General features: G+C 43.8%; 43 protein-coding genes. 13 read left to right on the top strand and 30 right to left on the bottom strand.

From position 1 onward, the window contains the following. Positions 1-165: 165 nt before the first annotated feature. The 23 genes from HOO90_RS05900 to flgB form a co-directional block, all read right to left on the bottom strand. The gene (locus HOO90_RS05900; protein ID WP_292840746.1) at positions 166-792 is read right to left on the bottom strand and encodes a helix-turn-helix transcriptional regulator; all 627 of its coding nucleotides are present in this window, start codon (positions 790-792) and stop codon (positions 166-168) included. Positions 793-809: 17 nt separating this feature from the next. Beyond that, positions 810-1,367, bottom strand: a complete 558-nt coding sequence (locus HOO90_RS05905) for a type II secretion system protein (RefSeq protein WP_292840749.1) — start codon at positions 1,365-1,367, stop codon at positions 810-812. Then, on the bottom strand, positions 1,361-1,750 hold the full coding sequence (locus HOO90_RS05910; protein ID WP_292840751.1) for a type II secretion system protein: 390 nt from the start codon (positions 1,748-1,750) through the stop codon (positions 1,361-1,363). Before HOO90_RS05910 ends, HOO90_RS05905 begins: the two co-directional genes overlap by 7 nt. Then, positions 1,737-2,237, bottom strand: coding sequence for a type II secretion system protein (locus tag HOO90_RS05915; protein WP_292840754.1), 501 nt, complete (start codon positions 2,235-2,237; stop codon positions 1,737-1,739). The genes HOO90_RS05910 and HOO90_RS05915 overlap by 14 nt, the downstream gene beginning before the upstream one ends. Positions 2,238-2,242: 5 nt before the next feature. Then, complete coding sequence (locus HOO90_RS05920) at positions 2,243-4,141, bottom strand: secretin N-terminal domain-containing protein (protein ID WP_292840757.1); 1,899 nt, start codon at positions 4,139-4,141, stop codon at positions 2,243-2,245. Positions 4,142-4,150: 9 nt separating this feature from the next. Then, a complete protein-coding gene (locus tag HOO90_RS05925; protein ID WP_292840760.1) occupies positions 4,151-4,654 on the bottom strand; it encodes a hypothetical protein in 504 nt (167 codons plus the stop codon). 3 nt (positions 4,655-4,657) lie between these two features. Beyond that, positions 4,658-5,200 (bottom strand): GspMb/PilO family protein, encoded by a 543-nt coding sequence (locus HOO90_RS05930; RefSeq protein ID WP_292840762.1) that lies wholly within the window; start codon positions 5,198-5,200, stop codon positions 4,658-4,660. Then, positions 5,197-6,558, bottom strand: coding sequence for a PilN domain-containing protein (locus HOO90_RS05935; RefSeq protein WP_292840765.1), 1,362 nt, complete (start codon positions 6,556-6,558; stop codon positions 5,197-5,199). The genes HOO90_RS05930 and HOO90_RS05935 overlap by 4 nt, the downstream gene beginning before the upstream one ends. Continuing rightward, the gene (locus HOO90_RS05940) at positions 6,539-8,200 is read right to left on the bottom strand and encodes a GspE/PulE family protein (RefSeq protein ID WP_292840768.1); all 1,662 of its coding nucleotides are present in this window, start codon (positions 8,198-8,200) and stop codon (positions 6,539-6,541) included. Before HOO90_RS05940 ends, HOO90_RS05935 begins: the two co-directional genes overlap by 20 nt. Then, positions 8,200-9,393: a type II secretion system F family protein gene (locus tag HOO90_RS05945; RefSeq protein ID WP_292840770.1), complete on the bottom strand. Its 1,194-nt coding sequence runs from the start codon at positions 9,391-9,393 to the stop codon at positions 8,200-8,202. Before HOO90_RS05945 ends, HOO90_RS05940 begins: the two co-directional genes overlap by 1 nt. 14 nt (positions 9,394-9,407) lie before the next feature. Next, complete coding sequence (gene gspG / locus HOO90_RS05950; RefSeq protein ID WP_292840773.1) at positions 9,408-9,833, bottom strand: type II secretion system major pseudopilin GspG; 426 nt, start codon at positions 9,831-9,833, stop codon at positions 9,408-9,410. Positions 9,834-9,945: 112 nt separating this feature from the next. Further along, complete coding sequence (locus HOO90_RS05955) at positions 9,946-10,677, bottom strand: heme-binding protein (RefSeq protein WP_292840776.1); 732 nt, start codon at positions 10,675-10,677, stop codon at positions 9,946-9,948. A 234-nt stretch (positions 10,678-10,911) separates the two neighbouring features. Continuing rightward, positions 10,912-11,817: a flagellar hook-associated protein FlgL gene (gene flgL / locus HOO90_RS05960; RefSeq protein WP_292840779.1), complete on the bottom strand. Its 906-nt coding sequence runs from the start codon at positions 11,815-11,817 to the stop codon at positions 10,912-10,914. Positions 11,818-11,859: 42 nt separating this feature from the next. Continuing rightward, positions 11,860-13,821 carry a flagellar hook-associated protein FlgK gene (gene flgK, locus HOO90_RS05965; RefSeq protein WP_292840782.1) on the bottom strand — a complete coding sequence of 654 codons (1,962 nt, stop codon included), beginning with the start codon at positions 13,819-13,821 and terminating at the stop codon, positions 11,860-11,862. 85 nt (positions 13,822-13,906) lie between these two features. After that, positions 13,907-14,884 carry a flagellar assembly peptidoglycan hydrolase FlgJ gene (gene flgJ, locus HOO90_RS05970; protein WP_292840785.1) on the bottom strand — a complete coding sequence of 326 codons (978 nt, stop codon included), beginning with the start codon at positions 14,882-14,884 and terminating at the stop codon, positions 13,907-13,909. A 25-nt stretch (positions 14,885-14,909) separates the two neighbouring features. After that, positions 14,910-15,989 (bottom strand): flagellar basal body P-ring protein FlgI, encoded by a 1,080-nt coding sequence (locus HOO90_RS05975; RefSeq protein WP_292840865.1) that lies wholly within the window; start codon positions 15,987-15,989, stop codon positions 14,910-14,912. A 65-nt stretch (positions 15,990-16,054) separates the two neighbouring features. Beyond that, positions 16,055-16,774 (bottom strand): flagellar basal body L-ring protein FlgH, encoded by a 720-nt coding sequence (locus tag HOO90_RS05980; protein WP_292840788.1) that lies wholly within the window; start codon positions 16,772-16,774, stop codon positions 16,055-16,057. A 43-nt stretch (positions 16,775-16,817) separates the two neighbouring features. Then, positions 16,818-17,600 carry a flagellar basal-body rod protein FlgG gene (gene flgG / locus HOO90_RS05985; protein WP_292840791.1) on the bottom strand — a complete coding sequence of 261 codons (783 nt, stop codon included), beginning with the start codon at positions 17,598-17,600 and terminating at the stop codon, positions 16,818-16,820. Between the two features lie 150 nt (positions 17,601-17,750). After that, complete coding sequence (gene flgF, locus HOO90_RS05990) at positions 17,751-18,491, bottom strand: flagellar basal-body rod protein FlgF (RefSeq protein ID WP_292840794.1); 741 nt, start codon at positions 18,489-18,491, stop codon at positions 17,751-17,753. Positions 18,492-18,519: 28 nt separating this feature from the next. Next, positions 18,520-19,770 carry a flagellar hook protein FlgE gene (gene flgE, locus HOO90_RS05995; protein ID WP_292840797.1) on the bottom strand — a complete coding sequence of 417 codons (1,251 nt, stop codon included), beginning with the start codon at positions 19,768-19,770 and terminating at the stop codon, positions 18,520-18,522. A gap of 77 nt (positions 19,771-19,847) precedes the next feature. Next, the gene (locus HOO90_RS06000) at positions 19,848-20,528 is read right to left on the bottom strand and encodes a flagellar hook assembly protein FlgD (protein ID WP_292840799.1); all 681 of its coding nucleotides are present in this window, start codon (positions 20,526-20,528) and stop codon (positions 19,848-19,850) included. A 66-nt stretch (positions 20,529-20,594) separates the two neighbouring features. Continuing rightward, positions 20,595-21,002, bottom strand: coding sequence for a flagellar basal body rod protein FlgC (gene flgC / locus HOO90_RS06005; protein WP_292840801.1), 408 nt, complete (start codon positions 21,000-21,002; stop codon positions 20,595-20,597). A 25-nt stretch (positions 21,003-21,027) separates the two neighbouring features. Then, complete coding sequence (flgB, locus tag HOO90_RS06010) at positions 21,028-21,447, bottom strand: flagellar basal body rod protein FlgB (protein WP_292840803.1); 420 nt, start codon at positions 21,445-21,447, stop codon at positions 21,028-21,030. A 240-nt stretch (positions 21,448-21,687) separates the two neighbouring features. On the opposite strand from flgB, the gene flgA reads away from it, so the two are divergent. The 4 genes from flgA (at position 21,688) to HOO90_RS06030 (ending at position 29,226) form a co-directional block, all read left to right on the top strand. Continuing rightward, positions 21,688-22,455: a flagellar basal body P-ring formation chaperone FlgA gene (flgA, locus tag HOO90_RS06015; protein ID WP_292840806.1), complete on the top strand. Its 768-nt coding sequence runs from the start codon at positions 21,688-21,690 to the stop codon at positions 22,453-22,455. 147 nt (positions 22,456-22,602) lie between these two features. Beyond that, positions 22,603-22,932: a flagellar biosynthesis anti-sigma factor FlgM gene (gene flgM, locus HOO90_RS06020; protein ID WP_292840809.1), complete on the top strand. Its 330-nt coding sequence runs from the start codon at positions 22,603-22,605 to the stop codon at positions 22,930-22,932. Between the two features lie 13 nt (positions 22,933-22,945). Beyond that, positions 22,946-23,413: a flagellar protein FlgN gene (locus HOO90_RS06025; protein WP_366928745.1), complete on the top strand. Its 468-nt coding sequence runs from the start codon at positions 22,946-22,948 to the stop codon at positions 23,411-23,413. Positions 23,414-23,766: 353 nt separating this feature from the next. After that, the gene (locus HOO90_RS06030) at positions 23,767-29,226 is read left to right on the top strand and encodes a PAS domain S-box protein (protein WP_292840816.1); all 5,460 of its coding nucleotides are present in this window, start codon (positions 23,767-23,769) and stop codon (positions 29,224-29,226) included. A 17-nt stretch (positions 29,227-29,243) separates the two neighbouring features. Here HOO90_RS06030 and motD read toward each other — a convergent pair whose 3' ends face one another. The 7 genes from motD to flhB are packed head-to-tail and all read right to left on the bottom strand — an operon-like array spanning position 29,244 to position 37,166. Beyond that, positions 29,244-30,101: a flagellar motor protein MotD gene (gene motD / locus HOO90_RS06035; RefSeq protein WP_292840819.1), complete on the bottom strand. Its 858-nt coding sequence runs from the start codon at positions 30,099-30,101 to the stop codon at positions 29,244-29,246. Between the two features lie 24 nt (positions 30,102-30,125). Beyond that, a complete protein-coding gene (locus HOO90_RS06040; RefSeq protein ID WP_292840822.1) occupies positions 30,126-30,866 on the bottom strand; it encodes a flagellar motor protein in 741 nt (246 codons plus the stop codon). Next, the gene (locus tag HOO90_RS06045) at positions 30,848-31,585 is read right to left on the bottom strand and encodes an RNA polymerase sigma factor FliA (protein WP_292840825.1); all 738 of its coding nucleotides are present in this window, start codon (positions 31,583-31,585) and stop codon (positions 30,848-30,850) included. The genes HOO90_RS06040 and HOO90_RS06045 overlap by 19 nt, the downstream gene beginning before the upstream one ends. Positions 31,586-31,599: 14 nt before the next feature. Next, positions 31,600-32,439: a MotR gene (locus HOO90_RS06050; RefSeq protein WP_292840828.1), complete on the bottom strand. Its 840-nt coding sequence runs from the start codon at positions 32,437-32,439 to the stop codon at positions 31,600-31,602. Continuing rightward, a complete protein-coding gene (flhF, locus tag HOO90_RS06055) occupies positions 32,432-33,910 on the bottom strand; it encodes a flagellar biosynthesis protein FlhF (protein ID WP_292840831.1) in 1,479 nt (492 codons plus the stop codon). Before flhF ends, HOO90_RS06050 begins: the two co-directional genes overlap by 8 nt. Further along, complete coding sequence (gene flhA, locus HOO90_RS06060) at positions 33,907-35,991, bottom strand: flagellar biosynthesis protein FlhA (protein WP_292840834.1); 2,085 nt, start codon at positions 35,989-35,991, stop codon at positions 33,907-33,909. Before flhA ends, flhF begins: the two co-directional genes overlap by 4 nt. Further along, a complete protein-coding gene (gene flhB, locus HOO90_RS06065; RefSeq protein ID WP_292840837.1) occupies positions 35,991-37,166 on the bottom strand; it encodes a flagellar biosynthesis protein FlhB in 1,176 nt (391 codons plus the stop codon). Before flhB ends, flhA begins: the two co-directional genes overlap by 1 nt. Positions 37,167-37,885: 719 nt before the next feature. Here flhB and flhD point away from each other — a divergent pair. From flhD to HOO90_RS06110, 9 genes are all read left to right on the top strand, one after another. Beyond that, positions 37,886-38,206, top strand: a complete 321-nt coding sequence (gene flhD / locus HOO90_RS06070) for a flagellar transcriptional regulator FlhD (protein ID WP_292840840.1) — start codon at positions 37,886-37,888, stop codon at positions 38,204-38,206. A 37-nt stretch (positions 38,207-38,243) separates the two neighbouring features. After that, positions 38,244-38,801 carry a flagellar transcriptional regulator FlhC gene (gene flhC / locus HOO90_RS06075; protein WP_292840843.1) on the top strand — a complete coding sequence of 186 codons (558 nt, stop codon included), beginning with the start codon at positions 38,244-38,246 and terminating at the stop codon, positions 38,799-38,801. A gap of 51 nt (positions 38,802-38,852) precedes the next feature. After that, positions 38,853-39,788, top strand: coding sequence for a trans-aconitate 2-methyltransferase (locus tag HOO90_RS06080; RefSeq protein WP_292840846.1), 936 nt, complete (start codon positions 38,853-38,855; stop codon positions 39,786-39,788). 268 nt (positions 39,789-40,056) lie between these two features. Further along, a complete protein-coding gene (gene motA, locus HOO90_RS06085; RefSeq protein WP_292840848.1) occupies positions 40,057-40,917 on the top strand; it encodes a flagellar motor stator protein MotA in 861 nt (286 codons plus the stop codon). Positions 40,918-40,958: 41 nt separating this feature from the next. Continuing rightward, positions 40,959-41,894: a flagellar motor protein MotB gene (gene motB, locus HOO90_RS06090; protein WP_292840851.1), complete on the top strand. Its 936-nt coding sequence runs from the start codon at positions 40,959-40,961 to the stop codon at positions 41,892-41,894. Between the two features lie 126 nt (positions 41,895-42,020). Further along, on the top strand, positions 42,021-42,569 hold the full coding sequence (locus tag HOO90_RS06095; protein ID WP_292840854.1) for a chemotaxis protein: 549 nt from the start codon (positions 42,021-42,023) through the stop codon (positions 42,567-42,569). Between the two features lie 144 nt (positions 42,570-42,713). Beyond that, complete coding sequence (locus HOO90_RS06100; protein ID WP_292840857.1) at positions 42,714-43,082, top strand: response regulator; 369 nt, start codon at positions 42,714-42,716, stop codon at positions 43,080-43,082. 59 nt (positions 43,083-43,141) lie between these two features. Beyond that, entirely contained in the window at positions 43,142-45,559 is a 2,418-nt protein-coding gene (locus HOO90_RS06105; RefSeq protein WP_292840859.1) for a chemotaxis protein CheW, read from the top strand. After that, entirely contained in the window at positions 45,556-46,071 is a 516-nt protein-coding gene (locus tag HOO90_RS06110) for a chemotaxis protein CheW (RefSeq protein WP_292840862.1), read from the top strand. The genes HOO90_RS06105 and HOO90_RS06110 overlap by 4 nt, the downstream gene beginning before the upstream one ends. Positions 46,072-46,312: the final 241 nt, after the last annotated feature.

Genomic DNA, 46,312 nt, shown 5'->3' on the forward strand with positions numbered 1-46,312 from the left:
TAACTATGACATAAAGCTAATGCCTATAATGAGCGATAAGCATAGCATAGGTTGTTGATTTACAAGTTCGAATCTTGCTGTCCCGACCAAAACTTAAAATGAGTTACTTGTTGTAAATTAAAGCCTGCTGTTTAGCGGGCTTTTTAATTGAATAACTCTTTTTAATTATCTATTTCTGCGGTATTCCAAAGCCAGACTAACCAACTCATGAAGCTTTCTTACATCCATTTTCTTGAATATACTTTTTAAATATTGTCTGACAGTTTCGGTGCTGATTTCCATTACTTCGCCCACTTCCTGAACGCTTCTTCGCTCTGTGAGTAAGATTACACATTCGATTTCTCTTGGTGATAAGTTGAATCCCGATTTTAAGCGGTCTGCCCAGCGTTCGTAATTTATTTCTAAATCTTTAATTAAAATGAGCGCATGGTGCCCGTCACGCCGTTCATCAGTTTGTTTGGGCAGTTGGCTAATCGATAGGTAATAGGGCTTGTCTTGCTGATTTCTATGTATGTATAGGCTCACTGAGTTTTCTTGGGTATGGTTTCCATTAATTGCATTTTGGATAGCTTTTTGTAATCTCTGGTTGTCTGGTATTAAATCAGCTACCAGACTATTGTTGATTATATTTAGCCCATTGTGATTTTCTAGTAATGTTTCGGCTGATATTGAAGTGAATAAGACCTCAGCGCGGCATGAAACAATAATGATAGCTTGACCAAGCTGATCTAAGCCTTGTTCTAGGATTTTGCCATGCCAAATTTGCTCTTGATTTACATTTTTTTCTTGCATTTACAGTTTATCGCCAATTATTCAATATTGTGAGTGAGTGAATTGTCTGGTTCGCTTTCTTCGTTATTTATTTCAGTTGTTTCATCTATTTCAGACTCTTTTTTTGGTACATCGGGTTTAAATATAAATTTAATGTTGGCATATTGTGTAATCGGCTCCGACTGGTTTTCTTGATACTCATTAATAATTTTTGTCGATAAGATGAGCGCTTGCGATTGACTAAATACACCGCTAATCTGCCCTTCTTGGTTTTTAATTAAACTCCAATCTTGCTGGTTATTTAATGGGTCATTGTATATTTTTCTTAAATGCCGAACAGGCGCTATAAAACGTTTATCTAATATTAACTCGTCTAGTTTAGTTGGTAATGTTTTGATGCCATTGGGCGATTGATGATAATAGCTGGCAATGGCACGTTGATATTGTTTTCCTATAAATAGCCAGTCTTGCTCTTTTTCCCGTTTAATTAATGTATCTTCATTTTGTGATACTACTGCTAGGCTTAACGAAATGGCGGCCAGCAGAAAAAGCACCCCAATATAGGCAAATCCATTCTGATCTGTTTGATTTACCATGTGTTATAGGCTTCACCGCTTCGCGAGGCGGTGGTGGCGCCACTTGCTACGTCATAAACGCGATTACTATTGTCTGGAGGCGCAATAATCAACCAAGTATCCGTCATCTCGGTAATAGGGTCGGCTGGAATAAAGCGTAAATAACGCTCTGATACCAAGGTTTGTAAATTGATAGGATATTCACCTTTGTCAGTATGATAGTGATCTATCGCCTCACGCATTTCTTTCAGATTTTGTTTTAGTGCAGTTTCTTTGCCGCGCTCTAACCCGTCAAAATAGCGCGGCATTGCAATGCTAATAATCAAGGCAATGACCGCCATGACTACGGTTAGCTCGATAAATGTAAATCCTTTAGGTTTATACAAGTTGTCACCATTGGCCATAGGGAATTCCATTCAGTCCTATTTCACTGCTTAGTGAATATACATCAAAGACATCATCACCCTCGCGTGGGTTGTCTGCATCGCTTGAGTAACTACGCTTACCCCAGGTGTCTGCAGGGGCCAACTCGTTTTTTAAAGCTACGCTCCTGGTGAACATTGGGTCAGCAGGTATATTTCTTAAAAATCGCAATTTTTTCTTTTGCGGATCCGTTATATCTTCTACACCGTTGACTAAATCTTCTAAATTATGTGGATAACCGCTATCGCCAATCGATTTTTTAATTTTGCCCTGGTCAGCGGAGACCTTGTATTCATCAATCGCAGCACGTATTTGTCTCAAATTCTGCTTTAATTCGCTTTCTTTTTTTCGTTGAATATTTTTTTCAAGATAAGGTACCGCAACCGAAGCCAGCACAGCGAGTATGGCAATAACGAAGACCAACTCTACATACGAGAAGCCATTTCGTTTAGTTGCGAAGTAAGCCATGATTATTAATCCGCGGGATTGTTACTAGGCGCTGCTTTTTGATCTGAATTCAAGCCACCGCCCAAAGAGAAACCAGGCGGCAATGGCAAGTTAATATTTTTCGGGGCATCATCTCGATTTACAGGGCTAGTGGCCGCTGGTGGTTTAGGCACCATAAACGGAGATGCGCCGTTTAAAAATGCAGGCGAAGGCGATTGACGACCTGTTTGCCCTTCAGGTCCTGTCCAAATATCTGCTTCGTGAGCTTGCTGAGGCGTGCGTTGGCGGATGATGTGCGGGGTAATGGATAATATGATTTCAGTTTTAACTTTGTCGTCGGTGTGATTTGAAAACAATCGACCCAACAACGGAATATCACCAATACCAGGAATTTTATTGATAGTTTTTCTATCTTGATCGTCAATTAAGCCTGCCAGAATTTGTGTTTCGCCATCATGCAAACGTAATTGTGTTGTTGTCATGCGAGTACCCACACGAAACGCGATACTTTGGCTGCTTCCCGAAGTAGCAACCACTTTGTCGCCTATTGAGCCCACATTTAGATTGATTTTAATTGTGACATCATCGGCTGCACTAATCGTAGGTTCAACTTCTAGTTTTAGTCCTGCATCAATATATTGCACCGTTTGCGAGCTTACGCCAGTGGAAGCAACATTTGCAGTAAAAACAGGGACTTTTTCGCCAATATGAATTTTTGCTGTGTCTTTATTTTTAACGCGAATACGGGGGTTGGCTAATAAATTCACATCGCCATTCGTGGCGTTAAACACCAATCCAGGAATGCCATTGACCACTAAAGTATTGCCAGTAACATTTCGTAAATCTTTTAACGTTAATATACCTCCTGCAGGTACAGGTACGCTCAGACCTGTCGGCGGCTCAACACCTAAATTCTGCAAGTAACTACGTTTAACTTCCATGACCTGTAATTCCAGCATCACTTCAGGATCTGGTTTGTCTTGGGCGTAAATGATTTTTTCAGCCAGTGCGAGAATTTCAGGGGAGTCTTTTATTAGCAAAGTGTTTAGGCGTGTGTCGATTTCTACGTTGCGCATATTGAGCATGGTGCGCAATATCGTGCTCATTTGCTTGGCATCAGCATAATCTAAGGTGAAACTACGCACACTAAGATCTTTGTAGTCACGTTGGTGCAATATATCGTTGACATAAATAATCGCTGAATTCTCACTTAAAACTTTTTTCTCCAGCTGATTGGTTTGTAGTAATAAATCTAGAGCGTCGCTGAATGGGATGGCTTTAACGAATATGGTGGCGTTTTGATCGCTTGGCACATCTTTATCGAGGATGAAGTTGACTTTGCTAATCTTTGCCAGCGATTCAAATATCATTTTTAAATTAACATCTCTAAATTCCATCGTCACCGGCTCATTAAAGCTTAATTTTTTCGTTAATTTTGCTTTATTAACAGCAGCTTGCTGAGCAAGTAAAGTATTGAAGAGAGGTAAGGCTTTTTTGTGTTTTGGACTTTCTAGCAACACAGAGCGCAATTTATTGAGTGCAAGCTCATTCTCATTTTTATTAATTAAATCTTCAGCTTCGGCAATGATGCTGTCGTGTTTTTTTGCAGTTTCAATTAAGGAAAATCCCTGAATTGCGCGCAAGTTACCAGGGTCATATTGCGCTAAATCATGATATAAGACTGCGAGTGCTTCATAGTCGTTATTCTGCCAAGCTTCATTTTCATTGGCTAATAGCGCATTAATTTTTTTATCACGTTCTTTAATGTTAGCCAATTTTTCTGGCACTTGTGCTGCTAGCATCGGGTTTTGCAAACGATTATCCAAATTAGTATCTTTTTGGAGTTTTGGCGTTGGTGTTTGGCAGGCAATCAACTGCAATATCAGTAAATATAAGCCTAATTTTTTTAATTTTATATTTTTCATGGTGGCTTCCTAATGATCTGTCTGAGCGCTTAACGTTTGTATTTGATTGAGTGGTAAATATGAAAACTGAATTTTTAGGTTTCCCATATTTTCATTAATGGCTTCTACTTTATATTGACCAAGTAAAATATCACCTACTTGAATGTGCATTACCTCACCCTGAGACTCCAACATGACACCACCAGAGGCGCCAGCAAGCATGCGTCCTAAATATTTAAAGGGTAGGGCGGGTGCAACTGGAGTGGAAGCATTCGACGCTACGTATCGTATTGGGGGCGATACTTCTTTTGCAGGGACTGAAAATAAGTTTTCCTTACTGGGAGTTAGCGCTCTTGTTTTTAGTAGCAGTTTTACTTCATTCGCTGCTAGCGTTTGTGAGTGAATAGGGATTGAGTTCAAATTACGTGTTGGTAATGAAATCTCGCTGGTCATTTCATGCTGATAGCGATGCCATGTGAGACCTAGCGTCACAAGCAAGGCGGACCATAGCAGTAAATTTCGTTTCGTCAGCATAAATTAAGGTCGCTTAAAATAAAACGTAAATTGAATACGCGCTTCTACAGCTTCATCTAAAGCGTTTTCGCGGCTTAGGTTAAGTGATTCAATGGCTACAAATGGCATCGTCCGCTGTACAGTGTTTAAAAAACGATGAATCTCAGGGTAAGAGGCAAGCACACTTAATTCCACTTGGTAACGATTCAGTGGTTGATGAATATTATCTTCCGTTTTATACGTCACTTCGTTTAAAAAAAGCTGTTGGCGCTTTGCAATATCGACCAATTCATTCAGTTTGCTCGCACGCGTTCCTATGCTCGGGAAGGATGCTATATATTCATTTACTTTTGCGTCCGGCTCAGCGGTAAACTGAGCGGGCCGTTGCTGCAATGTGGCGGCTTGTTGCAAAGCGATTAATCTGTTGGCAAGTGGTTGATAAGCTAAGAAATAGGCCAGTACTGTGCTTAATAATAAAAGCAGGCTAAGCTTCCCCACTACATTCAGTGATTCGAGTGTTCTGAAAAGTTGCCATTTAGTTTGGGCAATTAAGGTGGTGATATTCATATACGCCACACCAAATTAATATCAAATACATAGAGTAATTTGGCTTGATCATCTTCTAAATGTTGGCTTACCAGCACGGCATCAGAAAAATGGCTGTTCGTGCGAAGCGCATCTAAAAAATGTGTCAAATCCGAAAACTCTGCAGTTTGGCCAGTCAGTTTGATTTCTGCTCGGTTTTTGTTGGGGCTGATACTTAAGATGGCGATCTGTGGGTTAGCTAATTTTACAGTTTCAAGTGCGGCTAACATTGGCATCCACGGTAAATCGAGTTGGCGTTGCACCTGCTGCGCCAGTTTTATTTTTTCTTCTGAAGCCGAAGTGGAACTTAAATTTGGCTTGGTGGCTAATGTCACTGGTATTTTACTTTCAGCAAGAATTATTTGTTTTGTTGTTTGCTGGTATTGGCTGTATAAAAAGCTTGCGGCAAGTAGTGCAATAGCCAGCAAACCCCAAGCTGAAAAACTGTGATTTGTTTGAGATTTTTCAGAAAAATCCAGATTGATTTTATTGGCGCTATGCTGCAAAGGCAAGTCTGCCATCCACAAGGCATGCGCTTTTTCAGCAGTAGTCTTAAGCATAATTTTCTGCTTTTTACTTTGGGAGTTTTGCCAAGTTTTATGGAATGCGGCAGAAATGTAGCTATCAATTTGCCTAGGCTGTTCGTTGGCTACTGCCTGCAACATCTGACGGCTAATTAACTGTTCTGCTTTTTCATATTCAAGCCCTGTCGGCGGTGAGTCTACAATAATTTGTTGCCAAACATTATTGTGTGTTCGGCATAAGACCAAGCGTTCTGGCTCGGCGATAAGGGCCCAGTCATGATTTGGTTGTGGCGTGATATTAAGCAGTGTCATGAGCAATGGTTGTACAGAACCAATTGTAAAATTGAGCAATTTTGAGCTTGATTCTAGTTGTACAAGCAAACTTTCATCGACTGCAGCTGCAACGACGGTTTCACCATAAGCTCCAATGTTTAGTGACACTCTCCAGGTTTCGGCCACTGCACCGTATTGTTTGCGAAATGCATGCTGGGCAATAGCCAGCCAGTCTTTTCTTGCAAATACTGCCTCTTGCCATGGTAAGACGAGGTAGCGAATCATGGTATTTGAGAGCAGTACGTGCACTTGTAGATGTTCTAGTAAGGCTTGATTTTCGATTAAAACTTCGGCAAGTTGTGCCGAATTTGACCATAGAAAATTATTCTGAGTGAGTAGCTTGGCCGGAGCATTGGCGACCTTAAAAGCAATACCATGCTTGCTGATGGCTAATGTGCCATGTTTGGTCCAGAGTCCATTTCTAGACCACAGCCTATGTTTAGACCATAATTTAGATATGAATTTAGACCAGGGGGGCAACACGTTGCACCTCCTCTAAGGTGGTTTCGCCAGCAAAGGCCATTTGTAAAGCGGCATCGTGTAAAAAGCGCGTACCTTTTTTAGAGGCTAATTCTTTAATCTGCCGTATTGAGGCGCGGCTTGCAATTAGTTCTCTTAATTCATCGTCTAAAAGTAATATTTCAGCCACCGCATGACGGCCTTTATAGCCTGTGCCACGGCATGCTCCGCAGCCCTTGCCGTGCTTAAGCGTAGCACTGGCAGGAATGCTTAAATTTTTTACATTGGCTGACGCAATCGTGACTGGTTCTGAGCAGTGTTTGCAGACGGCACGTAATAAACGTTGGGCCACTACAATATTAAGCGCAGAAACAAAACTGTAAGGGTCTACCCCCATGTTCAAAAAACGGCCTATTACATCAAATGCGTTATTGGCATGCACCGTAGTAAATACCAAATGCCCAGTCAGTGCTGATTGCACGGCGATTTGTGCGGTTTCTGCATCGCGAATCTCCCCCACCATAATGCGGTCTGGGTCGTGCCGTAAAATGGAACGTAAGCCGCGTGCGAAAGTGAGGCCTTTTTTCTCATTAACTGGAATCTGTAAAACGCCTGCCAATTGATATTCGACAGGGTCTTCAATGGTAATGATTTTGTCATCGCCACGATTGATTTCACTGATGGCCGCATAAAGTGTGGTGGTTTTACCACTACCCGTTGGCCCCGTAACTAACACCATGCCATACGGTAAAGCAAATTGTTCGCGCATAATTTGCATAGTCTTAGCATCAAACCCCAGCACATCCAAGCGTAGGCCAGTAGCTTGCTCGGCCAAAGTTTGTTTGTCCAATACACGTATCACTACATCTTCGCCATGAATGCTGGGCATCACGGATACCCGAAAATCTACATCACGTCCACGGTAAATTGAACGAAACCGGCCATCTTGCGGTACGCGCTGCTCGGTAATATCAAGTTCTGAAATGACTTTGATGCGCGAAATGACTTGCTCGGCGAGTATTGAATCGTTGATGGCTCCGACTTGGCTTAATACGCCATCTAACCGGTATTTAATGACTAGGCCATTCGGTGCGGTTTCTAAGTGAATGTCGCTGGCTTCGGCTTTTAAAGCGTCATATAAGGTCGAGCGTACCAGTTTGATGACAGGGCTGGCGTCACCTTCAATCATGTTCAGTGAGAGCTCTTCAGAGGTCTCAGTATCATTATTTGCAAATGCAGCTTGCCCAATGGCGGTTTGTACGGTGCGTGTGTCCTCTTCTTGCTTGGCAAGATAGGCTGCAATGTCAGCATGGTGGGCTAGGGCGGTGCTGAACGGGGCCCCAATTCGCTCTGTAGCCCAGGTTTGAATGTCTTGGTTGTAGATGTCTGCAAATACAAAAATAAGGGCTTGATTCTCACGCAGTAACACGCATTCGCGCTGTAAAGACTCGGAAAATGAAATGCGTTCAAAAGTGGGTTGCAACATTAGCATTTGCGCAAGCGTGATGTATGGGTAGGCCAAACTATGTGCTAATTTTTGGGTGAATTCGGCAGGCGTAAGCGCGCTGATTTCTTCTAGAACTTCGATTGCACGTTGACCACTTGCTTTAGCGCCACTGGCCGCTTCTAGCAAGGTTTCACTTGAAAAGGTAAGCGTGTTGGACATTATTCAATCCCACTTGCCAGCTCAAAAATTGGCAAGTACATCATTAACACAATGCCGCCAATTAAAATACCAATGACAGCCATGAGCGTGGGTTCAAAGATTTTGGTAAATCTATCCACCCATCGAATCATTTCCTCTTCGTGAAAACTTGCTGCGCGTTCCATCATTTTATCTAGCGTACCTGTTTTTTCGCCAACGTTGAATAAGCGCATAGCCACTGGCGTGGTCAGTTCTGAATCAAATAAGGCTTGGGAAAATTGCTTTCCTTCGGCAATTTGCTTTTTGGCTTGATGCAAATTCGATTTAAGGCCAGCCCCTAGCAAACTTTCGACCATGGCTAAACTATTCATGACTGGAATACCACTTTTTAGCAGCATGGAAAATGTGCGATAAAAGCGTGAAAGATGATAGACACGCACTTTGTTACCTAAAAATGGAATTTTCCATAAGGCGTCGTAGAACTTGGCGCGAATTTCTTGGCGTGAAATCAGTATGACAAGTGTTGTAATTAAACTCACTACCAATACTAAAATAATGGCGCCATACTGTTGTGAAAATTCACCAATCTGCAATAAAAACTGGGTGCTGCTAGAAATGTTGGCTACTTGTGTGGCATAAATTCTACTGAATTTCGGAATCACAAATACGACTAAAAATGCTAATACAAGTAAACCAAAACTGGTCACAATGGCAGGATATACGGAAGCACTGACGATACGCTTTTTGAGTAAATCAACATTTTCCAAATATTGGCTGTACCGCAGCAATGCCTCGGCTAAATCCCCCGTGGTTTCTGCCGCGCTAATAGTGGCGATAAATAATGTTGGAAACGCCGCTACATTGAGCGACATGGCTTGCGATAAAGTTTTGCCTTCCTGCACGGCGATTAAAAGTTGTTGCAAGGTAAGTTTGGTGCTGGGGTTGCTTTCTTTTTCAATCAAAGTTTGCAACACGTCCATGACAGATAAGCCAGCTTCAAACAATACGCGAAACTCTTGGCTAAATAAAATCAGTGGAAATTGTGTAGATTGTTTAGTCAGTTTTTGCAGAAGGGATGAGGTGGTTGACTTAACCTGCAAGACAATCAGGCCTTGTTGTTCAGCCTTATTGCGAGCGTCTTCAATTGATATTGCCTCTAGCTCAAATTGATAAGGAGCCTGTCCTTGTCGAAGCACGCGTAGTTGATATTGCATAATAATCGCTCAATTTAGTCGCTAATGTCTGCATTTTCATCGGTGCCGCCAGAACGGCCATCTGCGCCATAAGAGAATAGATCAAACTCGGCATTTTCTCCAGGAATTCGATAAATGTAAGCATGATCCCAAGGATCATTGGGAACGCCTTTCTCCAAATACGGACCTTTCCATTTGCCATTGCCTTGCGGCGCATTGACCAAAGCCTCTAAACCTGATTCCTGATTAGGGTAAGCACCGTTGTCTAATCGATAAATATCCAGTGCTTTTTTTAATGCGTGTATTTGTGCCTTGGCGGTTTTTACTTCGGATTTACTGAGTTGGCTAAAATACTTTGGTCCAACATAGCTCACTAGCAAGCCAATGATAACCATGACGACTAACAGTTCAAGCAAAGTGAAGCCTTTGATTTTATTAGTAGATTGGTGATAGTTTCGCATAAATCAGCCTTTTTAAAAGTAAACTAGTATTTATTATACTTTATACTTTTATTTTTATTTTTAACAAATAAAAACCCCAGAAAACTGGGGTTTTTATTGAAGTTTCATATTATTAAGGTGCTGAGGCTACAAAACCTGATTGGTCAGCAATTGGTGCGCCTATGCAGGTTGGATGATCACCAAGAGCGCCAAACGCGTTTGTTAGTTTTAGCTTTTCTACTTGGGTAACTGATCCAGAAGGCTCAAGTCCAAGAAGATTCCGAATTTTCCAAACAAAAGCATGGTCAGTGCATGACGTGTCGCCTGACACGCCGATGCCACCGACTTTTACGCCATTTTTGTAAACTGGAAGTCCGCCACCAAATACATTGATGCCGCCAACACGATTGCCTACCAACGGGTCATTTGTTTTGCCGTAGTTAGATGGTGAACCCTTGTAAGCACTTTCAGCGTTTACCGGATTACTTTCTTGCAAACCATACAAACTGCCACCTGGTTGAACTGCAGCAAATAATGCACCGCTAGAAATGGCTAATCCATCTAAGCTAAAGGCATTGCCCGTATTGGCTTTTTGAGCGGAAATAACGCGACTCCCTAACCATTGAGAGTTGCCAGCCAATGAGCCCTTAGTGCTAGTATTCACAACTGAACAAACTTTACCTGTTTCATCTACAAAAGTAGCCCACATATTTAAAGATAAACCACCAGTGCTAGCGGATGCAAGTGCCGCATTAGCTGCACCTTGCAAGGCATTATAAGTAATATCCTTACAAGCCGCATTCGCATTGACTGCAAATACGCTGGCTAATAGAGTGAAAGTTATACCTGCTATTTTTTTGTACATTTTAGTCTCCCGAATTAATGAGATATTGATTAAATTGAAAATATTTTTTTGCAAAAATATTGCAAAGACAATCTTAGTCCAAAAAAATTGAATGAAATATCCCCTAAATAGGGGTATTAATGTGAATTAAAAAAAGCGGGAAACCTAAACGAAGTTAACTAGACTGAAGAATTTGTCTTGTTGATTTTAGTTTGGCTAGGTCAGAATGCAAAAAATTGAACTTGATTTTGCTTTTTAAATGAATTTGAACAACGATAAGCTGGTAACCTGCACAAATGATTTTTGCGCAGCTTCCATAATGGTTTGTTGCTTGGCAAGGTCGGAGAGGGCGCTTGCGTAATCGGTATCTTGTAGTTCAGAAAGCGATTTGCTGTATTGCAATGAACGGTCTGAACCTGCCGTGTCAAGTTTGTCAATTTCGTTGAGTTTTGTGCCAATATCGGCACGGACATTGAGGACATTATCTACGGCACCACGCATCTTGCCCAAGGCGGTGGCTATGCCAGTGCTAAAAGCCGCTTGTGAAGTGGCATCGGTAATAGGTGTATTTAACAGCGTTACGATGTCCTTCAGCGCTGCAAAAGCATCATTGCCGCCTGCTTGAAAAACCGCATTTCCAGTTACATTCACCGCCATTTGCCGTTGTGAATCCACTTGCAGCAGTTGTTGGTTGCTATCGCCCGCATAAGTACCTGCGGCGTCGAAGGGTTTTGTGCTGGTTTTAAACCCCGCGTAAAGGTAATTGCCAGAGGCATCTTGCGTATTGGCCAAGCCGATTAATTGCTCGAGCGAGCCATTTAATTCTGTGCCAATAAAGCTTCTTTCTAAATTTGATAATGAGCCATTACCCGCCGCAACGAGGGATGACTGCGTTGAAATGAGTAGATTGGTGACACTGGTCAGGTTCGATTCAAGGGTGTTGAGTTTCAGTTGTGCTGTTTTACGCGTATCGGCAAATTTGTCATTTATGCCTTGCGCATGCGAAACTTCTAATGCCCTTGCAGAAGCTACTGGGTCATCTGAAGGTGAAGCAAGGCGTTTACCAGTAGAAATCTGTTGTTGTAGTTTTACTTGTTCAGTTTGCAGGTTATTGATTTTTGAAATACCTGACTGATAGATGGTGTTGGTGCTAATACGCATGATTATTTCCTTTAATTACTCATTCCGTCTATCGTCTGCCTGTTATTGTCCAAGCTGCAACAATACATCAAAAAGTTGGCTGGCAATTTGCATCATTTTTCCTGCTGCCTGATATGCTTGTTGATAGCGCAACAGATTCGTTGCTTCTTCATCTAAATTAACGCCAGATTCAGACTGTACGGCAGCGGTGGCTTGCTCGAGCACTTTGGCTTCTGATGCGCCCGTTACTTTTAGTTCGCGGGTTTTATTGCCAACATTATTCACCAATTGACTAAAGGCACTGGAGTAACTTATTTTACTGTTACTGCCAATGCTAGGAATAGTACTTTCACTCTGTAGACTAGCCAGTAACAGGCCATTTCGGTTGTCGCCTGGACCATTGCTGCTATTTGGTGTGATGGTGAATTGGTCACCATTACTAGGCGTACCAGAAATAGCAAAACTTAACCCACCGACAGAAATCGTTGCGCCACTGGTATAGGTTACGGGCGAACCAGCGGGATATGTAGTACTGGTACCGCCAAAAGTCACCGTTACTGGTTGGGAAGATGGCGCGAGTGTAAGTGTGCCTGGAATTCCAGTGTTATAAGTTAGTCCGAGTGGACTCGCCATCGGGCTAGCGCTATAGCTACTAGCAGCCACAGGGGTACTAAGCGTTGCCCCACCAATATTTGCAACATTTGAGCTGGCACTTAGTGCTGGACCGCCAACCGCTAGTTTGCTGGCATCGGTAATGGCTAATTTAATGGTAGTGGCGGCATTAAGTGTCGGCCGAATCACAAAGTCATCGCCTGCATTTACGGTGCCTGAAGCTTGACTAAAACTTAAACCATCAAGGGTTTGTGGCAGACTGGTAAAGCTTTGTACGGATTTGTCCGTCAGGCGCGTAATTTTGTAATTTGTACCATCGTATTGCAGGCGATAGTCGCTACTGGTGAGTGCGCGAGCATCTACAATTTGACTGCTAATGATGGCCGTACCCGTATTGTCGCTATTGCTACTCACCGCAGGGGCTGGAAGGGTAAATAAGGCTCCACCTGGCTTGCCGTTTAAATCAAGCCCTTGTGCATGTTGTGTATTAAAGGTTTCAGCAAGTACCGCGGCAATTTGCCCTACTTGGTTTTGCACAGCATCGAGTGATTCTGCCCGAAATTGTAGTAAACCACCGATGGTGCCACCAGGCAGACTCTCAACACCTAAAACGGTGGTTTTGGTTTTACTTAAATAAGCCACCTCTAACCGACTAGGATCGGTAGGTGAACTTGTGGTTGCTAGGGCATAAGTATCTGCACCTACCACCAGCGGCAAGCCATTACCTACGAATATATTGTAGCTACCTTTATTTTGAGGCACTACCGTGGTTTTGATTTGTTTGCTGAGTTCAACAACTAATTGATCTCGTTGATCCATCAAGTCATTTGGTGGATTCCCCGTCGCGCTGACGGCTTTGTCGATTACATCATTCAGGCTGGCAATCTGTTTAGCATAAGAATTGACCAACCCAACTGTAGAAGTCAGTTGCGAGTTAACGCTATCACGAATTTCATTCAGACGATTGCTGGTACTTTGAAATCGGCTAACTAAAGATTGGGTATTGGAGAGCATTGTCTGCCGCGTTGGAATATCGCTCGGGTTGGCAGATAAGTCTTGTATGCTACCAAAAAAATCTGTTAGTGCTGGGTTTAAGCCAGCGGCAGCATCCGACAACATATTGTCGATACTACTCAGTTGTGAGCTATAAGTATCGATAGCAGTGCTAACAGACTGACTATTAATTACTTGCTTCGCTAATATCTCGTTATAAACCCGCGACACAGCAGAAACTTCTGTACCTTGTCCGACATAGCCATAGCCGAAATTTTGCGATTGTGCCGCAGACTGCACTACGACTTGTCTAGAATACCCAGGTGTAGACGCGTTGGCGATGTTGTGACCAGTCGTACTCAGGCCAACCTGAGCGGCTGAGAGGGCGCTTTTTCCGATACTTAGTATATTAGAGGCCATGATATTTACTCTTTAGAAAAACAGTGTACAACTGTAATGACGGTATAAATTGTTAAAACTTTAGGCAGTGCATCGCATTAATTTTTTATGGCAATACTTTCTGTATCACGCTGGCTAATTTACTTGCATAATGCGGGTCAGTTGCGTAGCCCGCTTTTTGCATCGCTTGCGCATAGCCGTTGATATCATTTAAATTTGCCATGACTTTTTCATAGCGTGGGTTATTGCTCATCAAATTGGCAAAATCTTTGAAAGAATCGGCATAGCTGTCATAAGCACGAAATTTCTCGATACGTTTTTGTTTTACGCCATTGATGTATTCTGTGGTGGTTGCTTCAACGACTTTGCCCTCCCAGTTGCCGGTTGCTTTAATACCAAACAGGTTGTTACTAGGCGTACCGTCTTGGCCTTTTAATTCACGTTTACCCCAGCCACTTTCAAGGGCCGCTTGACCGAGCATTAAGTGAGCAGGCACACCCGTAGCGCGGCTCGCTTCGGCGGCATGCTGTGCCATCCGTGTTTGAAACTCTGCGGCACTACCAGAGAGCGATTGCGTATTTAAGGGATTGTTGTTGGTTAATACAGGTTTTGTTATAGCTGAATTAGCCGCAGTTACAGTTGATTTGTTGCTACTTGGCGAGAGCGGATTGCTAATTATCGGGTTAGAAAAAGCGCCATAAGATGAGCCTGAATTTAAACTTGCACCAGCATTTGGCTGCACATCGCTTACTGCTTGTTCCATACTATTTGCGGCAATGTCAGTGCCTTTAGAGAGTTGTCTGGCGAGCACATCCGCAAGACCTAGCCCTTTTGAGGCTAGGTTGCTACTCAGTTGCTGATCAAGCATCGAAGTGAATGTACGGCTTTGTTCATTGTCAAACGGGCTGTCCTGCGAGGAGGCCTCGCGCATGCTTTTCAGCATCATGTTCATAAATATCGCCTCAAATTGCTTGGCAACGCCTTTAATTGCTTCAGGTGAATTTTCTTTGGCGGCTTGCTTCAGGTTGTTTAAACCATTCGCATCAAAAGCCACTTTGCCAGATAAATCAGCACTATTCATCATCACAAATTCTCGCTATTTAGCATGATTAGATGACCTCTAAGTCAGCACGCAATGAGCCGGCTGCCTTCATGGCTTGCAAGATGGCCAGTAAGTCCTGCGGTGTTGCACCAATTGCGTTAAGTGCTTTTACAACGTCCGACAGATTGGTGCCGCTATTCAGTTTTAATACCTTGCCTGGTTCTTTATTTATTTCAATTTGTGAGCGTGCGGTTGATACCGTTTGTCCACTTGAGAGTGCGCCTGGCTGACTAATGACAGGGTCAGTATTGATAACGACCGTGAGGTTGCCGTGTGATACCGCGCAGTTTTCGAGTGTGACGGCTTGGTTCATCACCACAGAACCGGTACGTGCATTTAAAATAACTTTAGCATTGGTGGCGGCAGGGGCTACATTAATGGCTTCCAGTGCGGCTAAGAAACTAACGCGACTGCTATCGGCTGGCGCTTGCACGCGAATAACACGGCCATCTTGAGCATTGGCCGTATTAGCACCGAAGCGGCGATTAATAGCGTCTACCACTAAGGTTGCAGTTGAAAAGTCAGACTCTTTTAACTCTAAATTAACACCATCGGTTTGACTGATGGTGTTTGGAATCGTACGTTCTACCGTTGCTCCATCGGAGATGCGACCGACGCTGAGGTGATTGATCTGTGTTTGGCTACCATTGGCCGCAGCACCGACGCCCCCCACCACCAAGTTGCCTTGTGCCATGGCGTAAATCTGACCGTCTGCACCTTTTAACGGTGTCATTAGCAGGGTGCCACCACGCAGACTTTTTGCGCTACCCATGGATGAAACCGTCACATCTAAGGTTTGTCCAGGCTGGGCAAACGCTGGCAAAGTGCCAGTGATAATCACTGAAGCCACGTTTTTCATTTGCACACTAGTGCCTGCTGGCAAGTTAACCCCCATTTGCTGCATCATGTTAATCATGCTTTGAACGGTATACGGTGTTTGGTCGCCCGTGCCGTCTAGTCCCACTACTAAGCCATAACCCATGAGTTGGTTGCTTCTTACGCCTTGAATCGTCGCTAAATCTTTTAGTCGCTCCGCGTGAGCAGGTTGAATAAACATTAAGCCACAAAAAAAGGCTAGGCAAGCCATATCCAAACAATTTTTTGGTTTAATTTTTGATGCTAATTTTGCAAAACCGTTTGTCATATCAACCTTTACAGTGTGGCAATGCTTAAGAAAAAGCGTGCCAATAGTGACGCCACGCCAGCGGCATCAATTTTAGTGTTGGTTCTATATTCAATGCGTGCATCTGCTACTTTGTTGGACGGTACAAAGTTACCAACGGTAATGCTGTCTGGGTTGATTACGCCAGAGAAGCGCACAAACTCAGTGCCTTTATCTAAGGAAACCTGTTTTTCGCCGCCCACTACTAAATAGCCGTTGGCTAAAACTTCAACTACCGTTACCGTAATTGCGCCAGTAAATACATTGCTGGCTTTTTCATCGGCTTTATCTTTATAAGAGAGTGCTGAACTGCCAGAAACCGCAGTCTTAGGCATCGGTTTGCCAAATAAACTAGTGATTACGCCTTCGGCTTTTCCATCTTTACTGGCAGAACTTTCACCAGCTTTGGTGGCTGAGGTATTTTCTACAATATTGATGGTGACAATGTCGCCGACAAAGCGTGGACGTCTGTCTTCAAACAAAGGGCGATAAGCTGCGGAATTAAATATTGCACCACTATTGGCTTTAACCGGCGTTGTGGCTTGTGGCTTAGCGGTCATGGGTTGTTTAACAATGGTATCGGGAGTAATGGCACAGCCAGTAGCCAATAAGCTTATGGCAATCAGTAAGCTAATTTGCGCATAAACACGCGCCAATATTCGTTTGGCAAAGGCTATTTTTACGGTTCTATGATGGAGAATGTTTAACATAATCGACTCAATATTGAGAGTATAAATTGTGAGTATTAAAAAATTACATCTGAGTTAATTTTTGCAACATCTGGTCGGATGTTGTAATCGCTTTACTGTTAATTTCATATGCGCGTTGGGTTTGAATCATGTTCACCAACTCTTCCACTACGTTAACGTTAGACGTTTCCACATAACCCTGAGTTAACAAACCAGCACCATTGGTGCCAGGTGTGTTCACAGTGGCATTGCCAGAAGCTGTTGTTTCTACGTAAAGGTTTTCACCTTTTGCCTGTAATCCGGCGGTATTGATAAAGGTTGAAAGTTGCAAAGTGCCGACCTGTGTTGCAGCAACAGAGCCTGCCACAGTTACTGACACTGTGCCATCGCGAGCTATCGTTAGGCTTTGCGCTGTGGCTGGAATAGTAATGGCAGGTTGAACTGCAAAGCCGCTCGAAGTAACGAGCTGGCCTTGGCTGTCCACTTGGAAAGAGCCATCGCGTGTGTAGGCGGTTGTGCCATCTGGTAGTAAAACCTGAAAGAACCCTGCACCCTGAATCGCCACATCTTTATCGTTACTGGTGGCTTGCAGATTACCTTGGCTGAAAATCCGTTCTGTCGCAACGGGTCTAACCCCTGTACCTAATTGTAAACCAGAAGGCAACTGTGTTTGTTGTGAGCTTTGCGCGCCAGGCTGACGGATGTTTTGATAGAGTAAGTCTTCAAATACCGCGCGTGAGCGCTTAAAGCCATTGGTGCTGACGTTAGCCAAGTTGTTGGCAATCACGTCCATTTGTGTTTGTTGGGCATCAAGGCCAGTTTTTGAAATCCAGAGTGAGCGTATCATTTTAATTTCCCTTTTAGCAAAACTTGCCAGCGGAGCTGGGTTAGTTGTGCTTATCAGTTTATCGTGTGCAAAAATCAGCCATTTGCTTGAATTATCGAAATGCTGATTGATTTAATCTAATCCTATAAATCAATATTAACTCAGACAACATCAACTCAAACTGAGGAGTTGAGCGGCTTTATTAGCGTTATTCTCAGCGCTTTGCATCAATTTCATTTGCATTTCGAATTGTCTGGCCAGGCTAATCATCGTCACCATGGCATCCACCACGTTGACATTGCTGCTTTCCAAAGCGCCGCTGACCACATGCACGTTGGCATCAACTTCAGCAGGGGTGCCGTTTTTAGTGGTGAACAAACCGTCTTCTGCCCGCACTAAATCTGCCTCTGGCGGGTTCACCAATTTTAAACGGCCTAATACATTGGTTGGGCCAGGTTTGGCGCCATTGGCAACGGTTGAAACCGTCCCGTCTTTTGCAATTGAGACGGCTACATCTGGCGGAATGCTAATAGGCCCGCCATCACCTAATATAGTTAATCCATTGGCGGTCTGTAACACGCCGTTTTCACTTACTTTGAGAGAGCCGTTGCGGGTGTAGCCTTCAGAGCCATCGGAACGCTGCACGGACAACCAACCTTTACCTTGAATCGCCACATCTAACTCGCGGTTGGTTGATTGAATCGCGCCAGCATTAAAGTCTGCACCTACGGTTGAGTCCACCACAAAGGCGCGCGTGGGCAAACCATTGCTGATCACAGGCACTGCCCGAAACGAGTCCACTTGAGCCTTAAAACCCGTCGAAGTGACATTGGCTAGGTTATGGGCGGTGGTGGCCTGTTGTTCCAGTATGTGCTTAGCGCCTGTCATGGCGGTATAAATCATGCGATCCATCGCGGCTCTCCTAAATTTTTAGATGCTATTAACGAAGGTTAACCAGTGTTTGTAGCACTTGATCTTGCGTTTTAATGGTTTGGGCATTGGCCTGATATACACGTTGTGCCGTAATCATATTGACCAATTCTGCCGTCAGATCTACGTTTGAATCTTCAACCGATGATGCTTGTAAAACGCCTAAAGATCCAGTATTCGGCGTGCCTACCAACGCAGGGCCAGATGTCGCGCTCTCAGACCAGGCATTACCGCCTAAAGATTGCAAACCATTGGGATTGGTAAAGTTTGCCAATACTAATTGCCCCAATGTTTTTGATTGGCCATTCGTGTAACGTCCAACAATCGTGCCATCGGCGCCCGTATTAAAGCCTGCTAAGCGGCCCGAGGTGAAGCCATCTTGCGTTAAACTATTTACGCTGAAGTTAGAGCCAAACTGCGTGCTACCAGAATAATCTAAAGTCATTGGTACGGGCGTGGTTGCACCAGTAGTTACAGGAAACGAAACTAAGGGTAATGATGCAGGCGCAGGGCCAGTGACTGCGCTAGTCACAGTTGGCGAAGTTCCAGTACCAGTAAATGTCATTGTGGCGGTTGGCGTTGGCATCGTCGTTGTTAACGTGCCATCTGCTGTTGTAAAGACACTCCAAGCACCAGGAGCTGTTTTTACGAAGAAGCTTTGCAAGGTGTGGGCATTGCCTAAGCTATCAAACGCAGTAATTGCGGTTGAGTTATGATAAGTTGTCGGGTCAGCAGGATTGAATAAGGCGGCGGATAATGGGGTGTTGCGTGAATCAAGATTGATTAATCCGGTCACCGCGGCGGTGGCAGAAGGTTGCAAATCGGATGTGTTGATATTCAGCTCCGCAGGTGCACCTGTCGATAGCGTGCCACTAGCGTCGGCAGCATAGCCAGTCAAACGTTTATTAGAAGCATCGACAATATAACCAAATTTATCCATTTGGAATTGGCCATTGCGTGAATAGGTAATCGCGCCATTGTTACTCATGCGGAAAAAGCCGCCGCCGTTAATGGCGATATCCAACGAGTTATTGGTGCTGGTGATGTTACCTTGCGTGAATTGCTGGGCAACGTTAGACAGTTTGGTACCAATACCAATTTGTGTTGCACCACCGCCTGTCAATGAATTGGCAAATACATCGGCAAACTCAGCACGCGATTGCTTAAAGCCTACCGTGTTGGCGTTGGATACGTTATTGCCAATCACCTCTAGTTGTTTTGATGCTGCATTTAAACCGCTTAAACCTTGTTGAAAACTCATGGTGTTCTCCTGTTGTTTCTATTGATGTTGTTTCTATTGAATAGTGTTGATTGATGCAAATTCTAAGATTATAAAAATTAGAAAATCTCTTTTACATCACTGGTGCTCACGCTGGCTAAGTTACTTAAATTAAGTTTCACTCCGCTCGCGCCGTTTGACACACTCATGACTTCGGCATAATTCAAACCCTCTGCGGCAGCGCTTTTGCCAGAAATAGTTGCACTGACAGTGAATTTATAACTGCCGGTCTTTGCTACTGAGCCATCCTCGGCAAAGCCATCCCAATTCAATGGAATACTGCCTGCCTGCTGTGCCCCGAGGTTCAATGTTCGGATAGTTGCGCCTGCTGTATCTTGAATGGTGACGCTCAGTTTATCTGCGCCAATCGGTAGATCGACGCCAAAATAGCCGCCTGTACCAGAAGTGCTAACGGCATTGCCCGGCACTAACACGTTATGACCAATCATGTTGGCGGCTTGATACGATTGCCCCGTTTGTACGCTACCAATGAGCGACTCCACCGTGTTGTTCAATTTGTCGATGCCGGTAACTGTTGAGAGCTGTGCCATTTGGCTAGTGACTTGCGCATTGTCCATCGGGTTTAATGGATCTTGATTTTTCATTTGCGTCACAAGTAAAGTCATGAATCGATCTTGCGTTTCATTCACTTTAGCCGTGCTTGAATTTTTTTTGCCATTTACGCTATCCAACAGCGCTTGTGAGGCTGCGTTAGCGGTGCTTTGTACTGAGGTGGCCATGTTATTTACCTTTACTTTTTAAATTTGAAAATCAACTTACTGTTGTAACTTTATTTATAGGTCAACTTATTGTTGACCTATGGTCAACGTTTTAAGTAGCATGGTTTTAGCGGCGTTCATGGTTTCTACGTTGTTTTGGTAGGCACGTGAGGCAGAAATCATGTTCACCATTTCTTCGGTTACATTGACATTTGGCATGGTGACGTAGCCTTTTTCATTGGCGAGCGGGTGTTTGGGGTCATACACCACTTTCGCGGGGGATGTGTCTTCCACAACCTTCAGTACTTTCACGCCGCTGGCGTCTTGTGAGGCTGTCGGAGTGGCGCTAAATACTACCTGCTTGGCTTTATAGGGCGTGCCGTTAGCGCTGGTTGCACTGTCTGCATTGGCTAAGTTACTGGCAACCGTGTTTAAGCGCTGTGCTTGCGCACTCATGGCAGAACCAGAAATATTGAATACATTAAATAATGACATTTTTCTCTCCTATCCAAATATCGGATTATTGACCTTGTATGGCGGCAAGCATTTTTTTGAGCTGGGCGTTAATCAGCGTTAAACTGGCCTCATAGCGAATCGCATTGTCTGCAAACTGGTTACGTTCTACATCCATATCCACCGTGTTGCCATCTACGCTACCTTGTATAATCGGTCGGAACATGGCAGAACCTGGTGCGCCACTTGAGATGCTGGAATTGGTCGGCAAGCTATCTAAATGCAATGCCGATGTTTTACTGGCTTTAAAGGCTTCAGTATTGATGCCTGCAGTAGCACTTTGCATGGCGCTTTTAAAATCAATGTCACGCGCTTTGTAATTGGGCGTGTCGGCATTGGCAATATTCGCCGCGATTAACTCCTGGCGCTGACCGCGCACCCTGAGTGCGTTTTGGTGAAAACTCAAAGCTTCGTCTAATCTATTCATTTTCAAATTCCTTTACTAACAGCTTGTGATTTTTTTAAGCAACTTTAAAAAAACGTCTAAAAACCGCCTAAAGAAATGCCACTTTTTGCCGATAACATTTATGGATGCAAGTCTAGAGTTAAAAGGATCAGATTGATTGTGAAAGTAAAAGGGTAAAACTAGCCCTTTTCTTAGTTTTACTTGTCGGTTGAATCCGTAGAATACCTAATTGAGTTTTTACCATTTGGAATGGAGTTCAATATGGACGATGAAGGCGGGCATTTTAAAATTAACATAGAAGCATTGTTATTTATGCTGGCGTGCCTATTGTTGACGTCAATATGTTTGGCAGAGCCTATGCCAGTTGCAAAACAAATTGTAGCAACGCTTGAAAAGCCAAACCTAAATCAGAATTTGGCCAGTGTAAAAATTAAGATTAATGAATTTTTAGAAACGCAAGCGATTGGTTATCCAGGCAAAGTAAAAGTACAAGTAGGCGCAATTGACCAGAATTTAAAATTGGCACAATGTCCAGAGGTGCAAGTTTTTTTGCCAGCTGGCAGCCGTGCTTGGGGTAGGACTAGTGTCGGGGTGCGTTGTAACGCGCCCAATGTTTGGACGATTTACGTGCAAGCTACCGTAAATGTGATGGCGCAATATTTGGTGGCTGCCGCGCCATTGGCGCAAGGGCAGGTGGTGACAAGTCAGGATGTACTGTTTGAAAAAGGCGATTTAACGCAGTTGCCCGCAGGTGTTTTTACCGATCAAGCTCAAGTCATTGGACGCACTGTCAATATCTCGATGGGTGCAGGCAGTGTGCTAAGACAAGAGATGTTAAAGATTGCACCTGTGGTGCAACAGGGACAAGCGGTGATGGTTACTTCAAAAGGCACTGGCTTTAGTGTGTCAGCAGAAGGCTTGGCAATGGCTAAGGCCAATGAAGGACAAGTTGTGCAGGTAAAGGTTGCCAGCGGCCAAGTCGTAACGGGGATTGCCCGAAATGGTGGTCAGGTAGAAGTCGGGTTTTGAACGTGGTTTTTTAGATTATTCTCGTGAATAAAAACACAATCAATAAAAAACGCACAAAAGTATTAAAGTTCGCTTAAACTATGCCGATATAAGCAATATGGATGCGTTTATTAAGCATAGAAATTTAGCGAAAAAGGATGAAATATCATGAAAATCAATGACTCAATCAAGAATTCAGCAGGACTTGGTGTTGATAAAGCAGGCGCGGGAAAAGCAGATTCTGCAGCGGCTAAAAAGGCGCAAGCAGAAGTAGCTTCTACTGGAGCCAAGGCGGTTGAGAACGTGACCTTATCGCCCTTGTCTGCACAATTAAAGTCGTTAGAGCAAAAAGTAGCTTCTAGCAGTGCTTTTGATGTGCAAAAGGTCGATGCGATTAAATCCGCTATTGCCAGCGGCCAATTTAAAGTGGATGCCGAAAAAGTGGCCGATGGCCTGATTTCTTCAGTAAAAGATTTGTTGACCACCCAAAAACCATGAGGACAATATGAACATGACGACTTCTAAGCAAGCCATCTCTTTTGAGCAAGATGCAAAATTGGTGAACAGTCTGCTGGAACTACTTACGCGCGAGCAATCGAGCTTGGTGGTAGTGGATGTCGATGGAATAGAAGCGTTAATGGAAGAAAAGTCCGAGTTATTGCAACGCATTAACCTTGCTGCAAAAAGTCGTTATTCAGCCTTAGCGGTCAGTGGTTTTGAGTCAAATGAATCTGGCATGACCGCTTGGTTAAAAAGCCAATCCTACCCCGCCCTAAATGCCGCTTGGGAAAAGTTTCAAAAATCTATCCTGCAAGCTAAAGAAATGAACCGCTTAAACGGCATTTTAATTGGCAAGCATTTCAACCGCAACCAGCAATTACTCAATCATCTGCAAGGCAATAGCAGCGCGGGTGCTGTTTATAGTAAGAGTGGTCAAGCAAAATCCAACGCTACTTCACGTTCATCTTTAACCGCCTAGCTGTTTTCATAAAACAATTTATGGTATCTTAATGGCATCAAGCTTATTGCTGCCTAGACGTATGAGCCAATTTATATTTCGTGTTGACTAACTTTAAAAAAAGTAGCACGATGGCGCCTATATGTTCAAAAATAATGAACTAGATATATAAAAATATACTAAAGGGGCGTGTCCAGTGACGTGGGCATGTTAAAGCCAGTGGGGATACATTCTTTTTGTTTTAGTTTTCAACTAAAAGCGCAGTCACCATTGTCTCAATTGCTCTGTTGGGGCATGATTTCCCGTGAGTTGTTGAATAGTAATTCACACGCCAATTCAGTTTTAATCAGCAATTTCATTTCTAGCCAACGTCAATGAAAAATCAGAATCAACAATTAGCACTCCTTTCTAACCAGTTAGCATACTTGCTCAAAGCCAATAATGGTGCGCTGATTAGCAGTGTGATTCTCGCTTCTATCTTGGCTTACATGATGCGTGATGCGGTTCCGCTGACCCTGATTTTCTCTTGGTGGGCTTTGCTGATTGTGGTAACAATTGGCCGAATGCTGGTTCTGTTTCGATACAAACGCCAGCCAGTGCATGATATTGCATCACTACAAGCCCGTTTGAAAGTTTTCCGTTTTGGTGTTTTGATTGGTGGTTTGCTCTGGGGCTTAGCAGGGTTGCTGATGTTCCCTGAAATCAATAGCGAGCATCGAATTTTTCTGATATTCACCTTGGTTGGCATCTCAAGTGGTGTGGTGATATCTTACGGCGTTGATCGATTTAGTGCGGCCCTCTTTGCTTTACCCATCATTCTGCCCTTAATCATTCTGCTGTTAATGAGTGGCGATGCCTTCTCCTTAGCAATGGGCTTGGTTGGTATTGTCTATCTTGCTTATCTTTATGTCAGTGTATCGCAATCGAATAAAAGTTTATTCGAGAACTTTAATCTGCAGTTTCAAGCGAATGAACGCGAAAAACTCATCGCATCGAATGCGGTAATGCATCAAACCATACTCGATCGAGCAATGAATGGCTTCTGGTTAACCGATTTTCAAGGGAAGTTATTACAAGTTAACGAAGCTTACTGCCGGATGAGTGGTTATAGCCAGCAAGAGTTACTTGAACTGCACGTGCATGATTTAGATGCGAACGAATCCTCTGAAGTAAATGTTAGGCATAAGGATGACATTCTAAGTCAGGGTGAAGGTCGCTTTGAAACCGTGCATAAACGCAAAGATGGCAGTATGTTTGAAGTAGAAGTAAGCGCACAGTTTAGTGCTGCCGATGGTGGGCAGTTTGTGGTTTTTATACAAGATATTACTGAGCGTAAAAAACTGCAAACGGTGCAGGAGGATGAGCAACTTAGACTTAAGAAAATTGCGAGTCGCTTAAGTGGTGTTGTGTATGAATTTAGGCTACGCCCTGATGGAAGTGCTTGCTTTCCATACGCGAGTGAGGCTATCAAGCAAATATATCGAGTAAGCCCTGAAGAAGTACGCGAAGATGCTTCTAAAGTATTCGATATACTTCATCCTGACGATTACGACAAAGTCGCGAAGTCAATTCAAGAATCAGCAAAAAATCTAAGCCCATGGAGCCTAGAGTATCGCGTGAAATTTGCTGATGAAAGCGTGCATTGGCTACATGGAAATGCATTGCCAGAACAAGAGTCAAGCGGCGCAATACTTTGGCATGGTTATATTACGGATATTACCGAGCGCAAGCAGATTGAACAGGACTTAGTTGATAGTGAATATCGCTGGAAGTTCGCGATTGAAGGCTCTGGAGACGGTGTATGGGATTGGAATATTAAGACTGATCAGGTTAAGTTTTCCAAACGCTGGAAAGAAATGTTGGGATATGCTGAAAATGATGATTTAGAAACCGGTAAGGCTTGGGTAAATCTGATACATCCCGATGATCAGACACGGGTAGCCGAGACTCTTCAATCTTACTTGGACGGCAAATCTCCAAGTTACGTGGTTGAATTTCGCATGCAGTGTAAGGATCAAAGTTATAAGTGGATTCTTGCCCGTGGATTGGTGGTGAGTCAGAGCGAAGATGGTAAGCCGTCACGCATGCTCGGTACACATACTGATATTACCCAACGTAAACAATCGGAAATTGAACTTAGCATCGCCGCGACTGCTTTTGAATCGCAAGAAAGCATTATGATTTGCGATGCAAATAAGGTAATGGTACGTGTGAATGATGCCTTTATTAAAACTACGGGTTATAGCGCTCAGGAAGCGATTGGTAAAACTCCCTCAATATTGAGTTCTGGCCGTCACGATGGCGCATTTTATAAAGCGATGTGGGAGATTATTAATAGCACAGGAAAATGGAGCGGCGAAGTTTGGAATAAGCGTAAGAATGGTGAAATTTATCCAGAACAACTTACTATTAGTACAGTGAAAGATGCCAATGGAGAAGTGGCATATTATCTAGGCTCTGTGGTTGATATTACTGAGCGCGAGAAAACAGAACAAGAGTTAATTGAAAGTGAGTATCGCTGGAAGTTTGCGATTGAGGGGGCTGGTGACGGGGTGTGGGATGTTAATGTGCAGACCAATGAAGCTAAGTATTCTAAACGTTGGGCACAAATGCTGGGTTATGAGGAAGACGATATTCTACCAAGCCGAGAAGAGTGGATAAGTCGACTCCACCCCGAAGACAAAGACCGAGTGCTGAATGCTGGGCAAGATTATCTGGATGGGAAAGCCAATAGTTATGTTGTCGAATATCGCCTGAAGTGCAAAGACGAAAGTTATAAGTGGATGCTGAGTCGCGGTATGGTGGTTAGCCATAGCGAAGACGGAAAAGCACTGCGTATGATTGGTACGCAAGAGGACATTACCGAGCGCAAACTCGCCGAAGAAAAATTAAAACGCATGCAAGTTGAACTAATGGAATCGCATGAACGTTATGTAGACTTGTATGAATTTGCGCCGATTGGCTATTTGTCAGTCAATCAGCATGGCATGATTGCTGAAGTGAATTGGAAGGTGACTGCGCTACTTGGCTTGCCACGCAAACAGATTAATCAGCATCGCATGGAGCAATTTATCGCTGAAGATGATAAGGGCCGTTGGCGCCGTCAGTTTGCCATTATGAAAGAACTGCAAGGTGGCGAGGAATTGAGCTTAGATCTGAATATGATGAACGATGACGGCACTACGTTTAATGCCAGCCTGCATTGTCTGCGAATGGATGACGATGAAGATCAGCCCATTCTACGCATCACCATTGAAGATGTAACTCAGCTTAGACAAGCGGAACTTGCCTCAAAAATACGAGAAGGTTACCAGCGTTCGCTGCTAGACAATTTCCCCTTCATGGTTTGGCTGAAAGACAATAAACATCGCTACCTTGCGGTCAATCAGGCTTTTGCTAATGCCAGTGGTTTTGCATCCGAGGAGTTGCTACGCGGTAAATCAGATTTAGAAGTCTGGCCGAGAGAATTAGCAAAAAAATACCGTGAGGATGATATTGCCGTTATTAATGATGGGCAACCAAAGGCTGCTGAAGAGATGATACAAATCAATGGTCAGTCCGTCTGGTTTGAAACTTATAAATCGCCTGTCACAATTGATGGTCAAGTAGTTGGTACGGTTGGTTTTGCACGCGACATTAATCTACGTAAACGGTTTGAAATGTTTGAGCAGTTCCGCAGTCACATTCTTGGTTTATTGATTGAAGATATTAAGCTAGATCAGATATTGGAAGAAGTTGTGCTGGGCGTGGAAAAATGTAACCCTGGAATGATTTGTAGCATTCTTATGCTGGATTTGGATGGCAGGCATTTGGTGAATATAGTCGCACCAAATTTACCGCCTTTCTATAATGCAGCTATTGATGGTATTGAAATTGGTTTGGGCGTCGGCTCTTGTGGCACTGCGGCGTTTACAGGAGAGCGAGTGATTGTAGAAGATATCGCCACACATCCGTATTGGGAAAATTACAAAGAGCTTGCGCTAAGCTCTGGCTTGGCCGCTTGTTGGTCTGAGCCTATTTTGGCTTCCAGCGGAAAAGTGCTCGGTACTTTTGCAATTTATCATCAAGAACCGCACGCCCCGAGTGATGCAGACATAAAAATGATTGCGCAAATTGCTAATCTGGCCAGCATCGCGATTGAACGTAAAAATGCAGAAGATGATCTTCGCATTGCCTCCATTGCGTTTGAATCGCAAGAAGGCATGATGGTGACAGACGCTAAAAACATTATTTTAAAAGTGAATAAAGCTTTCTGTGATATTACTGGCTATACAGTAGAAGAGGCCATCGGCCACACGCCGCGTTTGCTGAGTTCTAGTCAGCATACCGAAGGTTTTTATGATGCACTATGGGAATGTGTACATGCCACGGGGCATTGGGCCGGTGAAGTGTATAACCGCCGTAAAAATGGCGAGGTATTCCCGCAACATTTAACGGTAACCGTTGTAAAAGATGCTTACGGTGTTGTGACTAACCATGTGGCGACTTTAACCGACATCACCATGAATAAAGCCGCAGCGGAAGAAATTAAGCATCTGGCGTTTTACGATTCCCTCACAGGCTTGCCGAATCGACGTTTGATGGTGGATAGGCTTAACCAGGCCTTAGTGTTTAGTAACCGAACTGGGCGCGATGGGGCGGTGCTATTTTTGGACCTTGACCATTTTAAAACGCTGAATGATTCCTTGGGCCACGATGTAGGCGACTTGCTGCTACAGCAAGTGGCTGAACGTTTATCAGCCTGTGTACGTGAGGGTGATACTGTTGCGCGTTTAGGTGGCGATGAATATGTAGTGTTGCTAGAAGACTTAAGTGAAGTGGCGACTGAGGCGGCCGCCCAGGTTGAGTTGATTGGCGAAAAAATTCTGGCTTCGCTTAATGCGGCCTATCAGCTTGGTCAGCACGAATATCATTGCACGCCAAGCGTAGGCGTGGCGCTGTTCAGCAATCATAATCAATCGCAAGAAGAGCTCTTGAAACATGCAGATATCGCCATGTATCAGGCCAAAAAAGCCGGTAGAAATACCATACGATTCTTTGATCCAAAAATGCAGGAAGTGATTAATACGCGGGTGGACCTTGAGCGCGAATTGCGCAAAGCGTTAGAAAAACATCAACTTCATTTGTATTATCAAATTCAGGTCGACGTTTCGGGCCGTGCGATGGGTGCAGAAGCGCTAATTCGCTGGTTGCATCCTGAGCATGGTTTGGTTTCGCCCTTCCACTTTATTCCATTAGCTGAAGAAACAGGTTTGATATTGCCGATTGGTCAGTGGGTGTTGGAAACCGCTTGCGCTCAGCTAAAAAGTTGGGAAAAGCATGAACTCACACGTGATTTGACGCTATCAATTAACGTCAGCGCTAAGCAATTCCGTCAAGCCGATTTCGTAAACCAAGTACAAGAAGCCATTAAACGATACGCCATTAATCCGATGCGGCTAAAACTGGAACTTACAGAGAGCATGCTTTTGGATAACATTGAAGACACAGTCGCCACCATGAATAAATTGAAAGAGGTGGGAATTCGCTTCTCGCTTGATGATTTTGGTACAGGCTATTCTTCTTTACAATATCTCAAGCGTTTACCTTTGTATCAGCTCAAAATTGACCAGTCCTTTGTGCGCGATATCGCGGTCGATAGCAGTGATCAAGCGATTGTGCGTACCATCATTGCAATGGCGCATACGCTTAATTTAAACGTCATCGCCGAAGGTGTAGAAACCGAAGAGCAGCAAGGCTTATTGCTCAATAACGGCTGCACTCATTACCAAGGTTATTTCTTCGGCAGGCCTGTGCCGATTGAGCAGTTTGAAGTGCTATTAGCCAACGGCTGAAATTAGGTGCTGTCGGTTTAAGGCTTAAGCGTTTTAGGTGCTTCAGCTTGTGTGGCGGGGCTTTGAGGTGTTATTTCCAATCCAAAGCCTGTTTGATTTTGCGCTTCAGTCTGACCTTCGTACAGAATCATTATCGACACGCGACGGTTTTTGGCGCGTCCTTCTACGCTGACGTTCTCGGCAAGCGGTTGCGTTGAGCCAAAACCAAGCGCACTTAATCTTGCCTCAGCAATACCTGCATCGCTTAACATTCTCACTACGCTACTAGCGCGTACCGCAGAGAGTTCCCAGTTTGAGAAAAAAGTCTCGTTGTGAATGGCGATATTATCGGTATGCCCTTCTACTTGTATCAAGCGTTCATTGTCTTTAATCAATGTGGCTACTTCATTCAGCACGCCAGAGGCTGCTGACGCTAAATCAGCCGAACCTGGGCTAAATAACAGACTGTCGTTGATGTCGATACGAATGCCGCGATTATTTTGCATCACGCGTACTTTATTCTCGTTAATCAATGGTGCGAGTTTGTTTGAGATATCAACCGCCATGCGTGTCATGGCTTCACGCTCGCGGCGCATTTTCTCGTTGTAAAGGTGCGTTAGCGGTAAGGGTTTAACAACGGAGTAGGGTTGCCCTTTGAGTTTGTTGTTCGCACCTGAAATGGGCTTACTGTTGATTTTGATTGGGCTTGAAATGCTGCCACCAGTAAACGCGTTGCCCATGGAAGACATTAGCTCATTGTATTTACCCTGATTGACCGAGGAAATGGAATACATCACCACAAAAAATGCAAAGAGCAGGGTGATGAAATCGGCGTAAGAAACCAGCCAGCGGTCTGTGCTTTCTTCGTCATCGTCAAGGGGCGGTCTTCTAATCATACGAGTTCTAAAATGGAAATTTGATTAGCGAAGGTAAGCCAACAGACGTTCTTCAACGATTCTGGGATGATCGCCACTGGCAATCGAGACCCAGGCATTTAATAGCATTTCACGACGCATCATTTCATGTTGTATTAATGCTTTAAGTTTATTGGAAATAGGCAAGAACACTAAATTAGCTAAACCCACGCCATAGATGGTGGCAACAAACGCCACGGCAATGCCGCTACCCAGTTTGCTTGGGTCAGAAAGGTTTTCCATCACATGAATCAAACCGAGTACCGCACCTAAAATGCCAACGGTAGGCGCATAGCCGCCAGCGGCATTCCATATTTTTGCAGCATTGCGTTGTTGAATTTCGTAAAAATGCATATCAATCGCCATGACTTGGCGTAACTTGTCTGGCGGTGTGCCGTCAATCATCAGCCTTAAGCCTTTTTGGATGAAAGGTTCAGTCTCTTTTTTCATGTACGGCTCTAACATGAAAATACCTTCTTTGCGGGCAAAGTGGCTCCATTGGTTAATGCGTTTGGCGAGTTCCTGCCTGTCATCGATAGGTGGAGAAAATACTTGGCGCACAAAAAGCAGCCCAGCAATAAAGTTTTTGGTATTGGTTTGCACTAATACCGCACCAAAGGTGCCGCACATCACAATTAAAAAGGCCGCAGGCTGAATCAGCGAGCCAATTTGCCCGCCTTCCACTGCTTGGCCGACTAATATGCCGATTAAGGCAAGGGCTAAGCCACCTAAGCTACTCCAGTCCATGATCTCTCTTTTAAATTCGCGCGTAATCTTGCCACAGCCTGGCTATGTAATTGGCATACACGTGATTCAGAAACATTCATCACCGCACCAATTTCTTTTAAATTTAGTTCCTGCTCGTAATAAAGCCCCATCAGTATTTTTTCACGTTCAGGCAGGGAGGTAATGGCATCGACTAGCGCTTCACGGAAGTCACCATCGAGTAGCACTTTAATGGGATCGCCACTGTCGCTATCGGTATTAAAACGGTCAAGAAAGTGTTCACCATTTTCAGATTCATGAAAATCTTCATAATAAATGAGCTGATGGCCGCCGCTGTCACCCAACATTTCGTAATAATCATCGAGTGATAATTGTAATTTTTTTGCCACTTCGCTTTCTGTTGGCGGTTTACCGAGTTGTTGTTCAAGCTGGCTGATGGCACTTTCTACGTCGCGCATGTTCTTACGCACACTGCGTGGAAGCCAATCAGCACTGCGCAATTCGTCCAACATCGCACCGCGAATTCTTTGCACCGCATAGGTTTCAAACTGTGCACCGTGGGTGTCTTCATAGCGATTAATCGCGTCTAGCAAACCCATCATGCCAGCTTGCACCAAATCATCCAGTTCTACACTAGGTGGCAGCTTGGCTTTAAGCTGATAAGCGAGTTTTTTTACCAATACGGCGTGTTTGTTCAACAGTTCGTCTTTTTGGTCTTTTTTTCCATAAACGGTATACATAGTGAACCTCTAAGCTAGATAAATGATGCCTGATTATTGGCGGCACTAAGTTCTTGTTTGCAATAAACGGGTTTGTAATCTAAACGTTCTGCCAGTTGTTTAAAGGCGCTAGAAGCAGCCGCCATCGGAAATGCATCAATTACCGAGCGACCAAGTTTGGCGGCACGGTTAAGGTGATCATCGTTAGGTATCGCACCAAAAAATTCCAGTTCAATTTGCATAAAACGTCTTGCCACTTGAGCAATGTTGTTAAAAACAATTTGCGCCTGCGCATCGCTTGCATCCTCAACCACAATGCCAAAAGCTCGTCGACCTAATTGGCTGCAAATTTGTTTAATTAAGGTGTAAGCCTGCTTGATGGATTCTGGACGACGTGTGAGCTGGACGATGATTTCACCTTGGTTAAGAATTTTTAAGGGCAATAGATTATTTTCATTGAGAGTTGCATCAACCAAAACAATTTCATACTGACGCGCGAGCTCACCAAAAATAGCATTCACTTGGCTGTTTAGCTTACTGTCTTGTGCAATATTGAATTGATTTTTCTGCATGAGCTTGCTTATGCTAAAGCCATGTGGAGTGCTGGCAATGGCCGCTTCTATTGAATGGCTTTCGTTGGCAACATCAAATAAGGATGGCAAATTATTTGCGTTATAGCTCGATTCACGGGAGTTTTCAGAAGCATGCACAATCAGTACATCGCTGCCATGGCAACATATAGTTGCGGCGAGGTTCGTCATCATGCGTGGCTGGTCATGGTTAGTTGCTGCGGAAATGATAGACACTACCCTAGGCTTTGGTGCCGCCATAATACGGCGTAAGCCTGCAGCTTGATCGTTTTGAAAATTAGACATGGCTCAACCCCGCTAATTGTGTTGTTAATGTATTGCCAACGGTGTTGCCCATGACAAACGGCAACTCATCTGCCAAGAACTGAAAAGCTTGATTGCAGTTTGCTTTAAGATTTAATGCATGCTGAATCAAATAGGCTTTATTGGCGAGATGGATATCTTCAGGCACACGTTGTCCATTCGCTACGTAGAATAATTTCAGTTTTTCCCGAATCACCACATCCAGGGCGTTACCTATGGTCGCGGCTTCGTCTAACTTGGTGATAATGCATCCATCTAAACCTTTGCCTTTATAGGCTTTAATCACGTCAGCCAGTGTTTCACCTGTGCTGGTTGCATTTAGACACAACAGTTTTTTAACCGGTAAATTGGTGCTTGAAAGCATGGCAATTTGCTCGGCTACCATGCGGTCGCGCTGGCTCACACCTACTGTATCAATCAGAATAGTGTGTTTGTTTTTAAGTTCATTGAGTGCAATTTTTAAGTCAGCTTCGTCTTTCACGGCGTGAACCATTACGCCAAGAATTTTGCCGTAGATTCGGAGTTGCTCGTGACCGCCAATACGATAAGCATCTGTGGTAATAATGCCTAAGTTTTGCGTGCCGTGCTTCATAACATAACGTGCCGCTAATTTTGCCGTGGTTGTGGTCTTGCCTACACCTGTTGGGCCAATCAAGGCAAAAATACCACCTTGGTCAAACACTTCAGTTTCATTTTCAATGGTGTTTAAGTTAATGCCGAGAATCGACTTAATCCAAGCGGTTGCTTTATCTTCCGCTAAGTTTTCAGGCATTTTTTCTGTGAGTTGTCTTGATAAAGCAGCGCTAAAACCAGCGGATAAAAGATTGCTCAATATTTTAGACTTTACCGGGTCGCGTTGCTGAATGTTGCCCCATGAAATAGCGGTGAGTTGCGATTCAATCACGCTACGCATATTGCGCATTTCGTTGAGCATTTCAGTGATTTGTGCACTTGTTTGTGGCTGACCAAGTTTTTCAGCCATGGCAGGGCGGCTTAATGAAGCACTGCTTGGTTTCACTTGGGGAGCTGCTGGTTTAGCTGCTACTTGCGGTTTATTCAGCGCTACGCTTCTTTTTTGTTCTGCACGTTTAATGATTTCGTCGTAATCATCCATCTCAGCTATAAACGGTTGTGTAGTAAATGGCTCTTCAAGACCGTTTTCTAGGAAGGTCGTATTTTCTAGGCTAGCATGGGAATCCGCCGCTTGTGCGCGATTATTCTTATGCAATAGCGAAAGCAGTGTTGGCGGGTCGATACTTTCCTCGCTCACTTTAAATGGGCGATTTTCATCTCTAGCCACCATGGCGTTCATGTCTTCTTCTCTGAAGGCCATGATTTCATTGCCGCCATTCATCGCTCGATTCGAGAGAATCACGGCATCGTCGCCTAACTCTTTTCGCACCATGCTCAGTGCTTCGCGTGAGTTTTTTCCGAAAAAACGTTTAATGTTCATGCTGAACCTCCAATAAGACTAGTGACACGTATGGTTTTTGAATCTGGTAATTCTTCGTGAGAAAGCACACGAAGATGTGGTATGGCGCGGCGTAAGAATTTTGATAACGCTGCACGTAATGGGGCTGAAACCAATAATACGGGCGTCATACCCATTTGTTCTTGCTGTTTTGCTGCTGCTTCGGCTTGTTTAGAAAGTGTTTCTGCCATGCCAGGTTCAATCGCAGAGCCAGTTGGACTGTTGCCTTGCATGGCTTGAGTTAACAAGCGCTCCAAGTTGCTGTCTAAAGTCATCACCGTAACTTCGTTGCCAGTGGGGAATAATTGCTGCACGATAGCGCGGCCAAGCTGAACACGCACAACGGCAGTCAACTCGCTGGTATCTTGTGTTTGCGTTGCATATTCCGATAGGGTTTCAACAATCGTGCGCATATCCCGAATATGCACGCCTTCAGCTAATAAGTTTTGCAACACTTTTTGTATCACAGCAAGTGACAATAATTTAGGGGTTAAGTCTTCTACCAATTTAGGTGCATCTTTGCTGATATGGTCTAGCAGTTGTTGCACTTCTTGGCGACCCAATAATTCACCTGCATGCAGCGAGATGATGTGGTTTAGATGCGTTGCAATCACAGTACCTGCGTCTACTACGGTATAGCCCATGTTTTGAGCTTCATCGCGCACGCTGCTATCAATCCACACCGCAGGCAAGCCAAATGCAGGGTCAGTCGTAGCAACACCAGCGAGTTGGCCGGATACCATGCCAGGGTCAATCGCCAAATATTGGCCATAATTAGACTCGCCGCTGGCAATTTCCACGCCTTTTAGGGTAATGCGGTAGTTAGAAGGTTTAAGTTCCAAGTTGTCGCGAATATGTACTGTTGGTGCTAAGAAACCAACTTCTTGGGCAAATTTCTTACGTAAACCTTTAATGCGTTTAAGTAAATCGCCACCTTGCGCTTTATCTACTAATGGAATTAAGCGATAGCCAACTTCAAGGCCAACCACATCCACAGGGGTAACGTCATCCCAGCTTGCTTCCTCAAGGTTAGAGATAACTTCCACTTTTTCCTCTACGATAGGCTCAGCTTCCGCCGATTTTTTCTGTTCAGCAATGATGTAAGCCATGCCAGCCAACAAGGCGGCGAGTAATAAGAATGCAAAGTGTGGCATACCAGGAATAGCGCCCATGCCGCCGATGATGCCCGCAGTCACATAAACCACTTTTGAGTTAGAGAATAATTGTGTGACTAACTGACCTCCAATATCTTCATTATTCGCAACACGAGAAACCACTACACCCGCGGCCACCGAGATAATGAGCGAAGGAATTTGTGCAACCAAACCATCACCAATTGCTAACATGGTGTAGTTTTTAACGGCATCGGCAAAGGCGAGATCATGTTGCACGATACCCACCACTAAACCACCAACGATATTGATGATAATCACCATAATGCCGGCAATCGCATCACCACGTACATATTTACTTGCACCGTCCATTGCGCCGTAGAATTCTGATTCCTGACCCACTTCTGCACGGCGACGGCGAGCTTCATCTTCGCCAATTAAACCAGCGTTTAAGTCTGCGTCAATCGCCATTTGTTTACCTGGCATCGCGTCTAAGGTAAAGCGTGCGCCAACTTCAGCGATACGGCCTGCACCTTTGGTTACTACGGTAAAGTTGATGATTGTCAGAATCACAAATACCACGATACCCACAGTGTAGTTGCCGCCAATCAAGAAGTGGCCAAAAGCTTCAATCACTTTACCTGCAGCATCAGGTCCATTGTGGCCTTCTGCCAATACTACTCGGGTAGACGCCACATTTAGCGATAAGCGCAACATGGTTGTCATCAGTAACACGGTTGGAAAGGCAATAAAATCAAGCGCTTTTCTAGTTTGCAAACCAATAAGCAAGACCATGATTGAAATGGCGATATTGAAGCTGAATAACACATCCAGAACAATGGCTGGCAATGGCAAAATCATCATTGCTAACAGCAATATAATGATTAGCGGCGCCGCTACATTGCGGCTACCTATTGTTTTCATCCAGCTTGGTAGATTAAGCGAGTTCATCAGGCGGGTACTCCAGCATCTAGATTATTTGCCGCTGGTAATAAACTGTGCGGATCTAATTCATCTGGCACAGGTACAGCTTTCGGCACTTCTGGTTGAAAGCCGCCAGCTTTTTTGAAAATGCGCATTTGAAATACATAAGCTAAAACTTCAGCGACAGCAGAATAAAGGGCTTCAGGGATTTCGCTACCAAGTTCAGTGTGGGCATACAGTGCACGCGCTAATTTAGGTGATTCCATAATAAGCACTTGATGTTCACCAGCAATTTCACGAATCTTCAAAGCAACAGCATCTGCACCCTTAGCAACCACTACTGGTGCGCGCATGCCTTCGTCCTGATATTTAATGGCGACGGCATAGTGGGTTGGGTTGGTAATCACTACATCGGCATTTGGAATCTCAGCCATCATTCTGCGTCTAGCCATTTCGCGTTGTTGCTGACGAATCTTGGCTTTGATTTCAGGATTACCTTCAGACTCTTTCGATTCTTGACGCACTTCTTCTTTGGTCATTTTTAGTTTTTGCGCGTATTGATAAAGTTGGTAGGGCACGTCAATGGCAGCAATCACTACTAAAGTGCTGACAATGGTTAAAAATCCCATCAGCATCAAATCACTGACTTGTGCAATGCCAGATTTCAGCGGCAATGAAGAAAGCGCCAGAATAGGCTCCATGTCATGAGATATAACAACGTAAGCCACAATTCCCACCAGCATGACTTTAGCGATAGATTTAATTAGCTCTACGGCGGCACTTTTTGAAACAATATTACCCAAGCCTTTTAATGGATTCAGACGGCCAAATTGTGGTAAAAACGCTTTACCACTGAAAACCCAACCGCCAATTATGATAGGCGATGCAATTGCCACAACCACTAGTACTAAGGCTAGTGGAGCGAATGCCAGTAATAAGTCATAGATAGAGTGGCTGATTCTCATTAGTAACACGATCGGGTCAAACGCCGCTTGGCGGTCAAAATGCAAGCCAGAACTCATGGTGGTCATTAGCGCTTGATTAAGATGGTCGCCCATCATTAAGATCGTCAAGCCAGTGGTGAAAAGCACAGTCACAGTGGCCAACTCGCGTGAGCGTGGCACATCACCTTCTTCGCGCGCTTTTTCAATGCGCTTGGAGGAAGCCTGTTCTGTTTTTTCTAAATCGCTGTCTTCAGCCATGACGATTCCCAATGTTTAGTTCAAATAGTTAATTCAATTGTTAATTAATGCAGATTAATTCGCGACTTCTTTTATTTACTGCATAGGATGAATTATGCGTTGCGATAGTGCGATTGTATCTTTGGAATAAAAGGGTGAAAGCGGCCCATTCTTTAAGTCGATGTGACTTTTTGACTCTAAAAAGCAAGCCAAAATTAGCATATTTATAATTATTTTTAATAATTAATTTATTTAAAGTCAATTACTTAAAAAATAAATGAAAATATTTTCAAATAAACCCTAAAGTTTTTTAAAGTGTGGCCGATAAAAACTTATTCGATGAAACCGAAAATGTTTTTTGTAGAAAAATTAAAGTATTTGAAAAATAGGCCATAAACAGTTTGAGTTGTTTGTATTGAAGTCAGCGAAATGCTGGCGCAGCTAGAGCTTAACGGTAAATTACTGTAAAACTTTAGAAAATTTTAGGATATTTATTTAAAATGAAATTACTGATATAAAGAAATTTTAGCAGCACTTAAAGTTGTAAGTGTTTGAAATATATAGCTTCTCATAGCCCATGTAGGTGTTTGTAAGACAAACACCTACATGGGTCTGTCCGCTTGTCTTACTAAAAATACCGACAAACCCTAATTGTTAACTGATGTTAAGAAGTTCAAAGTACAACCCATACGCGCAACACATTATTTACAACCGAAGTAAAAATGAATGGGGAAATAAAAATGAACGAATTTGAAATGATGTCAGAAATTAAAGATGCCAATTTGAACTACTTAATGTTGGCTCAACAATTAATCCGCTCAGATAAAGCCACTGCAATTTTCCGTTTGGGTATTAGCAAAGATATCGCAGATTTATTGGAAGGTTTAAGTAACTTGCAGTTATTAAAACTCAGCAGCACAAATATGATGCTAGCACGTTTCCGTTTTGATGACAGTGCAATTTTGGGAATGCTAACCAATTACACCAAAGATCGTGCACAAGCCCACTTGCATACTGCCGTGTTAATGGCAGGCCAAAATGCCGAAGCATTGGCCCACTAAATCAATATCAGCTTAATCGTAAGTTAAGGAGAATATAATGGAAAAGAAAAGCGTAGTAAATGAATCAGAACAAATTCAATTGGCAATCAAAATGATTAAATTAGGTGCAAGATTGCAATTGCTTGAAGCGCAAACAACATTATCACGTGAACGTTTGATTAAATTGTACAAAGAGTTAAAAGGCGTATCGCCACCAAAAGGTATGTTGCCATTCTCAACCGATTGGTTCTTAACCTGGCAGCCAAATATTCATTCATCTATTTTCTACAATATATACAAATTCATGGTGGACTATACCGATGAAAAAGGCATTCATGCCATCATTAAAGCCTACAGTTTGTACTTACAACAAGTTGAGCAAGAAGGCGAAGAAGAGCCCGTATTATCCATGACACGTGCTTGGACATTAGTGCGCTTTGTTGAAAGTAAAATGTTAAAACTACAAAACTGCAATTGCTGTGGTGGTAGCTTTATTGTCAACAGCTATGACTTGAATCATCAATATGTTTGTAACTTATGCCACGTGCCTTCACGTGCAGGCAAAACCAAAAAAGCCAAAGAATTGACTTATAAAGTAGTGGCGATGACGGCCTAATTGCAAAGGCTAAAAAGTAATAATATTTAAATGCTTACATGGTATTAGATGATGCAAGAAACCCTGAATAAATTGAGTTTAAACCAGACAAGGCAACAAGCGCAGTCGCTTCATTTAATTCAGTCTGAAAAGTTGGCAGTCAGTAAGCCATTCGATAAGCAGGGCATTGATAGGCAGGCAATCGAAGCAATTACAGCAAAAATACGAAAAAAAATTCGTATAGTACCCGCCGCAAAAGCTGTTTTGATACAAGGCGGGGCATTGATGACTGTGTTAGCAAGCACCCAAATGATGGGTTGGTTTGCAGCCAATTATATGGCAATTACCTTAAGCTTTTCAATTTTTAGTTTAGTGTTGATGCAAGCGTTTTTTGCTGCAACCTTGTCTAAATTCGCAGGCATGGCAAGTTGGTGGCGTTGGATACACCTAGCTTTTCCCCTCGCTGCATGGGCTTTATTGCAATGGCATGTGCCAAGTGAATTGTATTTAATAGGCTTCATTGTCAGCTTAAGTCTATTCTGGACGACGTTCCGCACACAAGTTCCCTTTTTTCCATCACGTCCAGTTGTCTGGCAGCAAGTAGCTAAAATTATTCCGCAAACACAAGTGGTACGGTTAGTTGACATTGGCAGTGGGCTGGGCGATATGTCGATGTACATCGCCAAGGCTAGGCCAGATAGCCAGATTGAAGGCATCGAGATTGCACCATTACCGTGGATAATCAGTATTGTCCGAGCCAAATTCCGCCGTTCGAAAGCTGTTTTTAAATTGGGCGATTATAATGCCCTGCAGTTTGCAAACTACGATGTAATTTTTGCCTATCTTTCCCCAGTCGCCATGCAGAATCTGTGGGAAAAGGCCAGTCAAGAAATGCTGCCAGGCAGCTTGCTGATCAGCCTTGAATTTGAAATACCAGGTATTCCCCCCACCATGCGTATTGCGGGAAATGAAAATTCACCTGCAATTTATGTGTGGAAAATCGCCTAACAAATTTACTGCCCCACTAGCGTTTCTTCCTTTCGAGAACGCTTTCTCCGTCCAATACAAATCCAACAGTAATTCATCTACACGCCTTATTTAAAGGCGTTTCTAGTAATTGGGTTAATTCAATCCTTGGATACAAAACACAATATAAGCCTAAAAACACGCCTTTATTCCACAGATTGATTTACACAAGCGATTGCTATTCTGTAAGCAATTATTAAACCCAATTATTAAACCAAAGTAATTTTTACCAAGTCTGGAGTGCTTAAATATGTTTGTCATTATTGGTTACGTTGTGATCTGCGGCACAATTTTTGGCGGCTATGCCATGGCAGGCGGCCATTTAGGCGGCTTGTGGCAACCGTTGGAAGTGCTAATGATTTTTGGTGGTGCTTTAGGTTCATTTATTGTAGGTAATGACAATAAAGCACTTAAAGCAACAGCCAAAACATTGCCTAGCATATTTAAAGGCTCCAAATTTACCAAAGCACTTTACTTGGATTTACTGGCCTTGCTATTCGAGATTCTTTCCAAAATTCGCAAAGACGGCATGATGTCGATTGAAAACGATGTGGAGAATCCAGAAGCCAGTCCGCTGTTCAGTAAATATCCAAAGTTACTGCACGATCATCACCTGACTGAGTTTATTACCGATTATTTACGCTTAATGGGTTCAGGCAACATGGATGCTTTTCAAATTGAAACTTTAATGGAAAGTGAAATCGAAACGCACCACATGGAAGGCCATGTGCCAGCGCATTGTATTGCTAAGTTGGGCGATGCTTTACCTGCCTTTGGTATCGTGGCTGCGGTGATGGGCGTAGTACATACCATGGAAAGTTTACATTTGCCACCTAACGAATTGGGCATTTTGATTGGTCATGCGCTGGTGGGTACCTTCCTGGGGATTTTGCTGGCTTATGGGTTTGTCGGTCCGCTTTCTGGCTTGTTAGAACAAAAGCTAGAAGAGAGCACCAAAATGTATAACACGGTAAAAGTCACCTTAATTTCCAGCCTCAATGGATATGCGCCAGCAATAGCGGTGGAATTTGGCCGCAAGATTCTTTATTCAACCGAGCGTCCAGGCTTTGCCGAGCTTGAAACGCACGTTAAACAAACCAAGAACAAATAGCAAATTGTTACGCAACGCAATGACTGAATACGGAGCATGTAATGGCTGAAGAACGCGTAAGACCGATTATCGTAAAGAAGATTAAAAAAGGCGGTGGTGGCCACCACGGCGGGGCTTGGAAGATTGCCTACGCCGACTTTGTGACCGCTATGATGGCCTTCTTCTTGCTGATGTGGTTGTTAGGCTCAACTTCAAAAGCACAAAAAGAAGGTATTTCGGATTACTTTAAAACACCATTAAAAGTGGCCATGATGGGCGGTACTTCGGTGGGTGCCAGTGATACCTTGATTAAAGGTGGTGGTGGTAAAGATTTTACTAAAAAGTCAGGCCAAGTAAAAAAAGTAGACGGCCCTGATGGTAAGAAAACCGCGATTGATGCTGAAACCGCCAAAAAAGCTTTAGAGAAAGAAGAAAAAGTTAAGTTAGAAGAGCTGAAAAATAAAATCGAGAAGGCGATTGAAGATAGTCCAAATTTGAGTAAGTTTAAAAACCAATTATTGCTGGATATTACCTCTGAAGGTTTACGCGTGCAGATTGTCGATGAACAAAATCGTGCCATGTTTAACTCTTCTAAAGCCGAGTTACAGCCTTATGCCAAGCAGATTTTGCAGGAACTTGGCCAGATGTTCAATGGTGTGACCAATAAAATCAGCTTGTCTGGTCATACCGACGCAACGCCATACCCTAATGGTGAAAAATCCTACAGCAATTGGGAGCTTTCTTCAGACCGGGCGAATGCCTCTCGGCGAGAACTGGTGGCAGGCGGTATGGATGAAACCAAATTACTGCGTGTAGTTGGCCTGTCGTCAGCTAGCTTGTTTAATAAAGAGAACCCGTTTGATGCAACCAATCGCCGCATCAGCATCATTATCATGAATAAGCAAGCCGAAGAAAATGCCTTAAAAGATGGTGCGTCTATTGATGTTCCAGCCGATTCTGCGGCTTCGGATGTAAGTAAGGCCATGCTTACGCCCTAAACAAGCGCTACCTGTTTAGGCCCAACTAGGCTTTTGTAAATTTAAGCAATAAAAGTAAAAAATAGAATTGATTAGTTTAACTGGTCGTATTCGCTAAATTGAAATGCAGCACTTTGGAACATGATTATGAACATGAAAACATTACCAACAACCGAATTAAGAAGCTTGCTCGCTGCGGTATCAGACCACGGCAAACAACATTTGGTGGAAGTAGAAGCCGATTTACTGCAAACCACCTTTTTGCTGAGCGAGGCAATCGAGAAGTTAGGTGCAAGCTTTATGGCGGTTCACGAAGCCGTTACCGAGCAACAGCAAGTGCTGAATGCCTTGTTAGAAGCGCACAAGTTTGATGTGGCCGAGACCAAAAAGCTGGAAGAGTTTAAGCAAAAGATTGGTCAAGAAGTAAATGCGGCGGTGACTGGCTTGCAGTTTCAAGACCTTACTAGCCAATTGCTCAACCGCACCATTCGGCGGGTAAATGGCTTAAAAGACTTGCTGCACGAGTTGGGTAACCACAGCAATGATATTGATCCAGACCACGAGCATGAAGAAATTGCCAAGTTTTTAGACGAAATGAGTCATAGCTTGCATGAAGGAAGCCGCACCTTGTCGGGCGGCTTAAGACGTTCCGTTGACCAGCAAAATATGACAACAGGCGACATTGACCTTTTTTAATATCGATTTTTGAAACTATTTACCAGTAATGGCTAAAAATAAAGCGATCGCAACCGTTAAGTAGTAGGTGATGACCGGAAAAGTATTGAAGTTTTTGAATTATTAACTATTAGTAAGTTTAACAACGAAAAGTGAGTGTATGAAATGGCAAAAACAATTCTAGCAGTAGATGACTCAGGTTCTCTTCGTCAGATGGTGGCATTTAGCTTAAAAGCCGCTGGTTACGATGTGGTGCAGGCGGTCGATGGTCAGGATGGCCTAGATAAAGCTAAGCAAAAGACTGTAGACCTCGTGTTGACAGACCAAAACATGCCAATCATGGATGGTTTGACGCTCATTAAAAATCTGCGTGAATTAGGTTCGTATCAAAAAGTGCCAATTTTGATGCTCACAACAGAATCTAGCGATGAAATGAAAGCAAAAGGCAAAGCCGCTGGTGCCAATGGTTGGTTGGTGAAACCGTTTGATCCAAAACGCTTGATTGAAGTAGTTCAGAAAGTCATCGGGTCGTAAAGATCACTCCTACAAAATAATAGTTGTCGGAAGAGTAAATAGATAAATGGAGTACAGCAATGACAATTGATATGAGTCAGTTTTACGAGGTCTTTTTTGATGAGGCAGAGGAGTTGCTCGCTGAAGCGGAGCGATTGTTGCTAGACATCGACATAGAAAATCCTGACGTTGAAGATTTAAACGCCATCTTTCGCGCCGCGCACTCCATCAAAGGTGGCGCTGCGACGTTTGGCTTTATGGACATGACCGAAATTACCCATGTGCTGGAAAATCTGCTGGATAAAATTCGTAAAAATGAAATGGCGCTGACCGCAGAACATGTGGACGCCTTTTTGGCTGCTAAAGATGTGCTGAAAATGGAAGTTGATGGTCATCGATTAGCTACCGAAGTGGATCAAGAGCAAGTGGCCGATGTGAAAATGATGCTGAAGTCACTCTCTGAAGCAGGTGGTTTAGTAGCTAAGCCAGCACCCGCTGCGTCAGTGGTTGAAGCAAAACCTGCCGAACCTGAAATTGCAAAACCAGTTATTGAAACGCCAGTCGTTGCACCGCAAGCTGCCGATGGCTTAACGCATTTTCATATATTCTTGCCTGAAATATCCGATAAAGATGCAAGTAATCTGCAAGAAGAATTGAGCTTATTAGGCGCAGTAGAAGCGACCAAGAATGCGCATGGGCGCCATGTGTTTGTCTTAGCCACTGACTCAACGCAAGACGACATTATTTCTATCTGCTCGTTTGTTCTTGACCCGAATGATTTAGTCATTTCTTTGGCACCACATGCCACAGCAACACCAGTGCCTGCACCTTTAGCATCTGCCTCTGCTGCGCCAAGTGCACAGGCGGCACCAGTTGAAGATCCTGGCTATGGTTTATTTGACGATAATGATGTGGTTGAAACGAAGGTTAGTTCTTCCCAGACAAACACTATAGAAAAAGTAAAAATTGAAGAAGAGGTCGGTTACGGTCTATTTGCCGTGGATGGTAAAGAAAACGAAGAAGAAGGTTACGGTTTCTTTGCACCCTTTAAGCCGCATGCAGACGCTGCAGTTGCCACTTTGATTGGTGACGATACCGTAGCCACCGAAGAAAACTCAGGCAAAGCAGAAGTTGAAAAGCAAGCGGAAGTCAGCAAAGCTGAAAATACTGCTGCAACAAATACCGCAACCGCCAGCGCCGCTGAACAAGCCGACCGCAGAAACCAAGGCCGCCGTGAATCAGACAAAGCGCCTGCCAGTGCAGAAACTTCATCGATTCGTGTTGGCATTGAAAAAGTCGACCAACTGATTAACCTCGTTGGCGAATTGGTGATTACGCAAGCCATGATTGAGCAGCGCATTAGCAATTTAGACCCCGTACAACATGAGCCACTTATTAACAGTGTTGGACAGCTCACACGTAACACGCGCGATTTGCAAGAATCTGTCATGTCGATTCGTATGATGCCGATGGACTTTGTATTTTCACGCTTCCCGCGCATGGTGCGCGATTTAGCTGCCAAATTAGGCAAAAAAGTAGAGTTCGTTACTGTGGGTGCAACTACGGAGTTAGACAAAGGTTTAATCGAGCGCATTGTTGACCCCTTAACCCATTTGGTGCGTAACAGTGTAGACCACGGCATTGAATTGCCCGCAGGCCGTAAAGCGGCGGGTAAGAACGAAACTGGCACGCTTACACTTTCTGCCGCACACAAAGGCGGCAGTATTGTAATTGAAGTGACGGATGATGGCGCAGGGCTGAACCGCGATAAATTACTCGCTAAAGCCAAAGCCAACGGCTTAACCGTTAGCGAAAACATGAGTGACAGCGATGTGTTTAACTTAATCTTTGCACCAGGCTTTTCAACTGCCGAAGTCGTTACCGATGTTTCAGGTCGCGGTGTGGGCATGGACGTGGTGAAACGTAATATTGCCGCCATGAATGGCGTGGTGGAGATTCGTTCCGCACTCGGTTACGGCACCACAATATCCATTTCATTACCACTCACCTTAGCGATTCTGGATGGTATGTCCGTTTCTCTGGGCAACAGCATCTACGTGATTCCGCTCAACCTCATTGTAGAAACCTTGCAACCGCGTGCTGAAGACATTAAAACCGTGACAGGTGAAGGCCGCATGGTGCATGTGCGTGGCGAGTATTTGCCAATTATCGCGCTGCACAGCTTGTTTAATCACCGCACTGACATTACCGACCCAACCGAAGGCGTGCTGGTGTTGCTGGAATCCGACGGTAAAAAATCCGCTTTGTTTGTTGATCGCTTAGTCGGCCAGCAACAAGTGGTGATTAAGAGCCTAGAAACCAATTACAGAAAAGTGCCAGGCGTATCGGGTGCCACCATCATGGGTGATGGCGGAGTGGCACTTATTCTGGACGTTTCAGCCATTATTCAAATGGGACAAACCACTAATTATCTGACTGGCGCTTTGCCATTCGCACACTATGCAAATCAAGCAATTCCTAAGGAGCTTACAAAATGAGTACAGAAAATATTAGCAGTGCCAATACAAAAAGCACTTCTGTTAAATCCACAAGTGCCGCAGGCGAATATTTGACGTTTGTATTAGGTGAAGAACAATACGGCCTGGAGATTTTAAAAGTGCAAGAGATTCGTGGTTATGACGCCGTGACGCAAATCGCTAACACGCCAGATTTTATCAAAGGTGTAGTTAATCTACGCGGCAAAATCGTGCCGATTGTAGACCTGCGCATCAAGTTTAACTTAGGCAAAGTGGAATACGACGAATTTACCGTGGTGATTATTTTAAATCTCAATGGCCGCGTAGTCGGCATTGTGGTGGATGGCGTATCCGACGTGATGGCGCTGAAAGAAGAACAAATCCGCGATGTGCCATCGCTGGTATCAAACATTGATACCAAATATATCGTCGGCCTTGCCACGGTAGAAGAGCAAATGTTTATTTTAGTGGATATTGAACAGCTGATGAACAGCCAGGAAATGGCATTGATTGAAGCGGTGGCCGTGCATTAAGTTGCATCTGTCATTCTGACGCAGGTCAGAATCGCGTGAATAGGAATTAAAAGTAAGAGCAATAGAACGGATGCGCTAGTAAGCACTAGATGCTGAAACAAGTTCAGCATGACAGTAAAAAGTAAGCAAATTTAAATTTGAAATAAATATTCCTAGTATTTTAAAAAAGTTAGAAAGAAGCGAATCATGAAAATTAACATGCCAGTCACCAACAATGAAATCACTTTTGATGATGCTCAAT

This window comes from Methylotenera sp. (genome assembly GCF_013141425.1).
GTDB lineage: Bacteria > Pseudomonadota > Gammaproteobacteria > Burkholderiales > Methylophilaceae > Methylotenera.

Bases quoted from the DNA above. Each gene is read 5' to 3' on its own strand.
- HOO90_RS05900 (WP_292840746.1), bottom strand. From the start codon at position 792: ATGCAAGAAAAAAATGTAAATCAAGAGCAAATTTGGCATGGCAAAATC.
- HOO90_RS05905 (WP_292840749.1), bottom strand. From the start codon at position 1,367: ATGGTAAATCAAACAGATCAGAATGGATTTGCCTATATTGGGGTGCTT.
- HOO90_RS05910 (WP_292840751.1), bottom strand. From the start codon at position 1,750: ATGGCCAATGGTGACAACTTGTATAAACCTAAAGGATTTACATTTATC.
- HOO90_RS05915 (WP_292840754.1), bottom strand. From the start codon at position 2,237: ATGGCTTACTTCGCAACTAAACGAAATGGCTTCTCGTATGTAGAGTTG.
- HOO90_RS05920 (WP_292840757.1), bottom strand. From the start codon at position 4,141: ATGAAAAATATAAAATTAAAAAAATTAGGCTTATATTTACTGATATTG.
- HOO90_RS05925 (WP_292840760.1), bottom strand. From the start codon at position 4,654: ATGCTGACGAAACGAAATTTACTGCTATGGTCCGCCTTGCTTGTGACG.
- HOO90_RS05930 (WP_292840762.1), bottom strand. From the start codon at position 5,200: ATGAATATCACCACCTTAATTGCCCAAACTAAATGGCAACTTTTCAGA.
- HOO90_RS05940 (WP_292840768.1), bottom strand. From the start codon at position 8,200: ATGTCCAACACGCTTACCTTTTCAAGTGAAACCTTGCTAGAAGCGGCC.
- HOO90_RS05945 (WP_292840770.1), bottom strand. From the start codon at position 9,393: ATGCAATATCAACTACGCGTGCTTCGACAAGGACAGGCTCCTTATCAA.
- gspG (WP_292840773.1), bottom strand. From the start codon at position 9,833: ATGCGAAACTATCACCAATCTACTAATAAAATCAAAGGCTTCACTTTG.
- HOO90_RS05955 (WP_292840776.1), bottom strand. From the start codon at position 10,677: ATGTACAAAAAAATAGCAGGTATAACTTTCACTCTATTAGCCAGCGTA.
- flgL (WP_292840779.1), bottom strand. From the start codon at position 11,817: ATGCGTATTAGCACCAACACCATCTATCAGTCAGGTATTTCAAAAATC.
- flgK (WP_292840782.1), bottom strand. From the start codon at position 13,821: ATGGCCTCTAATATACTAAGTATCGGAAAAAGCGCCCTCTCAGCCGCT.
- flgJ (WP_292840785.1), bottom strand. From the start codon at position 14,884: ATGATGAATAGTGCTGATTTATCTGGCAAAGTGGCTTTTGATGCGAAT.
- HOO90_RS05975 (WP_292840865.1), bottom strand. From the start codon at position 15,989: ATGGCTTGCCTAGCCTTTTTTTGTGGCTTAATGTTTATTCAACCTGCT.
- HOO90_RS05980 (WP_292840788.1), bottom strand. From the start codon at position 16,774: ATGTTAAACATTCTCCATCATAGAACCGTAAAAATAGCCTTTGCCAAA.
- flgG (WP_292840791.1), bottom strand. From the start codon at position 17,600: ATGATACGCTCACTCTGGATTTCAAAAACTGGCCTTGATGCCCAACAA.
- flgF (WP_292840794.1), bottom strand. From the start codon at position 18,491: ATGGATCGCATGATTTATACCGCCATGACAGGCGCTAAGCACATACTG.
- flgE (WP_292840797.1), bottom strand. From the start codon at position 19,770: ATGAGTTTTCAACAAGGTTTAAGCGGTTTAAATGCAGCATCAAAACAA.
- HOO90_RS06000 (WP_292840799.1), bottom strand. From the start codon at position 20,528: ATGGCCACCTCAGTACAAAGCACCGCTAACGCAGCCTCACAAGCGCTG.
- flgC (WP_292840801.1), bottom strand. From the start codon at position 21,002: ATGTCATTATTTAATGTATTCAATATTTCTGGTTCTGCCATGAGTGCG.
- flgB (WP_292840803.1), bottom strand. From the start codon at position 21,447: ATGAATAGATTAGACGAAGCTTTGAGTTTTCACCAAAACGCACTCAGG.
- flgA (WP_292840806.1), top strand. From the start codon at position 21,688: ATGGACGATGAAGGCGGGCATTTTAAAATTAACATAGAAGCATTGTTA.
- flgM (WP_292840809.1), top strand. From the start codon at position 22,603: ATGAAAATCAATGACTCAATCAAGAATTCAGCAGGACTTGGTGTTGAT.
- HOO90_RS06025 (WP_366928745.1), top strand. From the start codon at position 22,946: ATGACGACTTCTAAGCAAGCCATCTCTTTTGAGCAAGATGCAAAATTG.
- HOO90_RS06030 (WP_292840816.1), top strand. From the start codon at position 23,767: ATGAAAAATCAGAATCAACAATTAGCACTCCTTTCTAACCAGTTAGCA.
- motD (WP_292840819.1), bottom strand. From the start codon at position 30,101: ATGATTAGAAGACCGCCCCTTGACGATGACGAAGAAAGCACAGACCGC.
- HOO90_RS06040 (WP_292840822.1), bottom strand. From the start codon at position 30,866: ATGGACTGGAGTAGCTTAGGTGGCTTAGCCCTTGCCTTAATCGGCATA.
- HOO90_RS06045 (WP_292840825.1), bottom strand. From the start codon at position 31,585: ATGTATACCGTTTATGGAAAAAAAGACCAAAAAGACGAACTGTTGAAC.
- HOO90_RS06050 (WP_292840828.1), bottom strand. From the start codon at position 32,439: ATGTCTAATTTTCAAAACGATCAAGCTGCAGGCTTACGCCGTATTATG.
- flhF (WP_292840831.1), bottom strand. From the start codon at position 33,910: ATGAACATTAAACGTTTTTTCGGAAAAAACTCACGCGAAGCACTGAGC.
- flhA (WP_292840834.1), bottom strand. From the start codon at position 35,991: ATGAACTCGCTTAATCTACCAAGCTGGATGAAAACAATAGGTAGCCGC.
- flhB (WP_292840837.1), bottom strand. From the start codon at position 37,166: ATGGCTGAAGACAGCGATTTAGAAAAAACAGAACAGGCTTCCTCCAAG.
- flhD (WP_292840840.1), top strand. From the start codon at position 37,886: ATGAACGAATTTGAAATGATGTCAGAAATTAAAGATGCCAATTTGAAC.
- flhC (WP_292840843.1), top strand. From the start codon at position 38,244: ATGGAAAAGAAAAGCGTAGTAAATGAATCAGAACAAATTCAATTGGCA.
- HOO90_RS06080 (WP_292840846.1), top strand. From the start codon at position 38,853: ATGCAAGAAACCCTGAATAAATTGAGTTTAAACCAGACAAGGCAACAA.
- motA (WP_292840848.1), top strand. From the start codon at position 40,057: ATGTTTGTCATTATTGGTTACGTTGTGATCTGCGGCACAATTTTTGGC.
- motB (WP_292840851.1), top strand. From the start codon at position 40,959: ATGGCTGAAGAACGCGTAAGACCGATTATCGTAAAGAAGATTAAAAAA.
- HOO90_RS06095 (WP_292840854.1), top strand. From the start codon at position 42,021: ATGAACATGAAAACATTACCAACAACCGAATTAAGAAGCTTGCTCGCT.
- HOO90_RS06100 (WP_292840857.1), top strand. From the start codon at position 42,714: ATGGCAAAAACAATTCTAGCAGTAGATGACTCAGGTTCTCTTCGTCAG.
- HOO90_RS06105 (WP_292840859.1), top strand. From the start codon at position 43,142: ATGACAATTGATATGAGTCAGTTTTACGAGGTCTTTTTTGATGAGGCA.
- HOO90_RS06110 (WP_292840862.1), top strand. From the start codon at position 45,556: ATGAGTACAGAAAATATTAGCAGTGCCAATACAAAAAGCACTTCTGTT.